Here is a 43602-nt window from a genome sequence, read left to right on the forward strand (position 1 = left end):
GGCGCACCAGACGCCGTTGGTGATCAGGCCGCCGAACATCACCAGGCACAGCACCGGCAGGCCGGTCCACAGCGGGCCGGTGCCGGCGGCGGCGGAGATGTCCTTGATCGGCTCGCCGGCGGCCAGGCCGAAAGCGAAGCAAGCGCTCATGACCCCTGAGAAGATCGCTACGGCCAGGCCCTTCTTGAAGTCGAACTCGGCGACGGCCGCGCGCTTTTCCTCGGGCGACAGGTCGCCGTCCTTCTTGGCGCCGGCCCAGGCCACGACGACGATGCCGGCCACGGTCATCAAGAGGCCCAGCAGGATGATCCGGCCGGAGGTCGAACTCAGCAGGGCGTCGGCGAAGGTTCCGCGCACCAGGGGCGGGATCAGGGTGCCGAACACGGTGCACAGGCCCAGCACCACGGCCATGCCCAGCGACAGGCCGAGGTAGCGCATGGTCAGGCCGTAGGTCAGGCCGCCGAAGCCCCACAGCACGCCGAAGAGGATGCAGAGGCCGGCGATGTGCGGGGGAACCTGGCCCATCACGCCCAGCAGGTCGCGGGTCTGTAGCGAGGCGAAGAACCACGGCGCGAACAGCCAGGAGAACACGCCCCCGGTCAGCCAGTAGATCTCCCACGACCAGCGGCGCACGCCGCGGAAGGGCACATAGAAGCTGGCCGAGGCCAGGCCGCCCAGCCAATGGAAGGCAACGCCCATAAGCGGATTCATTGGCGTCAACTCCCACATATCAGAACGATTTTCTAATTATTGGGATCATCGCGATGGGGCGCGGCTTTGTCAACGAACCGGGCCGAGCGTCGCCGCAAGGACACGGTGGCGGGCATTTCTTTCCTGAAACACTGTGCAGCGCTCGACATGCGCACGAATTCCCGGTTATCGTCCCGACTATAGGGAATTAATCCCATAATATGAAATTTGTCGACCTTGGCGTCATCCGATGGCCCTGAGCAACGACAAGTCGCAACTGGAGAGGAAACATGAAGACCACCATCAGCGCGCACCTGCGCTCCAGCGCCTCGCGCCTCGCCGTCGCGGCCGTCCTGCTTTCGGCCCCCGCCATCGCTCACGCCCAGGCCGCGCCGGCCGCCGGCCAGACCGTCGAGCCCGACGCCGTCGAGGAAGTCGTCGTCACCGGCATCCGCGCCTCGCTGCGCAGCGCCATGGACGTCAAGCGCAACTCGCTGCAGGTGGTCGACAGCATTTCGGCCGAGGACATCGGCGACTTCCCCGACAAGAACCTCTCCGAGGCCCTGCAGCGGGTGACGGGCGTGCAGATCAGCCGCCAGGACGGCGAAGGTCGCGGCGTCAGCATCCGCGGCGCCGATCCCAGCCTGAACCGCGTCGAGATCAACGGCACGTCGGCCTTGTCGCTGACCGTCGGCGGTGGCGACCGCGCGGTCGATTTCCGGGACATTCCCGTCGAGTTCGTCTCGCGCCTGGACGTGGTCAAGTCGCCCACCGCCGACATGGCCGAAGGCGGCATCGGCGGCACCGTGCGGGTCATCACCCGACGTCCGTTCGACAGCAAGGAGCCCTTCGTCGCCGGCTCGATCCAGGGCGTCTATTCGAACCTGGCCAAGGAATACGATCCCAAGTTCGCCCTGATCGGCAGCCGCACGTTCTTCAACGACACCCTGGGCGTCCTGCTTTCGGGCACCTGGGAGAAGCGGCACCTGAACAGCAACAACGCCCGCACCACGGGCTGGACGACCCGGGCGGGCACGCGGCCCGCCGGAGGCGTCACCGGACGTCCCACGGATATCAACGCCGACGGCACGCCGGACTTCATTCCCGAGATTCCGCGCCTGATCATCGACCGCCGCGAGACCGAGCGAAAAGCGCTGAGCACCGTCGTCGAGTGGCGTCCGACCGACAACTTCAAGGCCTACTTCGACGCCACCTATGCCACCGCCAAGGAGCGGGTGAACAGTTCGTTCCTGCAGCTGACCGGCACCAGCGGCGAGATCGACTACAGCAAGTCCACGGTGGGCGGCGACAATACGGTTGATCACCTTGAACTGGTCAGCACGTCAGCCTTCCCGATCGACCTGGTCTATCGCAACATCCTGGGCGACCTGGAGCGGACGCAATACACCACGGCCGTCGGCGGCGAGTGGAAGCTCGACAAGTGGGTGTTCGACGCCCGCTTCGACTATTCGAACGCCGAGGTGCAGAACAACGAGATCAACTCGACGGCGACGGCGTTCGGCATTCCGCGCGCGGTCATCGACTACAAGGGCGGCAAGGGATCGCCGAACTTCTCGTTCCCCGGCCTCGACGTCACGACCGGGCAAGGCGTGCAACGGCTCGACGCGCTGTTCAACCCGCGCAACAACAGCGCTGACGAGACCGCCCAGCAATTCAACATCACTTACAAGCCGGACGTCTCCTGGCTGACCTCGATCAAGGCCGGCGTCCAGGCGAGGCAGTTCGAGACCAACCAGATCCTCTATCAGCGCACTTCGCGTCTGAGCTGCCGTACGGGCGATATTCGTTCGCCGACCGACCGTAATCCCAGCGCCATCGTATCGGTCCAGGCGCCGTGCTCCACGATCGAGCAGATCGTCAACATCAACTCGACGGAACAGCGGATACCGTTCTTCCAGACCGGCGACCTTGGCTATTCAGGCGGCGTGCGCCGATGGAACGACAACACCATGGCCACCTACGCGGCCACGTTGGCGAGCAGCGGCCTGGTGAACGACGTCTACGCAGTCAATCCCAACCCCAACACCGCCGAGACCTTTGGCGGCCAGGGCAGCTTCCAAAACTTCCTCGACACCTGGTCGGTCGAGGAAAAGACGAAGAGCGCCTACGTTCAGGCCAATTTCGACTTCCACGAACTGCCTGTGCCGATCAGCGGCACGCTGGGCGTGCGGGTCGTCGACACCGAGACGCTCTCCACCGGCTACAACCAGATCCGAAGCAACGGCCCGTCCGGGCTGGAGGTCAACTACGTCAAGGGCGAGGCCGAGGGCGGCTACACCAAGACCTTGCCTTCGTTGAACGTCCGGGCCGAGTTCATTCCCGGCAAGCTGATCGGCCGCTTCTCGGCCAGCAAGGTCATGGCCCGCGCCGCGCCGGCCCAACTGGCTCTGCGCCGCTCGATCGACCGCAACAGCTTCACCGGCTCGCGCGGCAACCCGAACCTTCAGCCGTTCGAGGCCACCGCTTACGACGCCGGCCTGGAATGGTACTTCAGCCGCGACAGCTTCATTTCGGCGACCTATTTCCGCAAGGAGATCTCGTCGTTCATCACGAATGTGGCGGTTGACGAGTTCGAGGAAGGCGAGCCCAGGCCCTTCCGCGTCACCACGCCGATCAACGGCGACGATCAGGTGACGATCGACGGTCTCGAAATCGGCGGCCAGTATGCTTTCGATTTCCTGCCGGAACCCTTCCAGGGCTTCGGCGTCCTGGCCAACTTCACCTATCAGAAGGACAAGGGCTTCAAGCAGCCCAACCTGATCACTGGCGAGGCGCTGACTTTCCCGGGCCTGTCGCGCAAGAGCTACAACGTCTCGTTCTACTACGAGAACGAAAAGGTCAGCGCACGGGCGTCCTACAACTGGCGCGGCGACTGGCTGATCACCCCGGTCGGCCGCGGCAACTGGCCCGAGTTCAACAAGGCGTTCGGCACCCTCGACGCTTCGGCCAGCTACAACGTCAACGACAACATCACCCTGTTTGTCGAAGGCGTGAACCTGACCGACGAAGTGCGCCGGGAATACAACGCCGATGCGCGTTACATCGGCAACGAGACCTTCGGCTCGCGCTACTACTTCGGCGTCCGCGCGAAGTTCTAAGGCAAAGCATCGTCAGCCCGGCTCGGTCAGCTTCAGGAAGTTGGCCAGGGTCGGGCTGATCTCGCCCTTGCGCCAGGCCAGGCCCGTTTCCAGCTCGGGAGCGGTTCCGGCCAGCGGCACATAGGTGACGCCCGTGCGCGCCAGGTTGCGCAGCGAGGCGGGAACGAGCGCGACGCCCAGGCCGCTCGACACCAGGCTGATGATCGTCTGCATCTGGATGGCCTCTTGCGCGATGTGGGCGTCGCCGCCCAGCGCGCGGTAGTGGCCGGTCACCAGGTCGTGGAAGTTCGGCGCCACATGCTTGGGAAACAGGATCAGCGGCGAGGCCAGAAGCTCGTCGGCCGACAGCACCGCGTCGCTGGCGATGCGTCCCTCGTCGATCCAGGCGCTGGGCACGGCCGCCACCAGCGGCTCGCGCAGCAGTCGCCGATAGGCGAGGGCGGCGGGCAGGGGCTGGTCGGTCGGCGGGATGATGATGCCCGCGTGTCGCTCGCCCTCGACCAGGGCCGGCAGCTGCACGTCGCTGGTGGCCTCGAACAGCCGGATCTCCACCTCGGGATAGGCCTGGGAGTAGCGCCGCACCAACGAGGGCAGCACGCTGTAGTCGGCGGTGCTGACGAACGACAGCGCCAGATAGCCGCTCTGGCCGTCGCGCATCCGCCGCGCCGCGGCGGGCAGGGCGTCCAGCGCCGCCAGCGCCTCCTGCACCTGCGGCAGCCACTGCTCGCCCAGCGCCGTCAGCCGCACGTTGCGCTTGGTGCGCACGAAGAGCGCCGCGCCCAGTTCCTTCTCCAGGGCCATGATCGACTGGCTGAGCGGCGGCTGGGTCATGCGCAGCCGTTCGGCGGCCCGGCCGAAGTGCAGGGTCTCGGCCACGGCGGCGAAATGACGGAACTGCCGAACGTCCATGTGATATCTCGTGCGACCTAATAATCGCCTTTTAATATATTTTCCTCGCGCGGTCAGCGGCGGTAATAACCCCACAGCCGACACTGAGATTTTCCCATGCCTCCCTATCGCTCACGCACCTCCACCCACGGCCGCAACATGGCCGGCGCCCGCGGCCTGTGGCGCGCCACCGGCATGAAGGACAGCGACTTCGGCAAGCCGATCATCGCCGTGGCCAACAGCTTCACCCAGTTCGTCCCGGGCCACGTGCACCTGAAGGACCTGGGCCAGCTGGTCGCCCGCGAGATCGAGGCCGCCGGCGGCGTGGCCAAGGAATTCAACACCATCGCCGTCGACGACGGCATCGCCATGGGCCACGGCGGGATGCTGTATTCGCTGCCCAGCCGCGAGCTGATCGCCGACGCGGTCGAATACATGGTCAACGCCCACTGCGCCGACGCGATCGTCTGCATCTCCAACTGCGACAAGATCACGCCCGGCATGCTGATGGCCGCCATGCGCCTCAACATTCCGGTCGTCTTCGTCTCGGGCGGCCCGATGGAGGCCGGCAAGGTGCAGATCAAGGGCGCGATCCGCTCGCTGGACCTGGTCGACGCCATGGTCGTGGCCGCCGACGACAAATATACCGACGAGGAAGTCGAGGCGATCGAGAAGGCCGCCTGCCCGACCTGCGGATCGTGCTCGGGCATGTTCACCGCCAACTCGATGAACTGCCTGACCGAAGCGCTGGGCCTGTCGCTGCCCGGCAACGGCTCGGTCCTGGCCACCCACGCCGATCGCGAGGCCCTGTTCAAGGAAGCCGGCCGCCTGATCGTCGACCTGTGCCAGCGCTGGTACGAGCAGGAGGACGTCACGGCCCTGCCGCGCGGCATCGCCACGCGCGAGGCGTTCGAGAACGCCATGAGCCTCGACATCGCCATGGGCGGCTCGACCAACACCGTGCTGCACCTCCTGGCCGCGGCCAGCGAGGGCGGCGTCGAGTTCTCGATGGCCGACATCGACCGGCTGTCGCGCCGCGTGCCCTGCCTGTCGAAGGTGGCGCCGGCCAAGGCCGACGTGCACATGGAAGACGTCCACCGCGCCGGCGGCGTGCCCGCCATCCTGGGCGAGCTGGAAAAGGGCGGCCTGATCGACGCCAGCCAGCCCACCGTCCACGCCGCGACCATGGCCGAGTCCCTGGCTCGCTGGGACATCGGCCGCACCAACAGCGGCACGGCTCAGGAGTTCTTCCGCGCCGCCCCGGGCGGCAAGCCGACCCAGGTCGCCTTCAGCCAGGCCGCCCGCTGGGAGGAGCTGGACCTGGACCGCGAGAAGGGCGTCATCCGCTCGGTCGAGCACCCGTTCTCCAAGGACGGCGGCCTGGCCGTGCTGTTCGGCAACCTCGCCCCCGAGGGCTGCATCGTGAAGACGGCCGGGGTCGACGAGTCGATCTTGACCTTCCGCGGCACGGCCCGGGTGTTCGAGAGCCAGGAAGACGCCGTCAGCGGCATCCTGGGCGGCAAGGTCACGGCCGGCGAGGTCGTGGTGATCCGCTACGAAGGCCCCAAGGGCGGCCCGGGCATGCAGGAGATGCTGTACCCGACCACCTACCTGAAATCGAAGGGCCTGGGCGCAGCCTGCGCCCTGATCACCGACGGTCGCTTCTCGGGCGGCACCTCGGGCCTGTCGATCGGCCACGTCTCGCCGGAAGCCGGCGAGGGCGGCCTGATCGCGCTGGTCGAGACCGGCGACAGCATCCTGATCGACATCCCCAACCGCGGCATCAACCTGGAAGTCTCCGACGCGGTGCTGGCGGAGCGCCACGCCGCCCAGCTGGCGCGCGGCAAGGACGCCTGGAAGCCCAAGGACCGCAAGCGCGAGGTCTCGCCCGCCCTGCGCGCCTATGCGGCCATGACCACCAACGCCGCTCGCGGCGCGGTGCGCGACGTCAGTCAGGTCGAGCGCCAGAACTAGGAACTGAGAGCGGCCGGGCTCGCCCGAGCTTGGCCGCGCAATCCTGGGGTGAGTTTTTCTGCCCGCGCGGCGAGAATATCGGTCGTGCGGAGGAGGGCGGTCCGGGTCAGGTTTTCGACATCGACGTAAAAAGCTTCAGGAGAAGCCGATGTCCGACCGCAAGCTCCATCCCGAGACCCTGGCCCTGCACGCCGGCTGGCGGGCCGATCCGACGACCGGGGCCGTGGCGCCGCCGATCTACCAGACCACTTCCTACCAGTTCCAAAGCGCCGAGCACGCCGCCGACCTCTTCGCCCTGCGTCAGCTGGGCAACATCTACACCCGCATCGGCAACCCCACGATCGACATCCTGGAGCAGCGCCTGGCCGCTCTGGAGGGCGGGGCCGCTGCGCTTGCCGTGGCCTCGGGCCAGGCGGCTTCGGCCTTCGCCATCCAGAACCTGGCCCGGGCCGGCGACAACATCGTCAGCTCCACCGACCTCTACGGCGGCACCTGGAACCTCTTCGCCAACACCCTGCGCGACCAGGGGATCGAGGTCCGCTTCGTCGATCCGGAAGACCCCCAGGCCTTCGCGCGCGCCACCGACGAGCGCACGCGCGCCTATTATGCCGAGACCCTGCCCAATCCGAAGCTGACCGTCTTCCCGATCGCCGAGGTCGCCGCCATCGGCCGCGCGCACGGGATCCCGCTGATCGTCGACAACACCGCCGCCCCCTTGCTGGCGCGGCCGCTGGAGCACGGCGCGGCCATCGTCGTCTATTCGACCACCAAGTATATCGGCGGCCACGGCACCTCGATCGGCGGCGTCATCATCGACGGCGGCAACTTCGACTGGGAGGCGCATCCCGAGCGCCAGCCGCTGCTCAACACCCCTGATCCCAGTTACCATGGCGCTGTCTGGGCGCAGGCGGCCAAGCCGCTCGGCCCCATCGCCTACATCCTGCGAGCCCGCACGGTGCTGCTGCGCGACCTCGGCGCGGCGCTGTCGCCGTTCAACGCCTTCCAGATCCTTCAGGGGCTGGAGACTCTGCCGCTGCGCATCGCCCGCCATTCGCAGAACGCGCAAGGCGTGGTCGACTTCCTGGCCAACCGCCCCGAAGTGATCCAGGTGATCTATCCCACCGCCCAGGACGGCCTGCGCCGCGAGCGGGCCGATCGCTATCTGTCGGGCGGCTACGGCGGCCTGGTCGGCTTCGAGCTGGCCGGCGGACGCGAGACCGGCAAGCGGTTCATCGACGCGCTCAAGCTGTTCTATCACGTGGCCAATATCGGCGACGCGCGCAGCCTCGCCATCCATCCGGCCTCGACCACCCACTCCCAGCTCAGCGCCGAGGACCAGGCCGCCACCGGCGTTTCCGAAGGCTATGTGCGCCTGTCGATCGGCCTGGAGCACATCGACGACATCCTGGCCGACCTCGACCAGGCCCTGGCCGCCTCGCAAGGTCTGCGCGTCGCGGCCGAGTGACGAAAAAGCCCGCCAGGTCAGAGGCCTGGCGGGCTTTCTTCATGCTGGGTCAGTGCTTCGAAGTCTGCTCCACCGCGCGGAAGACGCGCAGGTAGTTGCCGCCCCACAGCTTGCCGATGTCGGCCTCGGAATAGCCGCGCGCCACCAGCTCGGCGGTGACGTTGCCGGCCTCGCCCTCGTTGGCCCAGCCGATCACCCCGCCGCCGTGGTTGAAGTCCGACGACAGCCCCACGTGGTCGACGCCCACGCGCCCCACCGCATAGTCGACGGAGTCGACCAGGTCCTTGACCGTCGCCTTGGGCAGCAGGTCGGTGACGGCGTGGCTGTAGTCCTTGCGCTTGTCGGGCGACAGCGTCTCGGTCCCGTCGGCTGCGCGCGTGAAGGCGGCCGGCAGGCCGTACTGGGCGCGCAGGGCCGCCACCTTCGGACGAAGCTCCGGCGTCAGCCGCACCAGATAGGGGCCGAAGGCGACGATCTGCACGACCCCGCCCTTGGCGGCGATGGCGTCGAGCTCGGCGTCAGACAGGTTGCGCGGGTTGTCGACGATCCCCTGCACCCCGGAATGGCTGGCCACCACCGGCGCGCGGCTGATCGCCAGCACCTGCTTCACGCCGTCGGGCGTCAGTTGCGAGACGTCGATGATTACGCCCAGGTCGTTGAGCCGGCCCACAGCCTGCTTGCCCAGGGGCGACAGGCCGCCCCATTCGGCCTTGCTCCCGCCGCTGGGCCGCGAGGAGTCGGCGAAGGCGTTGGCGCCCGCATGGACGAAGCCGAAGCTGCGCACCCCGGCGGCATAGTAGGCGTCCAGGGGCGCCAGGTCCTCGCCGAACGGATAGGCGTTGAGGAAGCCCACGACGATCGCCCGCTTGCCGGCCTTGGCGGCGGTTTCGACGTCGTCGGCCTTCAGGGCCAGCACGGCGCGGTCGGGATGGCGCTCGGCGACGCCGCGGATGGCGGCCAGCTTGGCGTCGGCCTCCTTGCGGGCCTGGGCGTAGCCGGCCGGCGTGCGCGGCCCCTGAGCGACGAACACCGCCAGCACGGCCGCGTCGACCCCGCCGCGCTCCAGCTTGGGCAGGTCGACCTGGCCGTCGCCGTCGACGGCGGCCTCGTGCGCGCCGACGCCCAGGTCGGCGGGCACGTCCACGTGGCTGTCGAGCACCAGGGTGCGGGCGTGGATGGCGGCGGCGTCCAGATCGGCCGCTGTAGCGGCGCTGGCCAGGACCAGGGCGGCGGCCGTGGCCAGGAGGATGGGGCGAAGCATGGCGTCGTCTTTCTTGTCGTTGTTCGGGGAGGGCGCCTCGCCGCGCGCCGGGCCCCTCGGCGCGTTCGTGAAGGCGGCCCGACGCTAGCCGCCGCCGGGCCGCGCCGACCAACGCGGTGTTCTCATGCTCGATATTGCCGCTGGTAAAGCTTGCGCTCGGCGTCGCGCGCCGGTCATCTCCGGCGTCCTTTTCGAACCGAGAGTGCGCTTCCCATGCTCGACGACCGCAAGCCCCACGAAGCCCGCCCGCTCGGCAAGAGCGGCCTTTCCGTGTCGCCGCTGGCCTGGGGCATGTGGCGCTTCAAGGGCGAATCCGTCGCCGACGCCCGGCATCTGGTCGAGACCGCGCTGGAGAGCGGGATCACCCTGCTCGACACCGCCGACATCTACGGCGCCGACACGCCCTACGGCTTCGGCTCGGCCGAGGTGCTGCTGGGCAAGGTGCTGCACGACGCCCCACACCTGCGCGAGAAGTTCGTCCTGGCGTCGAAGGGCGGGATCATCCTGGGCGTGCCCTACAATTCCAGCGCCGATTACCTGATCTCGGCCTGCGAGGCTTCGTTGCAGCGCCTGGGCGTCGAGAAGATCGACCTCTACCAGGTCCATCGCCCCGACGTTCTGGCCCATCCGGCCGAGGTGGCGGCCGCTCTGGTCAAGCTGCGCGAGCAGGGCAAGATCGACGCCGTGGGCGTCTCCAACTACCTGCCCAGCCAGGTCGCGGCCCTGCAGGCGCACCTGCCGTTTCCGCTGGCCAGCATCCAGCCGGAGTTCTCGCCGCTGGCCATCGAGCCGCTGTCGGACGGCGTGCTCGACCAGGCGCTGGAGCGTGACATGGCGGTGCTGGCCTGGTCGCCGCTGGGCGGCGGCCGGCTGACGGGCGAGGGGATCGACGATCGCGGCCGGGCGGTGATCGACGCGCTGGACGCCGTGGCCCGCCCGCAGCACGTCGACCGCGCCGCCGTGGCCCTGGCCTGGATCATGGCCCACCCGTCGCGACCGATCCCGATCGTCGGCTCCCAGACGCCCGAGCGCATCAAGGCCGCCGCCGACGCCCTGCACGTCCACATGACCCGGGCCCAGTGGTACGCGATCCTGACCGCCAGCCGGGGCGTACCGCTGCCCTAGGTCGGATCGGCATTCGAGGCTCGAGCGTGGTCCTCGTCCTTCGACAAGCTCAGGATGAGGACCAGTTACAGGCCGAGATCGTAGAAAAACCTCATCCTGAGCCCGTCGAAGGACGAGGTTTTCGTCTCAGATGCCGAATGTCGATGTGTCCTGAGTTACGCGGTCGCCTTTGACGGGCGGCGACGAGATCGCTAGATCATGACGCGGTAATGAGAATCGTTCTCATTCGAGGTGGCGTGATGCGATCTGGCCAGAGGGGAACGGCTTCCGACCTGACCGGCCTGCTGGAGGCCCATTACGAGGACCTCCGCCGCTTCGCCGCCCGTAAGGCCCGCTCGGCCAGTCTCGCCGACGACGTCATGCAGGACGCCTGGCTGAAGCTGTCGGACCTGACCCGTGCGCCGGGCTTCGACGGTGCGTCAGTGCGCAATCCGCTCAGCTACCTGCGCAGGATCATCGCCAACCTCGTGGTCGACCGCCAGCGGCAGGCGGCCGCCCAGGCCAGGCGGATCTCGCCGGGCGAGCTGCCGCTGGACGCCGGCAGCGACGCCCCCTCGGCCTTCCAGGTGCTGGCCGGCCGCCAGGAGATCGCCATCGTCCAGGCCGCCATCGCCGAACTGCCCGACAAATGCCGGCAGGTGATCCTGCTCTATCGCGGCCACGACCTGACCATGCAGCAGGTCGCCGATCGCCTGGGGATCTCGCCGCGCACGGTCGAGAACCATCTGGCGAAGGCCATGAGCCACTGTCGCCGCCGCCTGAAGGAAGCGCGCGGCGATGGATGAGACTAGGGGAAGCGCGGGCGCCGGTTCGTCCTGTCCATCGGGAGGACCAAAAGCCCACATGAGCGACAAGGACAAACCGGGGGACGAGAGCGCGGCGCTGTTCGAGGCGGCGGCGCGCCAAACGCTGCGCCTGCGCGACGGCGGGGACGCGGCTGAGCACGCCGCCTGGCTGGCTGAAGGGCCAGGGCGGGCCGAGGCGATGGCCGAGGCCGACCACATTCTTTCGCTGATCGGCGCGGCCACGGCGTCCCAGGCGGATGTAGCGTTCCAGCCGAGACGCCGGCGCGGCGCCGCCGCTGTCGCCAGCCCGCGTCGGCGGACCTGGAAGATCCCGGCGGCCGTGGCCGCGTGCCTGGTGCTGGCGCTCGGCACGGGCGTCGCCCTGAAGACGCTCGCGCCCACCGATCCGAACCATCTGGTCGCCGAGATCGGCGAGGTGCGCCGGCAGGTGCTGGCCGACGGCAGCGCGGTGACGCTGAACACCGGCGCGGTGCTCGAGGTCCGCTACGGGCCCGAAGGCCGCCGCGTGCGGCTGGTGAAGGGCGAGGCGTTCTTCGACGTCGTCCATGATCCCTCGCGACCGTTCGTGGTCGAGAGCCGGGCCGGCAGCGCCCGGGTGCTGGGAACGGCCTTCGACGTGCGCTTGGCTGGCGACCGCGCCAAGGTCAGCGTCCTGCGCGGCGCGGTGCGGGTCGAGCCGGCGCATGGCGGCGGGATGGCGGTGCTGCGGGCCGGGCAGGGGGCCTGGCTTGATGGCGCCGCGCCCAAGGCCCTGGCGCTTGAAGATCCAGCCGCGGTCGACGCCTGGCGGCAGGGACGCCTCGTCGTCTATCACCGCCCGCTGTCCGAAGTGGTCGACGAGATCGGCCGCTACCGGCGCGGCAAGGTGTTCGTGCGTGGGCGAGCCCTGGCCGCCCGGCCGGTCTCGGGCGTGTTCGACGTCGCCAGGCCCGACGCCGCCATCGACGCTCTGGCCGTCTCGCTGGATCTTCGTACGGCCCGTTTGGGCGGTTTCGTTCTGCTCTACTGACCGGCTCGTAACGCTTTCGCAAAAAAATCGACGAGGTCGCTAGGGGATCTCGCCGCCGGGTTTCGTCTCTCCATCATAAGATGCAATTGAGTGTCGCTCGCAATAATGAGCGGCCCACGAGACGAGACCGACCGAAGACATGACGACGCCTGTTATCCGTTCCGGCCTGCTGCCCCGTATCCGCCGGCTGTCGTTGTGCCTGGCCCTGGCCTCTGCCAGCCCGCTGGCTTTGGCTGCGCTTCCCGTCGCCGCCCAGGAAGCCTCGGCCTACACGGTCGACATCCCCGCCCAGCCGCTGCCCCAGGCGCTGAGCCAGTTCTCGCTGCAGACCAAGGTCCAGATCGTCTACGCCGTCGAGGCCCCGTACGGCCGCCGCGCCCCCGCCGTGCGCGGCCGCTTCAGCCAGGGCGAGATCCTGTCGCGCCTGCTGGCCGGCAGCGGCGTCACCTGGCGCGAGGTGCGTCCCGGCGTCGTGACCCTGGAGGCCGCGCCCAGCGCCAAGGGCGCGGTGGTCACCGACGCCCTCCGCGTCGAGGGCGCGAGCGGCGGCGGCGAGGCGCTCAGCGCCCGCGACGCGCTGGGCTACGACGGCGTCTACGACCTCGACGCCGCCTCCACCTATGCCGGCAAGGCGCAGGTCGAGCGCTACAAGGGCGTCAGCCCGGCCGACGTGCTCAAGGGCATGGTCGGGGTGTTCAGCGGCGACGCCCGCAACAGCGGCGCGCTCGATCCCAGCGTCCGCGGCGTCGAAGGCCCCGGCCGGGTGCCGGTAATCATCGACGGCGGCGAGCAGGCCCTGACCGTCTGGCGCGGCTACAACGGCGCCAACAATCGCAGCTACATCGACCCCAGCCTGGTCGGCGGCGTGCAGGTGCTGAAAGGCCCGTCCCTGACCGCCGGCGTCCACACCTCGGTGGGCGGGGCGGTGGTCATCGACACCCTCTTGCCGCGCGACATCCTGCGCGAGGGCGAGGCCTATGGCGCCGAGGTCCGCATCGAGGGCGGCAACAACTCCACCAAGCCGCGCCTGCCGACCCTGCTGACGGGGCAGGACTACCGCGATGTCCCCGGCTTTCCCGGCTCGACCGGAACCACGGGATTTCCGAGCAGCCCCTACAACGATCCGTACGTGCAGGTGACGCCGCGCACCTCGGGCGACAACGACACCCTGTCGCTGGGCGACCGCGCCGCGCGCCTGGCCATCGCCGGCCGTAGCGACGACTTCGAGTGGCTGGCCGCCTACGCCTGGCGCGAGCGGGGCAACTACTTCGCCGGCGAGAGCGAGGCTGGCTACTATCAGCAGACCAACCTGCCGACGCCGTCGGGCCCGCAGGATTTGATCAAGCGCCTAGCCTTCAACTACCAGCCCGGCAACGAGGTCCCCAACACCTCCAGCGAGATGAGCTCGTGGCTGGGCAAGCTGGTCTGGAAGATCAGCGATACGCAGCAGCTGAAGTTCGGCGTGCGCGACACCGTCTCGACCTATGGCGAGGTCATGCCCTCGCGGATCATCTCGGTCGGCAACAACGGCATGGGCAAGGTGCAGTGGCCGCTCAGCGAGGTCCACGCCACCGCCTGGAACGTCGACTACCGCCTCAAGCCCGGCGGCCGCTGGGTGGACCTGAAGAGCTCGGTCTGGCTGACCCGCACCAACAGCCACACCTACAGCGCCGGCGGCTTCCCCAACTGGGCCCAGAACGCCGCCAACCCCATCATCAAGAACACCGCGCTCGCCAACGCCAAGAACGACCGCTACGGCCTGTCGGCCAGCAACAAGATGCGCCTGGCCTCGACCCTCGACCTCGTGGTCGCCGGCGACTGGCAGCACGAGAAACTGACCTCGCCCGACGTCTGGGGCGGCACGTTCGACGGCTGGCGCCAGTATCCCCGGGCCGGCCGGCGCGAGGAATACAACGTCCACGCCAATCTCGAATGGCGGCCGGTCAGCGAGCTGACCCTGACGGCCGGCGCGCGCTACTCGCACTACTGGGCGTTCGACGATTTCCTGGCCGAGCAACTGGCCAAGGGCGTGGTGTTCACCAACTACGTCTTCACCGACGGCTCGGTGCTGTACCGCACCCTGGTCAACGGCCGCACGGTCAACAACCGCATCGCCTGGGAACGAGACAGCACCGGCAAGTTCACCCGCGCCACCAACCCCTGCGTCAACGGCTTCCTCAATAGCGTGGCCAACGCCACCGGCTACTGCGTGGCCTCGCTGAACCAGGCGCCGGTCACCGCCGTCAGCCGCACCCAGCGCGGCGACGGCTGGACGCCCGCGGCCTCGGCCACCTTCAACTTCACGCCCAATGCTCGCGCCTATGTCCGCTACGCCGAGGCTTATCGCTTCCCCAGCCTGTTCGAGAGCACGGTGGGTTTCTCGGCCGCCATCGACCCGACCCGGCCGCTGAAGCCCGAGCACGCCCGCACCTGGGAGGTCGCCTACATCCACGACCTGTCGGCGCTGCTGTCGCTGCCGGAGGGCCAGCGCGCCGATTTTCGACTGACCTGGTTCCGCAACCGCACCAGCAACGTCATCGAGCGCGGCACGCAGCTGCAGCTGTCCAACATGGAAAAGCAGATCATCGAAGGGATCGAGCTCCAGGCCCGCTACGACAACGGCCGCCTGTTCGCCGACTTTTCCGCCGCCCACAACTTCAAGAACAAGGTCTGCGACCGCCAGCAGGCCATCCTCAAGCAGCCCAATACCGGCATCGTGCCCGACTGCGTGAACTTCGGCTTCGTCGGCGGCTATCTGCTGACCCAGGCCACGCCTGAGAACTCGGCCAACCTGAACCTCGGCGCCCGCTTCCTTGAGCGCCGGCTCGAGGTCGGCGTGCGCGGCGTCTACTACAGCGGCTACGACAATCCCGAGCTCGACCGCTTCATCGGCGGGGCGACGGCCACCCGCGTCGACGGCTGGGCGCTGAACACGCCCTACCTGTGGGACGACATCGTCACGGTCGACGCCTACGCCAACTTCAAGCTCAACGAGAAGGTCCGGTTCGAGCTGGTCGGGACCAATCTCAACGACCGCTACTACACCGATCCCCTGACCCGCACGGCCCAGCCGGCCCCCGGGCGCACGCTGAAGCTCAGCATGACCGCCCGCTACTGACCCCCAATTCACGGCTTTCGGCGCGTCGGCTCCCTACCGACGCGGCGGACGCCGCTGGATGAGCCCGGGCCTCCATCGAAGAGGTCCATTCAACTAAGCATCGGAGAAGACGAGATGTCCCGTTCGACCTTCAAGACGCTGATCCTGGCCTCCATCGCCGCCGCCGCCCTGACGGGCGTCGCCCATGCCGGCATCGTCGGCGAGTCCACCGACGAAACCCACCTGAAGGTGGGCGCCAGCGTGATCAACGCGGGTCCGCACACCGCCGGCAAGGCCGGCGTCGCCGTCGCCTCGATCGGTCTGTCGGCCTATGTCGACTTCCAGGGCCTTTCGGCCTCGGCCCCGCCGTCGGGCGGCGTCAGCACGATCAACAACCCGTCGACCGCGCCGGGCAGCCACAACGGCATGGGCGTGTTCAACTTCGCCAAGGTCAGCACCGGCGACATCTGGTTCGGCGAATGGTCCGACACCGCCAACGCCAATGACGGCACCCACACCGTCTACTATGTGGGCGACGACACCGGCGCGACCGCCGGTTCGGGCACGGCCAGCTACACCGTGAAGGGTCTCAGCGACTACGCCACCAACGGCATCCTCGAAGGGACCTTCAACGCCGACTTCACCGGCGGCACGCTGAGCGGCTACGTCCAGAGCGCCTCGACCGGCTACAAGGTCGACATCGGCTCGGTGGGCATCTCGGGCCTGAACATCGCCAGCACCACGGCCAACGCCACGGCGACGCAGGGGACGAGCACCCTGGCCTCGGGCGGCGAAGTCAGCGGCAAGTTCTTCGGCGCCAACGCCGCGGCCCTGGCCGGTCTGGTCACCTTCGGCGGCAACAGCGTCTACGACACCGCCTTCGGCGGCACGAAGAACTGAGGACGCGAGGGGCGGGGGCCGGCTGGCCCTCGCCCCAAGCCCCAGCATGACCAGGTCGTCCGTTCCCCCGCGTTTTCCGTTCCGCGCCGCCGCCGGCTGCGCGGCTTTCGTCGTTCTGGCCCTGGCCGGCGCCGCACGCGCCCAGGTCGACGATGACACCCGCCTGCGTCTCGATCAGGACCTGTCGCGCCGCGCCGCCGAGCGCGAGGCGAAGACACGGCAGGAGACCGCGCCCGACGTGCTGGTCATCAATGGCCAGGCCTACACCGTGGGGCCCGGCGCCGACGACGTCGGCAAGGCGCTCTATCTGTCGCTGAGCCGCCGGCAGTGGGCCGACGCCCGCCGGTTCCTCAAGGCCTATCTGGCCCTTCCCGAGCGCGATCCGATGCTGGTCCACTACGCCCAGGGGCAGCTCGCCCGGCAGGACGGCGACCTGCGCGCGGCCGAACGCAGCTTCCGCCAGCTGCTGGCCTTGCAGCCGGACTTTCAGCCGGGGCGCCTGGAGCTGGCCCGGGTATTGTTCGAGAACCAGCGCGACCGCGAGGCCGAGGCGGCCTTCCGCGCCGTCCTGGCCGACCTTCCCAAGGACGACGCCCGCGCCGCGGGGGTGCGTCGTAGCGTCGAGACCTTCCTGGCGGCCCTGAAGCGCCGCCGCGCCTGGACCGGCCAGTTCGCGCTGGGCCCGGGCTGGAACTCCAACATCAACCAGGCTTCGGGCAGCTATGCCTGCCTGCTGCCGGGGCCGGAGGGGATCTGCTTCTTCGACCGCAAGACGCCCGATCCGGTGGGGGCGGCGACGGTCAGCTTCGAGACCGTGCTCAATCGTCGCCTGCCTTTGCGGGGCTCGGGCGGCCTGACCTTCCGCGGCATGGCCTATGGCGAGCTCTATCCGGAGGAGGGGCGCTACAACCAGGCCACCTTCGTCGCCCAGGCCGGGCTCGACTACCGCACCGCGCGTCTGTCGTTCGGCGTCGCGCCGTCGCTGGATGTCGGGGCCATGGGCGCCGAGCGTCTGTACGAGGCGCCGGGCCTGCATGCCGAGGTCAGCCGCGCGCTGGGCGCCTCGACCCTGGTCAAGCTGGAGGGCGACTACAAGGCGATGCGCTACAGCCGGGCCTCGTTCTCGTCGCTCGACGGGGACCAACTGTCGCTGTTCCTCACCGCCTGGCGCGGCCTGGCTGGGGGCTGGACGGTGTTCGGCGGCATGGACCTGCTCGACAAGGACGCCGACCGCGCGGTCAACGCCTATGGCCAGGCCGGGCTGCGGCTGGGTGTGGCGACGCCGACGATGAAAGGCTTCAACGGGACTCTGTTCACCTCGGCCCGGCGCAAGCGCTGGAACGCCGTCAACGAGACGCTGGAGGCCCGCCGCCGCGACGACGAGCAGAGCTTCACCGCCATCCTGCGCGCGCCGCGCTGGAAGACGCCGGGCGGCTTCACGCCCAGCCTGACCGTGCAGTACGCCAAGGTCGCCAGCAGCATCGACTGGCTGTTCTCCTACGAGAAGGCCGCCGCCAGCCTGAAGCTGGAGCGGGTGTTCTGATGCTGCAGGCCCTGCCCATGACGGTTTTGGAGATCCCGTACGAGCCGCTCGCGGCTGCTGGGCGAAAGCGTCGCTGGAGTCTGGCCCTGTCCGGGGCGGTGGTGCTGCACGTGGCCTTGCTGCTGGGCGCCTATCTGCGGCTGAGCCGGCCCGAGATGCCGCCGGCCGCGCCGATCGAGGCCATCGCCGTCGAGTTCGCGGTCGAGCCTGTGGCGCCGCCGCGGCCCAGGGACGAGCGCCCGCCGGGGCCGGAGAGCAAGCCCAGTCCGGCCGCGGTCGCCGCGCCGTCGCCGCCCAAGGCCATCGACCGGCCGCCGGATCCGCGCGGCGTCCTGCCGCCGCAGCAGCGGTCCGCCGCCCCGGCGGTCGAGGCGGACGCCGCGGCTCGGCCCTCCACCCCGCGCGAGGCTTCGGCCCCGCCTGCCGCGCCCGCGCCGCCCGCACCGGTCATGGCCGCGCCACGCACCTCGGCCGCCGCCGCCCGCGACGCGGCGGTCAGCTGGCGCGGCCTGATCCTGGGACGCCTGAAGACCTACAAGCGCTATCCGCGCCGCGCCCAGAGCGCCGGGCAGGAGGGCGTGGTCCACGTCGCCTTCATGGTCGATCGGACGGGCCGGGTGCTGAGCGCCAGGATCGCCAAGGGCTCGGGCTATCCGCTGCTGGACGACGAAGCCCTGGCCACGGTCCGCCGGGCCTCGCCCATGCCGCCTCCGCCCGACGACGTGGCGGGCGACCCCGTCGAGGTGCTCGTGCCCGTGGAGTTCTTCGTCGGCTGAGCGCGAGGGCAGGGCCGCCCGACCGGGCGATTGTCACCGGTTACGGCTAGCCAAGCTCGCGTCACGCTGTAGAGTTGAGTCGAGTGTTCGCGGCTGGGCCTGGTCTTGGTCGCGAAGGGGGCGAATGCGGGTTTCCGGCGCGTGACAGTTTCGAGAGGGGCGTCGGACGACGCGGTCGTCGCGGCGCACGCACGGCTGGCGAAGGACGCCGGTTTCCAGTTCGATCAGGCGGTCTTCGTGCCGCCCAAGGTCCCCGAGTGGCTGCGCTACGTCGGCAAGTTCATCGAATTCATCGCGCCCTATCTGAAGTGGGTGTTCTGGATCGGCGTGGCCCTGCTGGTGGCGCTGATCCTCTACGCCATCGTTCGCGAATTGTTGCGCATCTGGGCGCCGGCGCCGCGGGCGATCAAGCCGCTGGTGGTCGAGGAGGCGGGCTGGCGCCCCGATGCGGCCGACGCGCGCGACCTGCTGGCCGCCGCCGACGAGCTGGCCGCCCGGGGTCTGTTCGTCGAGGCCGCCCACCTGATCCTGCTGCGCAGCGTGCAGGATATCGAGAAGCGCCGGCCCCGATCGGTGAAGATCTCGCTGACCGCGCGCGAGATCGCCGCGCTGCCCGCCATTCCCGACGCCGCCCGCGGGGCCTTCGTCGGTATCGCCCGTCTCGTCGAGCGGGGGCTGTTCGGCGGCCGCCCGGTCGGCGCCCAGGACTTCGCCGAGTGCCGTGCGGCCTACGAAGCCTTCGCCCTGCCTGACGGATGGCGCGGATGAGCGCCTCCCAATCCTCGGGCAAGTCCTCGAGCATGTTCTCGCCGATGACCATGCTGGTGCTGGTCCTGGTCGGCGTGGTCTCGTTCAGCGGCCTGGCCGTGCTGTCGGCCTACGCGCCCGAACTGCGCAAGGGCGACGACGGCGGCGTTCACGCCTTGTCGCGGTCGTCCGTCGGGTTCGGCGCCATCTCGCGCCTGCTCAGCCTGATGGGCGAGCCGGTGCTGACCAGCCGAGGCGACCTGCCGTCCTCGGCCGAGGAAGGGCTGCTTGTCCTGACGCCGTCGGCGGGCATGTCGCCCGTGCCGCTAGAGCGCAACGACCATATCGGCCCGACCCTGGTCGTGCTGCCCAAATGGGACGTCAGGCCCGACGCCAAGCATCGCGGCTGGGTCACCACCTTCGGCGCCAACAATCCCGCCCAGGCGCTGGACCTGCTGCCGCCGAGCCTGCGCAAGGATCTCAAGCTGAACGCGGCCAAGGGCCAGCGCACGGTGCGCCTGCGCCGCCCGTCCGGCGAGGCGTTCGGCGCGCCTGTGACCATCACGGGCTCGCGCACGCTGGCGGGGCCGGGCTGGACGCCGGTGCTGCTCGACCAGGACGGCGGCGTGGTCATGGCCATGCGCGACGACAGCTGGACCTACGTCCTGGCCGATCCCGACTATCTCAATACCCAGGGCCTGAAGACCGCCGGCGGCGCGCGCACGGCCGTGGCCATGCTGAACCTGATCCGCGACGACGGTTCGCCCGTGGTGTTCGACGTGACGCTGCACGGCTTCAAGCGCACGCGCAGCCTGATGCGCCTGGTGGTCGAGCCGCCGCTGCTGGGGGCGACCCTGGTGGCCGTGGCCCTGGCGCTGCTTGCCGGCGCCCAGGCCTTCGCGCGCTTTGGCCCGCCGTTGCGCTCGCGCCGGGCGGTGGCGTTGGGCAAGACCGCTCTGGCCGACAACACCGCGGGCCTGGTGCGTCTGGCGCGCCGGGAGCACCGCATGGCCAGGCTCTATGCCCGCCTGATCCAGGCCTCGGCCGCCCGCGCCATCGGCGCGCCGCGCGGCCTGGACGGCCAGGATCTCGTCGATTTTCTCGATCGCGTCAGCCGCACCGTCGGCGCGACCCATACCTATTCGGCGCTGGCCGATCGGGCGCTGACGGCCTCGCCGTCCGACCTGATGGCCGTGGCGCGCGATCTCCATATCTGGAAGCAGGAGCTCATCCGTGGACGTCAGTGAAGTCGGGGCGCTCGCCGCGCGGATCCGCTCGGAGATCGGCAAGGCCGTCGTGGGCCAGGACGACGCCGTCAACCTGCTGCTGACGGCGCTGTTCGCCGGCGGCCACGTGCTGCTGGAAGGCCCGCCCGGCACGGCCAAGACGCTGCTGGCCCAGAGCTTCGCTCGCACCGTCGCGTTGGATTACGGCCGTATCCAGTTCACGCCCGACCTGATGCCGGGCGACGTCATCGGCGCCAACCTGTTCAACTTCCAGACCTCGACCTTCAGCCTGACGCGGGGGCCGGTGTTCTGCGAGCTGCTGCTGGCCGACGAGATCAACCGTACGCCCCCCAAGACCCAGGCCGCCCTGCTGGAAGCCATGCAGGAGCGCCAGGTCACCATCGACGGCAAGTCGCACCCGCTCAGCCCGCGCTTCACCGTGGTCGCCACCCAGAACCCGATCGAGCAGCAGGGCACCTATCCGCTGCCCGAAGCGCAGCTCGACCGCTTCCTGTTCAAGCACGTGCTCGACTACCCCAGCGCCCAGCAGGAGCGGTCGATCATCGTCGGCCACGGCTCGCGTACGGGCCAGATGGATCCCAAGAGCTTCGGCGTCGAGGCCGTGGCCGAGCGCGCGGCGATCGACGCGGCCATCGACACCGTGGCCAAGGTGCGCCTGACCGACGAGGTGGTCGGCTACATCGTCGATCTGGTGCGGGCCACCCGCGAGTCCACCGACATCGAGACCGGCGCCAGCCCGCGCGCCGGCGCCATGCTCGCCGTCGCCGCCCGGGCGCGGGCCGCGCTGGACGGCCGCGACTACGTGATCCCCGACGACGTGAAGTCCCTGGCCGCGCCGGCTTTGCGCCACCGCCTGATCCTCTCGGCCGCCGCCGAGATCGAGGGCCGCAAGGTCGACCACGTGCTTTCGGGCCTGGTCGAGCGGGTGGCGGCTCCCCGGTGATCTATCCCACGCGCCGCGCCGTCGTCGCCGTCGCCGCCGGAATGCCGGCGGCGCTGGTCGCCGGCGTGCTCGCGCCGGCTGGCTGGCTGGCCGGACCGATCTGGATCGGGGTCATGCTGCTGGCCATGGTCGCCGACGCGCTGTCGGGCGGCTCGCGCTCGCGCCTGGTCTTGGACGAGCCCCAGCGGCCGTTCCTGTCTGTCGCCCGCACCGCCGCCATCGCCTTCACCACGCGCTTCGGCAAGGGCCCGGTTCCCGGCCGCGCCGAGGCCGCGCTGGACGCCGACGACCGCCTGGGCCTGCAGCCGCGTTTCGCCCGCAGCGAGGTCGAGGGCCGCGCGGCGACCTTCGACTTCTCCCTGACGCCCGAGCGGCGCGGTGAGGGACGACTGCACCGCCTGTGGGTGCGCTGGACCGGCCCGCTGGGCCTCGTCTGGAAACAGCAGACCTTCGTGCTCGACATCGAGGCGCCGGCCGGCACCGACCTTCAGGGCGTGCGCGAGGAGGCCGTGCGGATGCTGGCCCGCGACGCCCTGATCGGCAGCAAGACCCAGGTCGACCGCGGCGAGGGCTCGGAGTTCGAGGCGCTGAAGGAGTTCCAGACCGGCATGGACCCGCGCGCCATCGACTGGAAGCAGTCGGCGCGCCACCTGCACCTGCTGGCCAAGGAGTTCCGCACCGAGCGCAACCACCACATCGTCATGGCCATCGACGGCGGCCGGGCCATGTGCGAGCCGGTCGGCGGCGCGCCCAAGGTCGATCGGGCCATCAACGCCGGTCTGCTTCTGGCCTATGCCTGCCTGCGCGCCGGCGATCGGGCGGGGTTCTACTCGTTCGACTCCGCGCCCCGGCTGCTGACCGGCGTGGTCAGCGGGCTGGACGCCTTCCGGCAGCTGCAGCACGCGGCCGGCCGCATCGACTACTCCGCCGAGGAGACCAACTACACCTTGGCGCTCAACACCCTGGCGGCCAAGCTGCGCCGGCGCTCGCTGGTGGTGGTGTTCACCGACTTCACCGACCCCACCGCCGCCGAGCTGATGATCGACGCCTCGGCCCACCTGCTGCGCCGGCATCTGGTGCTGTTCGTGGTCATGCAGGACGAGGAGCTTGAGACCATGGTCGACGCCGAGCCGTTCGAGCCGGCCGACATCTCGCGCGCCGTCGTCTCGGCCGGCCTGCTGCGCGAGCGCGAGGCCGTCGTCGCCCGGCTGCGCCGCATGGGCGCGCACATCGTCGAGGCCCCGGCCGCTCGCATCGGCCCGGCCCTGATCAACACCTATGTCGACCTCAAGCGGAGGGACCTCCTGTGATCGACGTCAAGGTCGACGGCCGCCTCAAGAGCCAGCGCTTCCGCCAGGAGCGCGAGGGCGACTGGAAGCGCCTGGAACGGCTGATGGAGAAGGTCGAGAAGGGCTCGATGGCCAGCCTCTCCGAGGAGGAGATCCTGGCTGCGCCGGTGCTCTATCGCTCGGCCCTGTCGTCGCTGTCGGTGGCCCGCGCCACCTCGCTCGATCGCAGCATGATCGACTATCTGGAGATGCTCTGCGCCCGAGCCTACTTCTTCGTCTACGGCTCGCGCGAGACCCTGCGCAGCCAGCTTGGCGCCTTCTTCGCCGGCGGCTGGCCGGCGGCCGTGCGCGGCCTTTGGCGCGAGACCCTGGTGAGTGTCGGGCTGATGGTGATCGGCGCCCTCGTCGGCGCCTGGCTCTTCGGCCAGGACGCCGAGTGGTACTACGCCTTCATGCCCCGGGAGATGACCGCTGGGCGCGATCCGGCCGCGACGACCGAGATGCTCCGCTCCACCCTGGACGGCGCCAAGTCGGGCAGCGGCCTTTCGATGTTCGCCACCTTCCTGTTCACCCACAACGCCCAGGTGGCCCTACTGGCCTTCGCCCTGGGCTTTGCGCTGTGCGTGCCGACAGCGATGCTGGTGATCTACAACGGCCTGACGCTGGGGGTGTTCTTCGCGCTGTTCGCCAGTCGCGGCCTCGGCGTCGAGGCGGGGGGCTGGCTGGCGATCCACGGGGTGACCGAGATCTTCGCCGTCTGCCTGGCGGGCGCGGCCGGCCTGAAGATCGGCTGGACCGTGGCCTTCCCCGGCGAGCGCAGCCGCCTGGACGCGGCGGCTGAGGCCGGACGGCACGCCGCCACGGTCATGGGCGGCGTGGTCGTCATGCTGTTCTTCGCGGGCCTGCTGGAGGGCTTTGGCCGCCAGCTGATCGGCTGGACGCCGGCCCGCTACGGCGTGGCGGCGCTCACGGCGCTGATCTGGGGCCTCTATTTCTATGCGCCGCGCCGGAGGGCGAGGGCATGAGCGAAGCCTCGACGCTCAAGCTGACGCGGGCCTTCGTCACGCCCGAGGGCGTCGACCTGCGCCTGCAGCTGGCCGACGCCAGCCAGCGCGCCGGCGCCTTCCTGGTGGACGCGGCGATCATGCTGGCCGTGCTCATCGTCGCCTCGATCCTGATCGGCCTGATCGGCGTCGGCGCCCTGGCGGCCGCTGGCCTGAAGGGGGCGGAAGTCATCGCCGTGCTGTGGCTGCTCGGCTTCTTCCTGCTGCGAAACTTCTACTTCGTGGGTTTCGAGCTCAGCGCCGCGGCGGCCACGCCGGGCAAGCGGGCCATGGGCATTCGCGTCGCCGCCCGCGACGGCGGCCGCCTGCGCCCCGGCGCGATCTTCGCCCGCAACGCGATGCGCGAGCTGGAGATCTTCATTCCGATCAGCATGCTGTTCGCCCCGGTCGGCGTCGAGGGCGGCGGTGTCGAGGGCTGGATGTACCTGCTGGGCGTCACCTGGGCGGGCGTGTTCGTGCTGTTTCCGCTGTTCAACAAGGATCGCCTGCGGGCCGGCGACCTGATCGGCGGCACCTGGGTCGTGCGCGCGCCCAAGCGCAAGCTGATGCGCGACATGGCCGACGAGGGGGCCCAGCGCCTGCAACGCTACGCCTTCACCCAGGAGCAGATCGACGCCTACGGCGCCAAGGAGCTTCACGTGCTCGAGGACGTGCTGCGCGAGCGCGACCGCAAGACCATGCGCGCGGTGGCCGACCGCATCGCCGGCAAGGTGGGCTGGACGCGTCTGCCGGAGGAGGACGACTACGACTTCCTCAGCGCCTACTACGCGGCCCTGCGCAAGCGGCTGGAAGCGCGTTTGCTGATGGGCGTGCGGCGTCGCGACAAGCACGACACCGCGCGCTGAGACTTCAGGCGGCCGAGCGCAGGAAGCGGCCCGCTCGCTGGCCGACCACGCCGCCGTCGCTCCAGGCCAGGGCGCCGTTGACGAACACGTGCTCCACGCCCCTGGCCGGGCGGGTGGGGGCCTCATAGGTGGCCTGGTCGATGATCGCCTCGGCGTCGAAGACCGTCAGGTCGGCCTTCATCCCCGCGGCCACGCGGCCACGACCGGCCAGGCGGAAGGTGTCGGCGGCCAGGCCGGTCATCTTGTGCACGGCCGCCTCCAGGCTGATCAGCTTCTGGTCGCGGGCGTAGTGGCCCAGCACGCGCGGGAACGCGCCCCAAAGGCGCGGGTGCGGGCGCTTGTCGTGCGGCAGGCCGTCCGAGCCGACCATGCAGCAGGGATGGGCCAGGATCGAGCGCATGTCGGCCTCGGCCATCTGGAAGTAGCTGGCGCCGCCGGGCATCAGCCGCTCTGCCGCCTCCGGCTGCGATAGGCCCCAGTCGGCGGCGATCACCGCCAGGGTGCGGCCGGCCATCTCCGGATGCGGCTCGGACCAGTTGACCAGGATCTCGACCTCGCCGTCGGCCAGGTCGGGGCGGATGATCGTCGAGCCGGCGGTGTAGGGATAGCAGTCCAGGTGCACCGGCTGGCTCTGGCGGGTCTGGTCGATCAGCCCCAGGGTCTCGGCCGCCCGGCCCCAATTGCGCACGCCGGCGCACTTGTGGTGCGACAGGATCAGCGGCGCGCCGCTGGGCGCGGCCACGGCGAAGGCTTCCTTCAGGGCCTCGATGATGCCCTCGCGCTCGTCGCGGATGTGGGCGGTGTAGACGCCGCCGGCCTGGGCGACGGTGCGGGCCAGCGCCTGAAGCTCTTCCATGTCGGCGGCCCAGGCCGGGGCGTAGAACACGCCCGAGCTCATGCCCAGGGCGCCTTCCGAGAGGGCGTTGCGCAGCAGGGTGTCCATCGCCTCGCGCTCGGCGGGCGTGGCGGGTCGCTCCAGGTCGTCCATGCACAGCACGCGCAGGGTCGAGTGGCCGACCAGGGCCGCCACGTTGACGCGCGGGCTGGCCGCCTCGATGGCGCGGCGATAGTCGGCGAAGGCGGCGTAGGCGAAGTCCTCGCGCGCGCCCAGCAGGTTGAAGGGCTCGGCCACCGCATCGTCGAAGCGCAGCATCGGGGCCGAGATCCCGCAATTGCCCGCCACCACGGTCGTCACGCCCTGGCTGATCTTGGGCAGCATGTCGGGCTGGGTGATGCAGACGAGGTCGTCGTGAGTGTGCACGTCGATGAAGCCCGGCGCCACCACCAGGCCCGAGACGTCGATCACCTGCGCCACGCCCGTCGGCAACGAGGCGCCCACGGCCACGATGGTGTCGCCGGCCAGGGCGACGTCGGCGACGAAGGCCGCGCCGCCGCTTCCGTCGATGACCGTTCCGCCCTTCAGGACGATGTCGGCGGCGGGGAGGGGGCTTGCCATGGTCGGACTGCTCAAGGAACGCTCGCTTTAGAAAAAGGTCTTCAGGCCGCCCAGCACGCCGTAGGCCTCGTCGACCTCCAGCAGCACCGACCACTTGTCGAAGGTCGTGCAGGGGTGGGAGATCTCGAAGCCCAGCAGGTCGCCGACCGCCAGGTCGGCGTCGGGGGCGATCGTGAGGAAGCCGTGCTGGTCCGCCAGCTTGGCGGTGACGACGCCGTCGATGCTCTGCGCCTGCTGGTGCAGGCCCGGACGGAACCAGTGGCGGGCGGCCGGCAGATGGATGTCGAACGAGACGTCGCGCTTGCCCATCATGACGATGGCCATGTCGGGCTGCGGGCGCGAGATCACCCGGGTCCAGACCTCCAGCGCGGGGCGCAGCCGGGGCGGAGCGCCGACAGCCTCGCGGGCGTCCATGCGGCTCAACAGTTCGCGATAGAAGCCGCTGTCGTGGGTGACGTAGCAGCCGCTGCGCAGCACGATCGTCGCGCCCGGCGCCTCGCCGGCCAGAGCCCGGGCCACCAGGTCGTAATAGGCCGAACCGCCGGCGGTCAGCACCACCTCGTCCAAGGCATAGAGGCCTTCCGCGCGCAGGGCGTGGTGCAACCCGATCAGGCCGTCGAGATAGGCGTCGACCTCGACGGCGTCGCGCACGGCGTGGTCGCTGAAGACCAGGCCCTCATAGCCCTCGACGCCGTGCAGTTCGACGCCCGGCAGGGCATGGACCAGGCGGCCCAGCGCCAGGCCTTCGCCCGCCGAGCGCACGCCGCAGCGGCCGTCGGCCATGCCCAGCTCGATCAGCAGGCGGGCCGGCGGCGCGTCGGGCGCGGCGGCGAAGATGTCGGAAATGGCCCGCACGCCGGCTTCGCCGTCGACCAGCACATAGACCGGGCGCTCGGGCGCCTTCTTCGTCAGGTCGCGCAGGCACTCGATCTCGGCGCGGCCGACCAGCTGGTTGGCCAGGATCAGGCGCGGGGCGCCGATCTCGTGGCACAGCTTCAGCTGGGTCATGGTCGCCGCCGTCAGGCCCCAGGCGCCGCCCTCGATCTGCCGCGTCAGTAGCTGCGGGCACATGGTCGTCTTGGCGTGCGGGGCGAGCTTCGCGCCCGCCGCGTCGACATAAGCCTGCATGACGGCCAGATTGTTGTCGATCGCGGCGCGTTTCAGCACCGCGGCCGGCATCGGGATGTCGCCGCCGAGCAGCGACAGGCCGCGGCCGGCCAGGTCGCCAAGGGTGCGCACCGAGCCGTCCAGCGGGACGGCCTTGGTTCCGGGCGCGAGGACCAGCGTGTCGAGATCGGCGGGCGACATCATCGGCGTCAGGCCTGCGGAACCACGGCGATGACCTCGATCTCGACCTTGCAGTCGACCATCATCGGCGACTGCACGCAGGCGCGAGCGGGCAGGGCGTCGCCGAAATAGCCGTTGTAGACGCGGTTGAAGGCGTGGAAGTCGCGGGCGTCGTCGAGCCAGACATTGGCCTTGACCACGTCCTTCAGGGTGCAGCCGGCCTTGGCCAGTATGCCGACGATGTTCTCGATGACCTTGTGGGTCTGGGGTACGACGCCGCCGTCGACCAGCACGCCGTTCTCGTCCATCGGCACCTGGCCCGAGACGAAGACGAAGCCGTTGGCGACCGTGGCCTGGCAGAAGGGCAGGGCGTTGCCGCCGGTGCCCGTGGTGGCCGCGCCGATGCGTTGGATGGACACGAAATTCTCCTGACTCAAGGTCGAGTTCCGATGCTCAGGAGCCATGCCGGATGTAGCGGTGTCAACGAAAATGTAGCAAAACTATCATTCTTGGTGCTGGTGGGGTCGCGGCCTTGATTGCGGCGCGACATCGTTGTCGGTATCAGTCGTCGGGCGCGCGCCGTTTGGTGAAGGGATCGGGGGATGAGTCAGTCTGAAAACGCCGTCGACGACGGCGACATCCTTCCGCGCATCGAGGCGATGATGGAGGCGATGACGCGCTCGGATCTCAAGATCGCCAAGCTGATCCTGAAGTCGCCGCACGAGTTCGTCCGCGCCAGCGTCAAGTCGGTGGCGACCGACCTGGGGGTCAGCGAGCCGACGGTCATGCGCTTCTGCCGCACGGTCGGTTGCGAGGGCTTCAAGGACCTGAAGTTCCGCCTGATCCAGGAGCTCGCCCACGCCCAGGCCGTCACCGACCAGCGCGAGCGGGCGGCGCGTCCGGCGCCGGCCAGGCCTGAGCCGCAGGTCGCCCTTGGCGCTGACGCCGCGGTCGCCGATCGGCTGTTCGACACCATCATCGACGCGCTCGGCCGCACGCGCGAGACCTTGAGCGAAAAGGACTTGCAGGTCGCCGCCCTGGCCATCGCCAAGGCTGCGCGCGTGGTGATCTACGGTATCGGCGGCAGTTCGGCGGCGCTGGCCAGCGAGATCCACAACCGATTGTTCCGCCTCGACGTGCCGGCCATGGTGTTCACCGACGGCTACGCCCAGCGCATGTCGGCCGCGATCCTGTCGCCGGGCGACGTGGCCTTGTTCCTGTCGTCCACCGGTCGCCCGCGCGAACTGCAGGAAAGCATGGAGCTGGCCAAGCACTACAAGGCCACCTGCATCGCCATCACCGACGCGGATTCGCCGCTCGGTCGCGACGCCGACGTCTGTCTGCACGTGGGGCTGTCGCCGTCGGGCGTCGAGGAGTTCCAGCCCAACCCGATGCGCTTCGCCCAGCTGTTCGTCATCGACCGGCTGGCCTATGCGGTGGCGGTGTCGCTGGGCGAGCGGGCGCACCAGATGCTGCGCCGGGCGCGCGGCAGCGTCGCCTGGCTGCACGGAATCGCGCCTCAGCAGCCGATCGGCGACTGACCGGGTCGGCCGGCCAGCCTTCGCCGCGGAGGCTCTTCTGGACGCCGCGTAGCCGTATGCTTGGCGAGTGACGCGCATCGCCTATTGGGGCGCTTGGAATTCGATCTTCTCTTGATAGCGCTCTCATGCGCTCTGCGTGTGCGCGCGAGGCTGCTCGCGTCGCTTTGATAGCGTATCTTTCATCGGCGCCGCATTTGCGGGCGCCGCTCTGTGCGTTGAAAAATAAGGGAATTTGTGGATTTCGGGGTGAGGTCATAGGCAATCGTTTTATGATTGCTACATAAATGAATGTTTTGTGATTGACGTTATATAGGCCCTGTGACAATCCTTCCTGCGTCCTCAAGAGGGCGGGAATTGAAGGCGGTGGCCCGGTTCGCAACAGTATCCGAGCCTAATTGTCCGACATTCAAAAATATAAAGAGCATCTCCGTGTCTGCGGAGAAGTAATAATATTTATCTGGAGTCGGGTTCAGTGAGCGCCAACAGTGCGCCCGGGCTCGTGCTCCTCGAGCAAGGGGGCTGGAAGTTGTTGAAATTGAATCGCCGAACCTATGCCGGCACGGTCTCGGCTCTGGCGCTGTTGTCCTGGGGGGCGATGGCCCACGCGGCTCAACAGGCCGAAGCGTCCGCCGCCGAAGGTGACTCCACCGTCTCGGAAGTCGTCGTCACCGGTTCTCGCATCGCCTCGCGCGGCTTCACTCAGCCGACGCCGACCACCACCGTCACCGCCGAGGACCTGGAGAAGGCCTCGCAGCCCAACGTCTTCCAGGCCATCGTCCAGATGCCGGCCCTGCAAGGCAGCACCGGCAAGACGGTCTTCGTCAACAGCACCAGCAGCGGCATGCAGGGCCTTAGCTCGTTCAGCCTGCGCGGCCTTGGCCCCATCCGCACCCTGACCCTGCTGGACGGCCAGCGCGTCACCCCCGCCAACATCAACGGGGTGTCCGACGTCAGCCAGTTCCCGCAGCTGCTGATCAAGCAGGTCGACGTGGTCACCGGCGGCGCCTCGGCCTCCTACGGTTCGGACGCCATTGGCGGCGTGGTCAACTTCGTCACCGACAAGACCTTCGAGGGCTTCAAGGCCCGCCTCGAAGGCGGCGAGAGCAAGTATCGCGACAACGACACCTTCGTGGCCCAGGCCGCGTTCGGCGACGCCTTCATGGACGACCGCCTGCGCATCATCGGCAGCGTCGAATACAGCCGCGAGGCCGGCGTCCTGGCCGGCGGCTTCGGCGAGCAGCAGGCTGGCGGCCGTGACTGGTACGAAACCCCCGCCATCCAGGTGCGCCCGCTGGCCTCGACCACCGACGGCCGTCCGCAGTATCGCGTCATCAAGGGCGCCCAGCAGATCCAGTACGCCAAGTACGGCCTGATCACCAACGGCCCGCTGCAAGGCATCGCCTTCGGTCAGGGCGGCGCGCCCTACCAGTTCCAGTACGGTTCGGGCGGTACGCCCAACGGCGCCGGCGGCGTCACCGGCTGCTTCGCCCCGTTCTGCGTCGGCGGCGACCTGTCGGGCGGCATCGGCGCCTCGCCGACCCTGGCCGCGCGGCTTAAGCGAAAAGTCGCCTACGGCCGCGTCAGCTACAAGTGGGGCGACGACGACGAGATCTACCTGACCACCAACTTCGCCCAGGTGAACTCGCTCAACCAGCCCAATGTCGGCGCCGAGCGCACCGGCCTGACCATCCAGTGCGAGAACCCGTTCGTGCCGGCCGCCATCCGTTCGGCCTGCGTCAGCAACAACATCACCAGCTTCCAGATGGGCACCAGCAACGGCGCCTTCGGTCCCATCGACGTCAACGTCAAGCGCGAGCAGGAACGCTTCGTGCTGGGCGCGACCGGCAGCCGCGAGGTGCTGGGCACGTCGTGGAGCTATGACGCCTACTATGCCTACGGCATCAACCGCATCAGCATCGACGTCGACAACATCACCCTGACGCCGCGCTACAACGCCGCCATCGACGCCATCGCCGGCCCGAACGGCACGGTGATCTGCCGCGATCCGATCGCCCGCGCCGCCGGCTGCGTGCCGCTGAACATCATCGGCAATGTCGCCCAGGATCCGGCCGCCCTGGCCTACGTCATGCCCAAGAACGGGCCGCGCCAGCGCTCCAAGCAGAACGAGTCCGTCGCCGCGTTCAACGTCACCGGCGAGCCCTTCCAGTCGTGGGCCGGCCCGGTGGCCATCGCCGCCGGCCTGGAATGGCGCGAGGAAAAGTACCGCACCATCGGCGACCCCTACGGCGACGGCGCCACCGCCGACAACGGCTACACCGACGACTACAAGGCCGATCCGCTGCTGCGCTTGGCGGGCAACAACTGGTACGCCGGCAACTATCACGGCGGCCACGGCTCCTACAGCGTCACCGAAGGCTATCTCGAAGCCAACGTGCCGGTCCTTCAGTCCGAGACCCTCGGCGAGGCCAACATCAACGGCGCGGTCCGCCAGACCAGGTACAGCACCTCGGGCAACGTCACGACGTGGAAGCTTGGCGGCGTCTGGAAGACCCCGGTCCAGGGCCTGCGCCTGCGGGCGGTGACCTCGCGCGACATCCGCGCCCCGAACCTGGGCGAGCTGTTCGCGCCGCCGGTGGTGACCAACGCCACCGTCCTCTATCGCGGCACGGCGGTGAACGTCCTCCAGGAGATCGTCGGCAACAGCAACCTGCGTCCCGAGATCGCCCGCAACACCGAGGTCGGCGTCGTCCTGGCCGAGCCGGCCTGGCTGCCGGGCTTCAGCTTCTCGGCCGACTATTTCGACATCAAGGTCGACGGCGCCATCAACTCGCTGGCCGCCCAGGACCTGGTCGACCTGTGCGTCGCCGGCAACCAGGAGATCTGCGGGGCGATGCTGCTGACCAGCACCCAGCCCAACACCAACTTCGTGCGGGTGCAGGCCTTCAACGTGGCCACCATGCGCACCAAGGGTGTCGACCTGGAGGCGATCTACCGCAAGAACCTGGAAGACTGGGGCCTGCCGGGCACGCTGTCGATCCGGGCCCTGGCCACCCACGTCATGAGCTTCAAGACCACCTCGGGCGTGCTGGGCACGATCCCGGTCGAGAGCGCCGGCGTGAACCTGTCCAACACCCCTGACTGGAAGGCCACCTTCAGCCAGACCTGGGCGCTCGATCGTCTCAGCCTGACCCTCTACCAGCGCTGGATCAGCGACGGCGTTTACAACAACGAATACATCGAGTGCCAGACCAACTGCCCGGTCTCGACCGTGCAGCGCCGCACCATCGACAACAACCACATGGAGGGGGCGACCTACGTCGACCTCGGCGGCACCTACGACGTCAACGACAACGTCACCGCCTACTTCAAGGTCGACAACCTGTTCGACGAGGATCCGGTCGCCGCGCCGACCACCAACGTCAGCCCGGGCGTCAACCCCTACCTCTACGACACCATCGGTCGGATGTACCGCGCGGGCGTTCGCCTGCGGTTCTGATCGCCGTGCTCGGGCGCGCTTCTGCGAGCGCGCCCACCACCGGCCGCGAAGCCACTCCCTCCCCGGTAAGCGGCCGGGCCTCAGCCCCAAGGCGGATCCCCTGCCTTGTTCGGCTTTAGATTCCCCGGCGCCACAAAACCCCACGGCGCCGGGGAATCGCTCTTTCCTTCCCGCAGCGGAGCGAAACGTCGCCCGCGTGCTCTAGGGTGGTGGCTTGGTCATGATGGTGCTCGCCGTTGTCGCGCTGATCGCGCTGCTGGTCGTGCTGATCGCCTGGGGCAAGGTCCCGCCGTTCCTGGCCTTCCTGGTCGTGGCTCTGGGCGGCGCGGTGCTGTTCGGCATGCCGCTGGCCCAGATCCCCAAGTCCCTCGAGAAGGGCGTCGGCGACATGCTCGGCGGCCTCGTGGCCATCATCTGCCTGGGAGCCATGTTCGGCCGCGCCATCGCCGACAGCGGCGCCGCCCAGAGCATCGCCCGCGCGCTGATCGGCGCCGTCGGCCTGCGCTTCATCCTGCTGGCCATGGCCATGACCGGCCTGATCGTCGGCATCCCGCTGTTCTACAGCGTCGGCTTCGTGGTCATGATCCCGCTGATCTTCTCGATCGCCAAGCGGGCCGACCTGCCGCCGGTCTATGTCGGCCTGCCGCTGCTGTCGGGCCTGTCGGTCGCCCACGGCTACCTGCCGCCGCACCCGTCGCCGGCCGCCCTGGTCACCCTGTTCGGCGCCGACACGGGCCTGACCCTCGGCTACGGCCTGATCGTCGCCATCGCCGCCCTGATGGTCGGCGGCCCGCTGCTCACGCTGGTGCTCAAGCGCGTCAACCTGCTGCCGCTGGGCGGACCGCCCGCGGACTCGCCGTTCGCCGCCGAGGAGGCCGCGGACGCCAAGGCGCCGGGCCCGATCAACAGCTTCACCACTGCGCTCTTGCCCGTGGTGCTGATCGCCGCCACCACGGCGCTGCTGGTCGCCTTCAAGAACCCGTCGCCGACCCACGACCTGATCGGCTTCCTCGGCAACCCCGCCGTCGTCCTGACCCTGTGCCTGATCTACGCCACCTTCAGCCTGGGGGTGCTGCGCGGCATCGGCATTCCCATCCAGATGCAGCGCTATGGCGACGCCCTGAAGGACGTGGCCTCGATCCTGCTGATCCTGGCCGGGGCAGGGGCCCTGAAGCAGGTGTTCGTCGACAGCGGCGTCAGCGCCACGCTCGGCGGCTGGCTGGGCTCGCTGCCGCTGCATCCGCTGGTGCTGGGCTGGCTGATCGCCGTCGTCATCCGCGTCGCCCTGGGCTCGGCCACCATCGCGGGCCTCACCGCCGCCGGACTGATCCAGCCCCTGATGGCCACGACCGGCGTCGACCCCAACCTGATGGTCCTGGCCATCGGCGCCGGCAGCCTGATGTTCTCGCACGTCAACGACCCGGGCTTCTGGCTGTTCAAGGAGTATTTCGGCCTGACCCTGAAGGAGACCCTGCTGTCCTGGACGGTGATGGAGAGCCTGGTCGGCATCGTCGGCCTGATCTGCGTGCTGGGGCTCAGCCTTGTCGTCTGATCGCGCCATCCATCGCCGGGGCTTTCTCGTCAGCGCCGCCGCCGCCGTCGCCACGCCGACCCTGGCGCGCGCTTCCGACGGCTGGTCGTGGCTCAACGCGCCGCCGACCTGGGCCTGGAAGGACGGAACCCTGGCCTGCGAAGCCGGCCCCGGCACGGACTTCTGGCGGCGCACGGCCGGCGGTCCGCTGGTCGACAACGGCCACTTCTGGTTCCGCCGCCAGTCCGGCGACTTCGAGATGACCGCCGTCCTGTCCGGCGATTACGCCGCCGACGCCGACCAGACCGGCCTGATGCTGCGCCTGGCCCCCGACCTCTGGATGAAGACCGGGGTCGAGCGCCTGGGCGGAGAGCTGCACTCGGCCACCGTCTTCACCCGCGACTGGTCTGACGGCTCCTCGCTCGTGATCCCCACCGCGCCGGCCGTGCGGGTCAAGCTGCGCCGCTCGGGCCAGACCCTGTTCTGCGCCCACGCCGTGGGGGAAGGCGCCTTCGTCGACACCCGCCTTGGCCACCTGCCGATGCCGGAAACCGTCGACCTCGGCGTCATGGCCGCCTCGCCGGCCGGCAAGGGCTTCGCGGCCCGAATTTCGAACATAACGATCAAGAGCCTCTGAAAAGAGGCCGCTGGGAGCTGACCATGCCTTTCGCCCTCCGATCCGTCGCGGCCGCCGTCGCGCTCGCCGCCGTGCTGCCCGCGCCGGCCCTGGCCGCCCAGGCCTTCGCCATCACCCCGGCCCCGGCCAAGATCGCGCCGGCGCAAGGTTCTTTGGCCCTGCGCGCCGGCGACGCCGTCTGGATCGCGGCTGGCGACGCCGAGGCCCGGGCCGCGGCCCAGTGGCTGGTCGACACCCTGGCGGCCACCCGCGGCGTGCGCCTTTCGATCAAGGAAGGCGCGCCCACCGGCGCCGGCGGCGTCGTGCTGTCGCGCGGCGGTCCGGCGGGCGAGGCCTACGCCCTCGACGTCTCGTCCCAGCGCGCGCAGATCCGCGCCCAGGACAAGGCGGGCCTGTTCTATGGCGCGGTGTCGCTGTGGCAACTGGCCGGTCAGGACAAGGCCGGCGCGCCGGTCCGCGTGCAGGCCGTGAGCATCGAGGACGCCCCGCGCTTTTCCTGGCGCGGCCTGATGCTCGACAGCACCCGCCATTACCAGAGCCTGCCGACGATCAAGCGGATCATCGACGGCATGGCCAGCCTGAAGCTGAACACGCTGCACTGGCACCTGACCGACGACCAGGGCTGGCGCCTGGAGATCAAGAAGTATCCCAACCTCACCGACCACGGCGCCTGGCGGCGTCCGGCCGGGGCGGCGGGCTACAAGGCCTCCGGCGAGGAGGTCCGCTACGGCGGCTTCTACACCCAGGAGCAGGCGCGGGAGATCGTCGCCTATGCGGCCGCTCGCAGCATCGTCGTCGTGCCCGAGATCGAGATGCCCGGCCACGCCCAGGCGGCGATCTCCAGCTATCCGCAGCTGGGCACGCGCCCGGCCGCCGATCGCGTGATGGCCGACTGGGGCGTCTATCCCGACATCTTCAACGTCGACGACGCCACCTTCGCCTTCCTTGAGGACGTGCTCGACGAGGTGATGGCCATCTTCCCGTCGGAATACATCCACGTCGGCGGCGACGAGGCGCTGAAGGCCCAGTGGGAGGCCAGCCCGAAGATCCAGGCCCGCATGAAGGAACTGGGCCTGGCCGACGAGCACGCCCTGCAGAGCTACTTCATCCAGCGCATCGAAAAGCACCTCAACGCCAAGGGCCGCCGCCTGGTCGGCTGGGACGAGATCCTCGAAGGCGGTCTCGCGCCCAACGCCACGGTCATGTCCTGGCGCGGGCTGGAAGGCGCCGTCGCCGCCGCCAAGCAGGGGCACGACACCGTCCTGGCCCCGGGGCCGGTGCTCTACTTCGACCATCGCCAGAGCACCTCGCCCGACGAGCCGCCCGGCCGCGGCAAGCTTTCGACGCTGAAAAGCGTCTACGCCTTCAATGCCGAACCGAGCGAGCTGACGCCCGAGCAGCACAAGCACGTGCTGGGCATGCAGGCCACGATGTTCAGCGAGCACATCCGCACCGACGAGCGGGCCGTGACCATGCTGTTCCCGCGCCTGGCGGCCCTGGCGGAAAACGCCTGGACCCCCCGCGACAAGCAGGGCTGGGCGGGCTTCGAGGATCGCCTGCCGGCCACCTTGGGCCGCCTGTCCGACCTGGGCCTGGCCTACGACACCGTGCCGTTCGAGCCGCAAGCCGCGTTCGACTGGCCCAAGGGCGGCGAGATCGGCGCCAGCCTCGACACCGGCCTGCAGGTCGGCGAGGTGCGCTACACCACCGACGGTTCGGAGCCGACCGCGGCCTCGCCGCGCTACGCCGCGCCGCTGAAACTGTCGGCCGGAACGCCGCTGAAGGCCCGCACCTTCCAGGGCAAGCATCCGCTGGGCCGGGTGCGCGCCTGGAACGTCACCGCCGACACGGCCCTGACGCGCCGCTCGCACCAGCTGACGCGCTGCACGGAGGGCCTGATCCTCAACCTCGAAGACGACGGCGCCAATGAGAAGGGCGAGCGCGCGACCTTCCTGCTCGACATCCTCAACCCGTGCTGGATCTGGAAGGACGCCGACCTTTCGGCGGGCGCCAAGCTGACGGTCACGGTGGGCCAGCTGCCCTTCAACTTCCAGCTCGGCAACAAGCTGGAGCCGCTGCCGGTGCGTCCGCCTTCGCGGCCCGAGGGCGAGCTGGAGGTGCGCTTCGGTTGCAAGGGGCCGCGCCTGGCCACCGTGCCGTTGACGCAGGCGGCCAAGAACTCGGCCCTGACCGAGATCGTCGTCGACGCCCCGCCGCGCGGCAAGGGCGACCTCTGCTTCACCTTCGCCAGCAAGGCCATCGAGCCGATGTGGGCGGTGCACAGCGTGCGCATCACGCCGGGCGCCGTGGCGAAGGCGGACTGAGTTGGGGCGGTAGTTCGCGGCCCTTCATCTCTCAACCGAACTTCCCCGCGAAGGCGGGGATCCAAGCTGGGTTTGGGGATAAGGCGCTGCCGTGAACGACCCGCAGGCTCGGCTTGGGTCCCCGCCTTCGCGGGGAAGGACGGATTTGGGGGCTGTGTCCTGCTGAGTTTCGATCCACCCTGAAGCAAGCTCGTCATCCCGGACGCTGTCCGGGATGACGAACCTTCGGAGACGCCGGGGAGGGGATGGCGTCTCCAAGCTTGCGCCGTCCTAGAACAGCGCCCGCAGACCCATCACCACGTTGCGTCCGCGCAGCGGGGCCGACGTGGCGACGAACGAGGCGTGGTTCAGCGCCTTTTCGTCCAGCAGGTTGGTGCCGCGCAGGAACACCTGGCCGATCACCGGACCCATCGGCAGGTCGTAGGCCACAGTGGCGTTGACCATGTCGTAGCCCGGCGTCCGGCTTTCGAAGGCCGCGATGCGGTCCTGCTCGAAGACCCGCACATATTCGACATTGCCGCTCCACGCGCCGCTCTTGGCGTCGCCGCGCAGGCCCAGGCGTCCGGCCGGAATGCGCGGCAGGTCGCCGCCGCCGTCCTTCAGCTTGGCCCGCACGTAGTCGCCGAAGGCCGTCACCGACAGCCAGGGCTTCAGCTTCTGGGTCACCTGGCCCTCCAGGCCGGTGAAGGCGGCGTCGTCCTGGGCGTAGCGCACCAGGCGGAAGTCTTCGTAGCGGTCCAGGGTGTCGGCATAGATGTAGCCGTCATAGGCGTAGCGATAGGCGCTGGCCGAGAAGGTCGTGGCGCCTTGCGTCTTGCGCAGGCCCAGCTCCACCGAGGCGGCGGTCTCGACGTCGAGGCCGGCCGAGCCGATCTCGTAGGTGTTGGTCGCCAGGTGCACCCCGCGGGCATAGAGCTCCTGGGCGCTGGGCGCGCGCTGCGAGCGGGCGACCGACAGCGAGGCCACATAGCCCGGCGTGAAGGTCCAGCTGGCCGCGGCCGAGGCCGAGAACGGCTTGTGGTCGGTGTCCACGCGGCCTTCGGCGCTGGCCTCCTGCCACTCCTGGCGCAGAGCGCCTTCGAAGCGCCAGTCGCCGGCCACGTATTCCTCGACCACGAACAGCGCCCGGGTCTCGGTGCGGCTCTCCGGAAGGAAGGCCTCCTCGCCCACGGCCGAGAAGTCGCTCTTGCCCACCTGCACGCCGACCACGCCGCGCACCCCGCCGATCGGCGCGTGCTGCACCTCGACGCGGGCGTCGTAGCCCTCGTTGCCGAAGGTGGTGGCGATGGCGCCGTCCTCGATCTCGTGGTGGCGATAGTCGGTATAGCCGCCACGGAAACGGATGCGCTCGACACCGGCGAACGGGTCGTTGATCTCGCCGCGCACGTCGACGCGCTTGCTCAGCAGGTCGACCACCGGGGCGCCGTGCTCCTCGCCCTCATGGTCGTGATCGTGGTCGTCCTCGTCGCCATGATCGTCGTGGCCGCCGCAGTGCAGGGTCGTTCCGTGCGGGTGGCAGGACTCGTATTCGTGGCTGTGGCCGGGCAGGCCGTACCTGCTGTCCTGCTGGGTGTAGGCCGCGCCCAGATAGCCGCGCGAGCCGATCCACGACAGGCCAAGGGTCGCCGTCGAGGTGCGGTTGAAGGTGCCGGGGACGGTCGAGCTGTCGAAGCCGGGCGCCTCGTAGTCGTCGGTCTTTCGGCCGGCGGCCTCGATCCGCACCGCGAACTGGCCCACGCCCGCCGTCAGGCCCAGCACGCCGGCCCGCTCGTTGTCGCCCGAACCGAAGCGCACCTCGGCCACGCCGTCGCCGCCCAGCGGCGGGACCTGCGTCGGGATCTTGCGGTCGATCAGGTTGACCGCGCCGCCGATCGCGCCGCCGCCATAGAGCAGGGCGCTGGGACCGCGCAGGATCTCCACGCCCTCCAGCAGCAGCGGCTCGCCCGAGACGGCGTGGTCGGGCGACACCTCCGAGGCGTCCATCAGGGCCGCGCCCTCGCTCAGCACCTTCACGCGCGGGGCGGTCTGGCCGCGGATCACCGGCCGGCTGGCGCCGCCGCCGAAGGTGTCGGAATTGACGCCCGGCAGGCCGTTCAGCGTCTCACCCAGCGTCGCCTGGCGGCGCTGCACGAACTCTTCGCCGGTCAGCACCGCGACGCTGGAGATCACGTCCTTGCCCGAGCGGCCCAGCGGGTCGGCGGTCACCACCACGCCCTCGACGTCGGTCCCGCCGGGGCCGGACTGCGCGGCGAGCGCCCAGGTCGGAGCGGCGAGGGCGGTAAGGCTGCCGGCGGCGAGAAGGATGCTTCGAAGTTGCATGGAACGCTGACCCCATCTAACAATAGTAGGAGGTCAACTATGTTATAACGTAACAATGCGCAACCCGTAGTCGGCCCATTTTTCACCCATCATGGGCGATGTCAGGCGCGTTGGGCGCTGGGCGGCTCGCCGATCAGCTGGGCGCAGATCGCTTCGGCGGCGCCCGGATCGCGGTCGACGATGGCCTGGGCTAGCGCCCGGTGCAGCACCACGTCGGCCATCTGCTCCTCGGGCGTCTGCTTCTCCATCTGCCAGATCCAGAACCGCGTCGCGACGTTCTGCAGGGCGATGACGAAGCGGGCGAGGGTGGGGTTCTGGGCGGCGAAGGCCACGGCCCGGTGAAAGGCGTGGTCCATGGCCAGCATGGCCCGGAAGTCGCCGGCCTCGATCGCCGCTTCGGCCCCCTCGAAGGCGGCGGTGATGGCCACCAGATCCGCCGGACGACGGTTGCGGGCGGCCAGGGCCGCCGTGCGGCCCTCCAGCATTCGCCGCACCTCGAAGGCGTGCTCGATCTCGGTGACGTCCATCGGCGCGACGATGGTGCCCACGCGTGGCCGGCGCACGACCAGGCCTTCGATGGCCAGCCGTCCCAGCGCCTCGCGCACCCCGGCCACCCCGCCGGCGTAGCGGGCGGCCAGGGCCTTTTCCTCCAGCACCTGCATCGGCGGCAACTCGCCCAGGATGATGTCCTGCAGGATCAGCTCGTAGAGGCGGGCCTTCTGCAGCCCCGGCGCCCAGTCGCCATGGGGCTCGACGCTGTTCAGGGGGCCCTTCATGGCCGGCTCGGGGGCTGCGCGCGCATGCTCACGCTCGTAGGCGCAAAACGCGCCGCCGTCATTTCCCAAGGGCTCTAACATGTAAGAGTTTCGAAAAGCGACCAACGCTTGGCGAGCCTGAGGAGCGCGGCCTAACTGCTTGGCATGACGGCTCTTTCGCCTCCACCGCCGACCATCGCCCGGGCCTTCCGCCTGGCCCTCGACGCCGCCTCCGCCCTGGCCGGCGCCACCGCGCCAAACCCGCCGGTGGGCTGCGCCGTGCTGGCCGCCGACGGAACGGTCCTGGCGGTCGAGGCTCACCGAGGCGCGGGCCTGCCGCACGCCGAAGCCGCCGCGCTCGCCGCCTGCCGCGATCGCTGGGACGAGGTCCACACCCTCGTCGTTACCCTGGAACCGTGCAACCACCACGGCCGCACCGGCCCGTGCAGCGAGGCGATCCTAGCCAGCCCCGCCCGCGCCGTCTGGATCGGCGCCCGCGACCCCAACCCGGCCGTCGCCGGCGGCGGGGCCGGCCGCCTTTCCGCCGCCGGCCTCGATGTGGCCTTCGTCGCCGGACCTCTGGCCGCAGAGTGCGCCCGCCTGATCGCGCCCTTCGCCATGCGCGCCACCCAGGGCCGGCCCTGGCTGACCCTCAAGCAGGCCTTCACCGCCGACGGTTCGATGGTCCCGCCGCCGGGCGAGAAGACCTTCACCTCGGAAGCGTCGCTGGATCTCGCCCACGTCCTGCGCCGCCGCGCCGACGCGATGGTCACCGGTTCGGGCACGATCCTGGCCGACGCACCGCTGCTGACCGTCCGCCGCACGCCCGACCCCCGCCGCACGCCGCGTCGCCTGGCCATCCTCGACCGCCGGGGGCGCGTGCCGGACGCCTATCTGGCCGCCGCCCGCGAGCGCGGCCTCGACCCTTCCGTCCACGCCGACATCCCCGCGCTGCTGGCCGACCTGGCCGAAGGCGGCGCGTTGGAGGCCCTGGTCGAGGCCGGTCCGACCCTGTCGGCCGCCTTCCTCGCCGCCGGCCTCTGGGACGAGCGCGTCGTCATCACCAAGGCCGCCCGCGTCGGCGATCCCGACACTGTCGAGATCTCCTCGCGCGTCCAGGCGGCCCGCCAAGTGGCCTGAAGGAGCTCCATGTTCTCCGGCATCATCGAAACCCTGGGCGAGGTCGTCGCCGTCGCCCCCGAGGACGGGGCGCTGCGCCTGTCCCTGGCCACCGGCTTTGCCGACCTGACGCTGGGCGAAAGCGTCGCCGTCAACGGCGTTTGCCTGACCGTCGTGCGCCATGATCCTGGCGGCGGGGCCGACTTCTTCGTCAGCCCCGAGACCCTGGCCCGCACCAGCCTGGGCGCGGCCGGCGCTGGAACCCGGCTCAATCTCGAGCGCGCCGTGACCCTGTCGACCCGGCTGTCGGGACACCTCGTCCAGGGCCATGTCGACGGCGTCGCGCGCCTTGTCGAGGTGACCGACGACGGGGGCTCTCGCCGGCTGACGCTCAGCCTGCCGGGCGCCTTGCGGGCCTTCTGCGTCGAGAAGGGCTCGATCGCGCTGGACGGGATCAGCCTGACCCTCAACCACGTCGGCCCGGCGAACGCCGAGGGACGCTTCCCGGTCGGGATCACGATCATCCCCCACACCTGGACCCACACCAACCTGCAGCACGCCGGCGTCGGCGCCCCGATCAATGTCGAGGTCGACGTGCTGGCCAAATATGTGGAGCGGCTATGTCACGCCTATCTGACGCCCTCGAACGCCTGAAGGCCGGCGGCATGGTCATCCTCGTCGACGACGAGGACCGCGAAAACGAGGGCGACCTCGTGCTCGGCGCCCAGTTCGCCGACGCGCCGGCCATCGCCTTCATGGCCAAGGCCGCCAGCGGCCTGATCTGCCTGGCCATGGAGCCCGACGCCGTCGACCGCCTGGGCCTGCCGCCGATGGTCGCCGACAATCGCACCCGCCGCAGCACCGCTTTCACCGTCTCGATCGAGGCGGCGGTCGGCGTCGACACCGGCATCTCGGCCTTCGACCGGGCCCTGACCATCCAGGCCGCCGTGGCGCCGGGGGCCAAGCCCGCCGACATCGTCTCGCCCGGCCACGTCTTCCCGCTTCGGGCCGTGCCCGGCGGCGTGCTGGCCCGCGCAGGCCACACCGAGGCCTCGGTCGAGCTGATGCGCCTGGCCGGCCTGACGCCCGCCGCCGTGATCTGCGAGGTGATGAACGACGACGGGACCATGGCTCGCCGCGACGACCTGGAGGTCTTCGGCGCGCGCCACGACCTGCCGATCCTGACCATCGCCGAACTGGTCGAGCACCTGCGGCGCCAGGCGGTCGAGCCGGTCGCTGCCTCGCATCTGCCGTCGGCCCATGGCGGGGCGTTCGAGGTCCGCGCCTTCCGCGACCGCACCAGCGGTGTCGAGCATCTCGTTCTGCTGAACGGGCCGCTGGGGTCCGCGCCGCTGGTGCGGGTGCATTCCGAGTGCCTGACCGGCGACGCCTTGGGCTCCCAGCGCTGCGACTGCGGCGCCCAGCTTCAGGCCTCCATGCGCCGCATCGGCGAGGAGGGCGGGGCGCTGGTCTATCTGCGCGGCCACGAGGGCAGGGGTCTGGGCCTCGCCAACAAGATCGCCGCCTACGCCCTTCAGGATGGTGGGCTCGACACGGTGGAGGCCAACCATGCGTTGGGCTTCGCCGACGATCCGCGCGACTACGCCGCCGCCGTCGCCATGCTGAAGAGCCTGGGCGTCGATCGCCTGCGCCTGCTCAGCAACAACCCGCGCAAGGCCGCCGCCCTGCGCGACGGCGGGATCGAGGTGGTCGAGCAGGTCCCGCTGCTGGCGCCCGTCACCCCGCACAACGCCGCCTATCTCGCCGCCAAGCGCGACAAGCTGGGCCACGGCCTGGCTCGCGCCTCCTGATCCGGACCCGTTTCATGACCCATCCCGTTCCCCGTGTCGCTATCGTCGTCAGCGGCTTCAATCCCGAGGTCACCGGCGGCCTGTTGCGCGGCGCCCTCGCCGAGCTTCAGGAGGGCGGCGCGCCCGTGGCCGAGGGCGACGTCATCGACGCGCCGGGCGCCTTCGAACTGCCGCTTCTGGCCCAGGCGCTGGCCCGCACCGGCCGCTACGACGGCGTCGTCTGCCTGGGCTGCGTGATCAAGGGCGACACCGCCCACTTCGAGTTCATAAGCCTCGGCGCCAGCATCGGCCTGATGCAGGCGGGCCTGGCCACCGAGACCCCGATCACCTTCGGCGTGCTGACCACCTACGACGACGACCAGGCCGTCGTCCGCAGCCGCGACGACGCCGCCAACAAGGGCCGCGAAGCCGCCGCGGCGTGCCTGGGGGCGATTGCGACGCTGCGCAGGATCCGGGCGGCGGCCTGAAGATCCTCCCCCTGAAGAGGGAGGTGGCCCGAAGGGCCGGAGGGGGCGTTCTCAGCTTTCGAGGCGTCGGCCGCGGCGGCCTCAAAGCCCTTCCCCCTTGATGGGGGAAG

33 protein-coding genes (1 of these 33 cut by a window edge) are annotated in these 43602 nt (G+C 69.7%); 25 read left to right on the forward strand and 8 right to left on the reverse strand.

Features of this window, described 5'->3' with window-relative positions; genetic code table 11:
* On the reverse strand, positions 1–711 hold the 5' portion of the coding sequence (gene rhaT / locus ACODR1_RS16860) for an L-rhamnose/proton symporter RhaT (protein WP_488881483.1). Its footprint begins 357 nt before the window's first position; the window shows 711 of its 1068 coding nt (coding positions 1–711); its start codon is at positions 709–711; its stop codon lies off the left edge, out of view.
* 269 nt (positions 712–980) lie between these two features.
* Here rhaT and ACODR1_RS16865 point away from each other — a divergent pair, with 269 nt between their 5' ends.
* Positions 981–3809 carry a TonB-dependent receptor gene (locus ACODR1_RS16865; protein ID WP_488881484.1) on the forward strand — a complete coding sequence of 943 codons (2829 nt, stop codon included), beginning with the start codon at positions 981–983 and terminating at the stop codon, positions 3807–3809.
* A gap of 12 nt (positions 3810–3821) precedes the next feature.
* On the opposite strand, the gene ACODR1_RS16870 is transcribed toward ACODR1_RS16865, so the two are convergent.
* Positions 3822–4718: a LysR family transcriptional regulator gene (locus ACODR1_RS16870; RefSeq protein WP_488881485.1), complete on the reverse strand. Its 897-nt coding sequence runs from the start codon at positions 4716–4718 to the stop codon at positions 3822–3824.
* A 96-nt stretch (positions 4719–4814) separates the two neighbouring features.
* Here ACODR1_RS16870 and ilvD point away from each other — a divergent pair, with 96 nt between their 5' ends.
* Complete coding sequence (gene ilvD / locus ACODR1_RS16875; protein ID WP_101717960.1) at positions 4815–6671, forward strand: dihydroxy-acid dehydratase; 1857 nt, start codon at positions 4815–4817, stop codon at positions 6669–6671.
* 148 nt (positions 6672–6819) lie between these two features.
* On the forward strand, positions 6820–8136 hold the full coding sequence (locus tag ACODR1_RS16880) for an O-acetylhomoserine aminocarboxypropyltransferase/cysteine synthase family protein (RefSeq protein WP_488881486.1): 1317 nt from the start codon (positions 6820–6822) through the stop codon (positions 8134–8136).
* Positions 8137–8185: 49 nt separating this feature from the next.
* Here the strand turns inward: ACODR1_RS16880 and ACODR1_RS16885 are convergent, their stop codons facing one another.
* Positions 8186–9397, reverse strand: coding sequence for a dipeptidase (locus tag ACODR1_RS16885; RefSeq protein WP_488881487.1), 1212 nt, complete (start codon positions 9395–9397; stop codon positions 8186–8188).
* Between the two features lie 213 nt (positions 9398–9610).
* On the opposite strand from ACODR1_RS16885, the gene ACODR1_RS16890 reads away from it, so the two are divergent.
* From ACODR1_RS16890 to ACODR1_RS16950, 13 genes are all read left to right on the forward strand, one after another.
* Positions 9611–10522, forward strand: coding sequence for an aldo/keto reductase (locus ACODR1_RS16890; protein WP_488881488.1), 912 nt, complete (start codon positions 9611–9613; stop codon positions 10520–10522).
* Between the two features lie 239 nt (positions 10523–10761).
* Complete coding sequence (locus ACODR1_RS16895) at positions 10762–11307, forward strand: RNA polymerase sigma factor (protein ID WP_488881489.1); 546 nt, start codon at positions 10762–10764, stop codon at positions 11305–11307.
* Positions 11308–11365: 58 nt separating this feature from the next.
* Positions 11366–12337, forward strand: a complete 972-nt coding sequence (locus tag ACODR1_RS16900; RefSeq protein ID WP_488881490.1) for a FecR family protein — start codon at positions 11366–11368, stop codon at positions 12335–12337.
* A gap of 139 nt (positions 12338–12476) precedes the next feature.
* The gene (locus ACODR1_RS16905) at positions 12477–15455 is read left to right on the forward strand and encodes a TonB-dependent receptor (RefSeq protein ID WP_488881491.1); all 2979 of its coding nucleotides are present in this window, start codon (positions 12477–12479) and stop codon (positions 15453–15455) included.
* A gap of 114 nt (positions 15456–15569) precedes the next feature.
* Positions 15570–16334, forward strand: coding sequence for a Slam-dependent surface lipoprotein (locus ACODR1_RS16910; protein WP_488881492.1), 765 nt, complete (start codon positions 15570–15572; stop codon positions 16332–16334).
* A 46-nt stretch (positions 16335–16380) separates the two neighbouring features.
* Positions 16381–17877 carry a surface lipoprotein assembly modifier gene (locus ACODR1_RS16915; RefSeq protein WP_488881493.1) on the forward strand — a complete coding sequence of 499 codons (1497 nt, stop codon included), beginning with the start codon at positions 16381–16383 and terminating at the stop codon, positions 17875–17877.
* Positions 17877–18653: an energy transducer TonB gene (locus ACODR1_RS16920; RefSeq protein WP_488881494.1), complete on the forward strand. Its 777-nt coding sequence runs from the start codon at positions 17877–17879 to the stop codon at positions 18651–18653. The genes ACODR1_RS16915 and ACODR1_RS16920 overlap by 1 nt, the downstream gene beginning before the upstream one ends.
* Positions 18654–18794: 141 nt before the next feature.
* Positions 18795–19421, forward strand: a complete 627-nt coding sequence (locus ACODR1_RS16925) for a DUF4129 domain-containing protein (RefSeq protein ID WP_488881495.1) — start codon at positions 18795–18797, stop codon at positions 19419–19421.
* Entirely contained in the window at positions 19418–20647 is a 1230-nt protein-coding gene (locus tag ACODR1_RS16930; RefSeq protein WP_488881496.1) for a hypothetical protein, read from the forward strand. The genes ACODR1_RS16925 and ACODR1_RS16930 overlap by 4 nt, the downstream gene beginning before the upstream one ends.
* Positions 20634–21590 carry an AAA family ATPase gene (locus ACODR1_RS16935; RefSeq protein ID WP_425267067.1) on the forward strand — a complete coding sequence of 319 codons (957 nt, stop codon included), beginning with the start codon at positions 20634–20636 and terminating at the stop codon, positions 21588–21590. Before ACODR1_RS16930 ends, ACODR1_RS16935 begins: the two co-directional genes overlap by 14 nt.
* A complete protein-coding gene (locus ACODR1_RS16940; RefSeq protein WP_488881497.1) occupies positions 21587–22900 on the forward strand; it encodes a DUF58 domain-containing protein in 1314 nt (437 codons plus the stop codon). The genes ACODR1_RS16935 and ACODR1_RS16940 overlap by 4 nt, the downstream gene beginning before the upstream one ends.
* Positions 22897–23904 carry a stage II sporulation protein M gene (locus tag ACODR1_RS16945; RefSeq protein WP_488881498.1) on the forward strand — a complete coding sequence of 336 codons (1008 nt, stop codon included), beginning with the start codon at positions 22897–22899 and terminating at the stop codon, positions 23902–23904. The genes ACODR1_RS16940 and ACODR1_RS16945 overlap by 4 nt, the downstream gene beginning before the upstream one ends.
* Positions 23901–24788: an RDD family protein gene (locus tag ACODR1_RS16950; protein WP_488881499.1), complete on the forward strand. Its 888-nt coding sequence runs from the start codon at positions 23901–23903 to the stop codon at positions 24786–24788. The genes ACODR1_RS16945 and ACODR1_RS16950 overlap by 4 nt, the downstream gene beginning before the upstream one ends.
* Before the next feature lie 4 nt (positions 24789–24792).
* On the opposite strand, the gene ACODR1_RS16955 is transcribed toward ACODR1_RS16950, so the two are convergent.
* From ACODR1_RS16955 to ACODR1_RS16965, 3 genes are read right to left on the reverse strand one after another with little or no spacing between them, the layout of a single operon-like run.
* Complete coding sequence (locus tag ACODR1_RS16955; RefSeq protein WP_488881500.1) at positions 24793–26244, reverse strand: N-acyl-D-amino-acid deacylase family protein; 1452 nt, start codon at positions 26242–26244, stop codon at positions 24793–24795.
* A 27-nt stretch (positions 26245–26271) separates the two neighbouring features.
* On the reverse strand, positions 26272–27555 hold the full coding sequence (locus tag ACODR1_RS16960; protein ID WP_488881501.1) for a type III PLP-dependent enzyme domain-containing protein: 1284 nt from the start codon (positions 27553–27555) through the stop codon (positions 26272–26274).
* Between the two features lie 5 nt (positions 27556–27560).
* Positions 27561–27950, reverse strand: coding sequence for a RidA family protein (locus tag ACODR1_RS16965; protein ID WP_488881502.1), 390 nt, complete (start codon positions 27948–27950; stop codon positions 27561–27563).
* A gap of 183 nt (positions 27951–28133) precedes the next feature.
* Here ACODR1_RS16965 and ACODR1_RS16970 point away from each other — a divergent pair, with 183 nt between their 5' ends.
* The 5 genes from ACODR1_RS16970 to ACODR1_RS16990 all read left to right on the forward strand — a co-directional run bounded on the left by ACODR1_RS16970 (position 28134) and on the right by ACODR1_RS16990 (position 37021).
* The gene (locus ACODR1_RS16970) at positions 28134–29072 is read left to right on the forward strand and encodes a MurR/RpiR family transcriptional regulator (RefSeq protein ID WP_488881503.1); all 939 of its coding nucleotides are present in this window, start codon (positions 28134–28136) and stop codon (positions 29070–29072) included.
* A gap of 535 nt (positions 29073–29607) precedes the next feature.
* The gene (locus ACODR1_RS16975; RefSeq protein ID WP_488881504.1) at positions 29608–32529 is read left to right on the forward strand and encodes a TonB-dependent receptor domain-containing protein; all 2922 of its coding nucleotides are present in this window, start codon (positions 29608–29610) and stop codon (positions 32527–32529) included.
* A 223-nt stretch (positions 32530–32752) separates the two neighbouring features.
* On the forward strand, positions 32753–34081 hold the full coding sequence (locus ACODR1_RS16980) for a GntP family permease (protein WP_488881505.1): 1329 nt from the start codon (positions 32753–32755) through the stop codon (positions 34079–34081).
* On the forward strand, positions 34071–34697 hold the full coding sequence (locus tag ACODR1_RS16985) for a DUF1349 domain-containing protein (protein WP_488881506.1): 627 nt from the start codon (positions 34071–34073) through the stop codon (positions 34695–34697). Before ACODR1_RS16980 ends, ACODR1_RS16985 begins: the two co-directional genes overlap by 11 nt.
* Positions 34698–34720: 23 nt before the next feature.
* On the forward strand, positions 34721–37021 hold the full coding sequence (locus tag ACODR1_RS16990; protein ID WP_488881507.1) for a beta-N-acetylhexosaminidase: 2301 nt from the start codon (positions 34721–34723) through the stop codon (positions 37019–37021).
* A 270-nt stretch (positions 37022–37291) separates the two neighbouring features.
* On the opposite strand, the gene ACODR1_RS16995 is transcribed toward ACODR1_RS16990, so the two are convergent.
* Both ACODR1_RS16995 and ACODR1_RS17000 read right to left on the reverse strand, forming a co-directional pair.
* Entirely contained in the window at positions 37292–39340 is a 2049-nt protein-coding gene (locus tag ACODR1_RS16995) for a TonB-dependent receptor domain-containing protein (protein WP_488881508.1), read from the reverse strand.
* A 101-nt stretch (positions 39341–39441) separates the two neighbouring features.
* Positions 39442–40116 (reverse strand): GntR family transcriptional regulator, encoded by a 675-nt coding sequence (locus ACODR1_RS17000; RefSeq protein ID WP_488881509.1) that lies wholly within the window; start codon positions 40114–40116, stop codon positions 39442–39444.
* 144 nt (positions 40117–40260) lie between these two features.
* Between ACODR1_RS17000 and ribD the strand changes: the two genes are divergently transcribed.
* The 4 genes from ribD to ribH are packed head-to-tail and all read left to right on the forward strand — an operon-like array spanning position 40261 to position 43492.
* Positions 40261–41235: a bifunctional diaminohydroxyphosphoribosylaminopyrimidine deaminase/5-amino-6-(5-phosphoribosylamino)uracil reductase RibD gene (gene ribD / locus ACODR1_RS17005; protein WP_488881510.1), complete on the forward strand. Its 975-nt coding sequence runs from the start codon at positions 40261–40263 to the stop codon at positions 41233–41235.
* 9 nt (positions 41236–41244) lie between these two features.
* Positions 41245–41868 carry a riboflavin synthase gene (locus ACODR1_RS17010; RefSeq protein WP_488881511.1) on the forward strand — a complete coding sequence of 208 codons (624 nt, stop codon included), beginning with the start codon at positions 41245–41247 and terminating at the stop codon, positions 41866–41868.
* Entirely contained in the window at positions 41835–43025 is a 1191-nt protein-coding gene (gene ribB, locus ACODR1_RS17015) for a 3,4-dihydroxy-2-butanone-4-phosphate synthase (RefSeq protein WP_488881512.1), read from the forward strand. Before ACODR1_RS17010 ends, ribB begins: the two co-directional genes overlap by 34 nt.
* A 14-nt stretch (positions 43026–43039) precedes the next feature.
* Entirely contained in the window at positions 43040–43492 is a 453-nt protein-coding gene (gene ribH / locus ACODR1_RS17020; RefSeq protein ID WP_488881513.1) for a 6,7-dimethyl-8-ribityllumazine synthase, read from the forward strand.
* The last annotated feature ends 110 nt before the right edge of the window (positions 43493–43602 follow it).

The sequence above is a fragment of the Caulobacter sp. FG7 genome, assembly GCF_057808875.1.

What these genes read in the sequence shown, in the direction of transcription:
- ACODR1_RS16905 (WP_488881491.1), top strand. Translation starts at nt 12,477, where the DNA reads ATGACGACGCCTGTTATCCGTTCCGGCCTGCTGCCCCGTATCCGCCGG.
- ACODR1_RS16910 (WP_488881492.1), top strand. Translation starts at nt 15,570, where the DNA reads ATGTCCCGTTCGACCTTCAAGACGCTGATCCTGGCCTCCATCGCCGCC.
- ribD (WP_488881510.1), top strand. Translation starts at nt 40,261, where the DNA reads ATGACGGCTCTTTCGCCTCCACCGCCGACCATCGCCCGGGCCTTCCGC.
- ACODR1_RS16885 (WP_488881487.1), bottom strand. Translation starts at nt 9,397, where the DNA reads ATGCTTCGCCCCATCCTCCTGGCCACGGCCGCCGCCCTGGTCCTGGCC.
- ACODR1_RS16950 (WP_488881499.1), top strand. Translation starts at nt 23,901, where the DNA reads ATGAGCGAAGCCTCGACGCTCAAGCTGACGCGGGCCTTCGTCACGCCC.
- ACODR1_RS16865 (WP_488881484.1), top strand. Translation starts at nt 981, where the DNA reads ATGAAGACCACCATCAGCGCGCACCTGCGCTCCAGCGCCTCGCGCCTC.
- ACODR1_RS16890 (WP_488881488.1), top strand. Translation starts at nt 9,611, where the DNA reads ATGCTCGACGACCGCAAGCCCCACGAAGCCCGCCCGCTCGGCAAGAGC.
- ACODR1_RS16900 (WP_488881490.1), top strand. Translation starts at nt 11,366, where the DNA reads ATGAGCGACAAGGACAAACCGGGGGACGAGAGCGCGGCGCTGTTCGAG.
- ACODR1_RS17000 (WP_488881509.1), bottom strand. Translation starts at nt 40,116, where the DNA reads ATGAAGGGCCCCCTGAACAGCGTCGAGCCCCATGGCGACTGGGCGCCG.
- ACODR1_RS16895 (WP_488881489.1), top strand. Translation starts at nt 10,762, where the DNA reads ATGCGATCTGGCCAGAGGGGAACGGCTTCCGACCTGACCGGCCTGCTG.
- ACODR1_RS16980 (WP_488881505.1), top strand. Translation starts at nt 32,753, where the DNA reads ATGGTGCTCGCCGTTGTCGCGCTGATCGCGCTGCTGGTCGTGCTGATC.
- ribH (WP_488881513.1), top strand. Translation starts at nt 43,040, where the DNA reads ATGACCCATCCCGTTCCCCGTGTCGCTATCGTCGTCAGCGGCTTCAAT.
- ACODR1_RS16930 (WP_488881496.1), top strand. Translation starts at nt 19,418, where the DNA reads ATGAGCGCCTCCCAATCCTCGGGCAAGTCCTCGAGCATGTTCTCGCCG.
- ACODR1_RS16995 (WP_488881508.1), bottom strand. Translation starts at nt 39,340, where the DNA reads ATGCAACTTCGAAGCATCCTTCTCGCCGCCGGCAGCCTTACCGCCCTC.
- ACODR1_RS16960 (WP_488881501.1), bottom strand. Translation starts at nt 27,555, where the DNA reads ATGATGTCGCCCGCCGATCTCGACACGCTGGTCCTCGCGCCCGGAACC.
- ribB (WP_488881512.1), top strand. Translation starts at nt 41,835, where the DNA reads ATGTCACGCCTATCTGACGCCCTCGAACGCCTGAAGGCCGGCGGCATG.
- ACODR1_RS17010 (WP_488881511.1), top strand. Translation starts at nt 41,245, where the DNA reads ATGTTCTCCGGCATCATCGAAACCCTGGGCGAGGTCGTCGCCGTCGCC.
- ACODR1_RS16880 (WP_488881486.1), top strand. Translation starts at nt 6,820, where the DNA reads ATGTCCGACCGCAAGCTCCATCCCGAGACCCTGGCCCTGCACGCCGGC.
- ACODR1_RS16915 (WP_488881493.1), top strand. Translation starts at nt 16,381, where the DNA reads ATGACCAGGTCGTCCGTTCCCCCGCGTTTTCCGTTCCGCGCCGCCGCC.
- ACODR1_RS16955 (WP_488881500.1), bottom strand. Translation starts at nt 26,244, where the DNA reads ATGGCAAGCCCCCTCCCCGCCGCCGACATCGTCCTGAAGGGCGGAACG.
- ACODR1_RS16990 (WP_488881507.1), top strand. Translation starts at nt 34,721, where the DNA reads ATGCCTTTCGCCCTCCGATCCGTCGCGGCCGCCGTCGCGCTCGCCGCC.
- ACODR1_RS16870 (WP_488881485.1), bottom strand. Translation starts at nt 4,718, where the DNA reads ATGGACGTTCGGCAGTTCCGTCATTTCGCCGCCGTGGCCGAGACCCTG.
- ACODR1_RS16920 (WP_488881494.1), top strand. Translation starts at nt 17,877, where the DNA reads ATGCTGCAGGCCCTGCCCATGACGGTTTTGGAGATCCCGTACGAGCCG.
- ACODR1_RS16970 (WP_488881503.1), top strand. Translation starts at nt 28,134, where the DNA reads ATGAGTCAGTCTGAAAACGCCGTCGACGACGGCGACATCCTTCCGCGC.
- ilvD (WP_101717960.1), top strand. Translation starts at nt 4,815, where the DNA reads ATGCCTCCCTATCGCTCACGCACCTCCACCCACGGCCGCAACATGGCC.